General features: G+C 64.7%; 46 protein-coding genes and 1 tRNA gene. 27 read left to right on the top strand and 20 right to left on the bottom strand.

The window, feature by feature from the left end:
- Nucleotides 1–335: 335 nt before the first annotated feature.
- The gene (locus tag OXS49_RS06330; protein ID WP_267422845.1) at nt 336–1,799 is read right to left on the bottom strand and encodes a PAS domain S-box protein; all 1,464 of its coding nucleotides are present in this window, start codon (nt 1,797–1,799) and stop codon (nt 336–338) included.
- Nucleotides 1,800–2,171: 372 nt separating this feature from the next.
- Here OXS49_RS06330 and OXS49_RS06325 point away from each other — a divergent pair, with 372 nt between their 5' ends.
- On the top strand, nt 2,172–2,684 hold the full coding sequence (locus tag OXS49_RS06325) for a sigma-70 family RNA polymerase sigma factor (protein ID WP_267422844.1): 513 nt from the start codon (nt 2,172–2,174) through the stop codon (nt 2,682–2,684).
- A 1,834-nt stretch (nt 2,685–4,518) separates the two neighbouring features.
- Nucleotides 4,519–4,710 (top strand): hypothetical protein, encoded by a 192-nt coding sequence (locus tag OXS49_RS06320; protein WP_267422843.1) that lies wholly within the window; start codon nt 4,519–4,521, stop codon nt 4,708–4,710.
- Nucleotides 4,711–5,237: 527 nt separating this feature from the next.
- Here OXS49_RS06320 and OXS49_RS06315 read toward each other — a convergent pair.
- Complete coding sequence (locus tag OXS49_RS06315) at nt 5,238–5,663, bottom strand: hypothetical protein (RefSeq protein WP_267422842.1); 426 nt, start codon at nt 5,661–5,663, stop codon at nt 5,238–5,240.
- On the opposite strand from OXS49_RS06315, the gene OXS49_RS06310 reads away from it, so the two are divergent.
- The 11 genes from OXS49_RS06310 to OXS49_RS06260 all read left to right on the top strand — a co-directional run bounded on the left by OXS49_RS06310 (nt 5,650) and on the right by OXS49_RS06260 (nt 13,543).
- A complete protein-coding gene (locus OXS49_RS06310; RefSeq protein ID WP_267422841.1) occupies nt 5,650–6,153 on the top strand; it encodes a hypothetical protein in 504 nt (167 codons plus the stop codon). The two genes, OXS49_RS06315 and OXS49_RS06310, sit on opposite strands and share 14 nt — an antisense overlap.
- Before the next feature lie 31 nt (nt 6,154–6,184).
- Nucleotides 6,185–6,403 carry a hypothetical protein gene (locus tag OXS49_RS06305; protein ID WP_267422840.1) on the top strand — a complete coding sequence of 73 codons (219 nt, stop codon included), beginning with the start codon at nt 6,185–6,187 and terminating at the stop codon, nt 6,401–6,403.
- Between the two features lie 21 nt (nt 6,404–6,424).
- The gene (locus OXS49_RS06300) at nt 6,425–6,649 is read left to right on the top strand and encodes a helix-turn-helix domain-containing protein (RefSeq protein ID WP_267422839.1); all 225 of its coding nucleotides are present in this window, start codon (nt 6,425–6,427) and stop codon (nt 6,647–6,649) included.
- Between the two features lie 76 nt (nt 6,650–6,725).
- Complete coding sequence (locus OXS49_RS06295; protein WP_244004981.1) at nt 6,726–6,962, top strand: hypothetical protein; 237 nt, start codon at nt 6,726–6,728, stop codon at nt 6,960–6,962.
- Complete coding sequence (locus OXS49_RS06290; RefSeq protein WP_267422836.1) at nt 6,962–8,263, top strand: phage portal protein; 1,302 nt, start codon at nt 6,962–6,964, stop codon at nt 8,261–8,263. Before OXS49_RS06295 ends, OXS49_RS06290 begins: the two co-directional genes overlap by 1 nt.
- Complete coding sequence (locus tag OXS49_RS06285; protein ID WP_267422834.1) at nt 8,260–8,802, top strand: HK97 family phage prohead protease; 543 nt, start codon at nt 8,260–8,262, stop codon at nt 8,800–8,802. Before OXS49_RS06290 ends, OXS49_RS06285 begins: the two co-directional genes overlap by 4 nt.
- Nucleotides 8,803–8,804: 2 nt before the next feature.
- Nucleotides 8,805–10,022 carry a phage major capsid protein gene (locus OXS49_RS06280; protein WP_267422832.1) on the top strand — a complete coding sequence of 406 codons (1,218 nt, stop codon included), beginning with the start codon at nt 8,805–8,807 and terminating at the stop codon, nt 10,020–10,022.
- 62 nt (nt 10,023–10,084) lie between these two features.
- Nucleotides 10,085–10,552: a hypothetical protein gene (locus OXS49_RS06275; protein ID WP_267422830.1), complete on the top strand. Its 468-nt coding sequence runs from the start codon at nt 10,085–10,087 to the stop codon at nt 10,550–10,552.
- Between the two features lie 474 nt (nt 10,553–11,026).
- Nucleotides 11,027–11,572, top strand: a complete 546-nt coding sequence (locus OXS49_RS06270; protein WP_267422829.1) for a phage head-tail connector protein — start codon at nt 11,027–11,029, stop codon at nt 11,570–11,572.
- Entirely contained in the window at nt 11,569–11,967 is a 399-nt protein-coding gene (locus OXS49_RS06265) for a P27 family phage terminase small subunit (RefSeq protein WP_267422827.1), read from the top strand. Before OXS49_RS06270 ends, OXS49_RS06265 begins: the two co-directional genes overlap by 4 nt.
- Before the next feature lie 40 nt (nt 11,968–12,007).
- Nucleotides 12,008–13,543: a terminase TerL endonuclease subunit gene (locus OXS49_RS06260; protein ID WP_267422825.1), complete on the top strand. Its 1,536-nt coding sequence runs from the start codon at nt 12,008–12,010 to the stop codon at nt 13,541–13,543.
- Nucleotides 13,544–14,086: 543 nt separating this feature from the next.
- Here OXS49_RS06260 and OXS49_RS06255 read toward each other — a convergent pair.
- The 4 genes from OXS49_RS06255 to OXS49_RS06240 form a co-directional block, all read right to left on the bottom strand.
- Entirely contained in the window at nt 14,087–15,646 is a 1,560-nt protein-coding gene (locus tag OXS49_RS06255) for a hypothetical protein (protein WP_267422824.1), read from the bottom strand.
- 133 nt (nt 15,647–15,779) lie between these two features.
- Entirely contained in the window at nt 15,780–16,571 is a 792-nt protein-coding gene (locus tag OXS49_RS06250; protein WP_267422823.1) for a hypothetical protein, read from the bottom strand.
- 679 nt (nt 16,572–17,250) lie between these two features.
- On the bottom strand, nt 17,251–17,481 hold the full coding sequence (locus OXS49_RS06245) for a hypothetical protein (protein WP_267422821.1): 231 nt from the start codon (nt 17,479–17,481) through the stop codon (nt 17,251–17,253).
- On the bottom strand, nt 17,478–17,777 hold the full coding sequence (locus OXS49_RS06240; RefSeq protein ID WP_267422819.1) for a hypothetical protein: 300 nt from the start codon (nt 17,775–17,777) through the stop codon (nt 17,478–17,480). The genes OXS49_RS06245 and OXS49_RS06240 overlap by 4 nt, the downstream gene beginning before the upstream one ends.
- A 320-nt stretch (nt 17,778–18,097) precedes the next feature.
- Here OXS49_RS06240 and OXS49_RS06235 point away from each other — a divergent pair, with 320 nt between their 5' ends.
- The 5 genes from OXS49_RS06235 (at nt 18,098) to OXS49_RS06210 (ending at nt 20,913) form a co-directional block, all read left to right on the top strand.
- The gene (locus tag OXS49_RS06235) at nt 18,098–18,349 is read left to right on the top strand and encodes a hypothetical protein (protein WP_267422817.1); all 252 of its coding nucleotides are present in this window, start codon (nt 18,098–18,100) and stop codon (nt 18,347–18,349) included.
- Nucleotides 18,346–18,738: a hypothetical protein gene (locus OXS49_RS06230; protein ID WP_267422815.1), complete on the top strand. Its 393-nt coding sequence runs from the start codon at nt 18,346–18,348 to the stop codon at nt 18,736–18,738. Before OXS49_RS06235 ends, OXS49_RS06230 begins: the two co-directional genes overlap by 4 nt.
- Complete coding sequence (locus OXS49_RS06225) at nt 18,729–18,896, top strand: hypothetical protein (protein ID WP_267422813.1); 168 nt, start codon at nt 18,729–18,731, stop codon at nt 18,894–18,896. Before OXS49_RS06230 ends, OXS49_RS06225 begins: the two co-directional genes overlap by 10 nt.
- Before the next feature lie 113 nt (nt 18,897–19,009).
- The gene (locus tag OXS49_RS06220; protein WP_267422811.1) at nt 19,010–19,519 is read left to right on the top strand and encodes a hypothetical protein; all 510 of its coding nucleotides are present in this window, start codon (nt 19,010–19,012) and stop codon (nt 19,517–19,519) included.
- Nucleotides 19,520–19,857: 338 nt separating this feature from the next.
- Nucleotides 19,858–20,913 carry a tyrosine-type recombinase/integrase gene (locus OXS49_RS06210; protein WP_267422808.1) on the top strand — a complete coding sequence of 352 codons (1,056 nt, stop codon included), beginning with the start codon at nt 19,858–19,860 and terminating at the stop codon, nt 20,911–20,913.
- A 55-nt stretch (nt 20,914–20,968) separates the two neighbouring features.
- On the opposite strand, the gene OXS49_RS06205 is transcribed toward OXS49_RS06210, so the two are convergent.
- Nucleotides 20,969–21,044 (bottom strand) — tRNA-Glu (locus OXS49_RS06205).
- Between the two features lie 102 nt (nt 21,045–21,146).
- Between OXS49_RS06205 and OXS49_RS06200 the strand changes: the two genes are divergently transcribed.
- Nucleotides 21,147–22,151 carry an RluA family pseudouridine synthase gene (locus OXS49_RS06200; protein WP_267422806.1) on the top strand — a complete coding sequence of 335 codons (1,005 nt, stop codon included), beginning with the start codon at nt 21,147–21,149 and terminating at the stop codon, nt 22,149–22,151.
- 235 nt (nt 22,152–22,386) lie between these two features.
- Nucleotides 22,387–23,280, top strand: a complete 894-nt coding sequence (gene rpoH, locus OXS49_RS06195) for an RNA polymerase sigma factor RpoH (RefSeq protein ID WP_267422804.1) — start codon at nt 22,387–22,389, stop codon at nt 23,278–23,280.
- A gap of 389 nt (nt 23,281–23,669) precedes the next feature.
- Here the strand turns inward: rpoH and OXS49_RS06190 are convergent, their stop codons facing one another.
- From OXS49_RS06190 to hemB, 9 genes are all read right to left on the bottom strand, one after another.
- Nucleotides 23,670–25,073 carry a histidine kinase gene (locus tag OXS49_RS06190; RefSeq protein WP_267422802.1) on the bottom strand — a complete coding sequence of 468 codons (1,404 nt, stop codon included), beginning with the start codon at nt 25,071–25,073 and terminating at the stop codon, nt 23,670–23,672.
- A gap of 280 nt (nt 25,074–25,353) precedes the next feature.
- Complete coding sequence (locus OXS49_RS06185; protein WP_244008043.1) at nt 25,354–26,646, bottom strand: adenylosuccinate synthase; 1,293 nt, start codon at nt 26,644–26,646, stop codon at nt 25,354–25,356.
- A 143-nt stretch (nt 26,647–26,789) separates the two neighbouring features.
- Nucleotides 26,790–27,122 (bottom strand): hypothetical protein, encoded by a 333-nt coding sequence (locus OXS49_RS06180; RefSeq protein ID WP_267422799.1) that lies wholly within the window; start codon nt 27,120–27,122, stop codon nt 26,790–26,792.
- A 98-nt stretch (nt 27,123–27,220) separates the two neighbouring features.
- Nucleotides 27,221–28,078 (bottom strand): D-amino-acid transaminase, encoded by an 858-nt coding sequence (locus tag OXS49_RS06175; protein WP_267422796.1) that lies wholly within the window; start codon nt 28,076–28,078, stop codon nt 27,221–27,223.
- Nucleotides 28,079–28,131: 53 nt separating this feature from the next.
- A complete protein-coding gene (purB, locus tag OXS49_RS06170) occupies nt 28,132–29,439 on the bottom strand; it encodes an adenylosuccinate lyase (protein WP_267422793.1) in 1,308 nt (435 codons plus the stop codon).
- Between the two features lie 103 nt (nt 29,440–29,542).
- Nucleotides 29,543–30,289, bottom strand: coding sequence for an arginyltransferase (locus OXS49_RS06165; protein WP_244008051.1), 747 nt, complete (start codon nt 30,287–30,289; stop codon nt 29,543–29,545).
- A gap of 124 nt (nt 30,290–30,413) precedes the next feature.
- Nucleotides 30,414–30,902 carry an RDD family protein gene (locus OXS49_RS06160; RefSeq protein ID WP_267422847.1) on the bottom strand — a complete coding sequence of 163 codons (489 nt, stop codon included), beginning with the start codon at nt 30,900–30,902 and terminating at the stop codon, nt 30,414–30,416.
- Between the two features lie 85 nt (nt 30,903–30,987).
- Complete coding sequence (locus OXS49_RS06155; protein WP_267422790.1) at nt 30,988–31,362, bottom strand: hypothetical protein; 375 nt, start codon at nt 31,360–31,362, stop codon at nt 30,988–30,990.
- On the bottom strand, nt 31,359–32,417 hold the full coding sequence (gene hemB, locus OXS49_RS06150) for a porphobilinogen synthase (protein WP_267422789.1): 1,059 nt from the start codon (nt 32,415–32,417) through the stop codon (nt 31,359–31,361). Before hemB ends, OXS49_RS06155 begins: the two co-directional genes overlap by 4 nt.
- A gap of 253 nt (nt 32,418–32,670) precedes the next feature.
- Between hemB and OXS49_RS06145 the strand changes: the two genes are divergently transcribed.
- Together OXS49_RS06145 and OXS49_RS06140 are read left to right on the top strand one after the other, a co-directional pair.
- On the top strand, nt 32,671–33,081 hold the full coding sequence (locus tag OXS49_RS06145) for a DUF6163 family protein (protein ID WP_267422846.1): 411 nt from the start codon (nt 32,671–32,673) through the stop codon (nt 33,079–33,081).
- A gap of 161 nt (nt 33,082–33,242) precedes the next feature.
- Nucleotides 33,243–33,755: a winged helix DNA-binding protein gene (locus OXS49_RS06140; protein WP_244008059.1), complete on the top strand. Its 513-nt coding sequence runs from the start codon at nt 33,243–33,245 to the stop codon at nt 33,753–33,755.
- A 100-nt stretch (nt 33,756–33,855) separates the two neighbouring features.
- On the opposite strand, the gene OXS49_RS06135 is transcribed toward OXS49_RS06140, so the two are convergent.
- Nucleotides 33,856–34,461 (bottom strand): exopolysaccharide biosynthesis protein, encoded by a 606-nt coding sequence (locus tag OXS49_RS06135; RefSeq protein ID WP_267422786.1) that lies wholly within the window; start codon nt 34,459–34,461, stop codon nt 33,856–33,858.
- Between the two features lie 161 nt (nt 34,462–34,622).
- On the opposite strand from OXS49_RS06135, the gene bcsS reads away from it, so the two are divergent.
- On the top strand, nt 34,623–35,477 hold the full coding sequence (gene bcsS / locus OXS49_RS06130; protein ID WP_267422785.1) for a cellulose biosynthesis protein BcsS: 855 nt from the start codon (nt 34,623–34,625) through the stop codon (nt 35,475–35,477).
- On the opposite strand, the gene OXS49_RS06125 is transcribed toward bcsS, so the two are convergent.
- Nucleotides 35,444–37,042, bottom strand: coding sequence for a cryptochrome/photolyase family protein (locus tag OXS49_RS06125; protein ID WP_267422784.1), 1,599 nt, complete (start codon nt 37,040–37,042; stop codon nt 35,444–35,446). The two genes, bcsS and OXS49_RS06125, sit on opposite strands and share 34 nt — an antisense overlap.
- Nucleotides 37,043–37,255: 213 nt before the next feature.
- Here OXS49_RS06125 and OXS49_RS06120 point away from each other — a divergent pair, with 213 nt between their 5' ends.
- Entirely contained in the window at nt 37,256–38,119 is an 864-nt protein-coding gene (locus OXS49_RS06120) for a formyltransferase family protein (protein ID WP_267422783.1), read from the top strand.
- Nucleotides 38,120–38,187: 68 nt separating this feature from the next.
- Nucleotides 38,188–38,529 (top strand): hypothetical protein, encoded by a 342-nt coding sequence (locus OXS49_RS06115; protein ID WP_243925663.1) that lies wholly within the window; start codon nt 38,188–38,190, stop codon nt 38,527–38,529.
- Nucleotides 38,530–38,545: 16 nt separating this feature from the next.
- Here OXS49_RS06115 and OXS49_RS06110 read toward each other — a convergent pair whose 3' ends face one another.
- Nucleotides 38,546–39,727: a hypothetical protein gene (locus OXS49_RS06110; RefSeq protein ID WP_267422782.1), complete on the bottom strand. Its 1,182-nt coding sequence runs from the start codon at nt 39,725–39,727 to the stop codon at nt 38,546–38,548.
- Nucleotides 39,728–40,109: 382 nt separating this feature from the next.
- On the opposite strand from OXS49_RS06110, the gene OXS49_RS06105 reads away from it, so the two are divergent.
- Entirely contained in the window at nt 40,110–40,400 is a 291-nt protein-coding gene (locus OXS49_RS06105; protein ID WP_267422781.1) for a PilZ domain-containing protein, read from the top strand.
- A 148-nt stretch (nt 40,401–40,548) separates the two neighbouring features.
- Nucleotides 40,549–41,529, top strand: coding sequence for a hypothetical protein (locus tag OXS49_RS06100; protein ID WP_267422780.1), 981 nt, complete (start codon nt 40,549–40,551; stop codon nt 41,527–41,529).
- A gap of 55 nt (nt 41,530–41,584) precedes the next feature.
- Here OXS49_RS06100 and OXS49_RS06095 read toward each other — a convergent pair whose 3' ends face one another.
- Entirely contained in the window at nt 41,585–41,857 is a 273-nt protein-coding gene (locus OXS49_RS06095) for a hypothetical protein (RefSeq protein ID WP_267422779.1), read from the bottom strand.
- Nucleotides 41,858–42,146 lie beyond the last annotated feature (289 nt).

Here is a 42,146-nt window from a genome sequence, read left to right as displayed (position 1 = left end):
ATTCCTTCGCGGCGCCCGTGATCCGGTCCGTGTCGACCATGTCGTTCTCCTGTCTCCTGGTGTGTTTCCGCAGCAGAGCAGTGGGCTGTCATGACCCGCAGCGCTGCCGGCTTTCCGTCGACTTCGGGTTCCGCCGTTGGGACTACCCCTCGGCATCAGTCCGAAGATCCCCGGTCAACTTACTGATGGCCCGTCGCATCGAGCCGTTGGAGAGCCTTTCGGGCCCGAATTCTTCCGCTCGAGCCTTCGGCATTCCGTTTTCGATGCGCCTGGGTTGTCCCGAAGATGTGTCCTACGCTTAACCGATCAATAGTTCATCTATACCGGTACGGTAGTTAAGTTTGCTCATTATTCGTGAGCGGAAACCCGTTATCGCGACCCCATATGATCGCTTCGCTGCGCTTGTGAATACCGAGCTTGCGGTAGAGCGCTGCCCCGTGATTCCGCACGGTGTTGCGCGAGAGGCTGAGCTTGCGTGCAATCAAGTCGTCGCTCAGGCCGGAGCAGATCAGGTTGAGGATCTGCCGCTCGCGCACCGTCAGACTCGGCATCGATCCGTCCGCGTTCTCGCGACCCGGGTGACGAAGGTTGGCCAGCTTGTCGATCAATCCGCGGCTGAACCACGACGTATCGGCCATCACGGCTTCGATTGCGTCGAACAACTCGCGCTCGGTGTGCTTGCGATCGGTGATGTCCTGCAGCACCATCAGGATGAAATCCCCATCGTCGATGGTGACCCGCTCGGCCGAGACCAGACAATCGAGGTTGGTCCCGCTCTCGTGGCGCAGACACACTTCGACGCCGAACACGAAGCCGCTTTCGGCCATCGCCGCATCGAAGCGCAGGCGCTGAGCGTCCTTTATCCAAAGGCCCGCTTCATCGAGGCTGCGCCCGACGATTCGATCCTCGCCGAAACCGAACACACGCCCGAAGGCGTCGTTGATGCCCGTGACGTAGCCATCCTGAGAGCGCGCCAGTACGGTCGGCACCGGCGTCATTCGGAACGCCGTGGCGAAGCGCGCCTCGCTCTGGCGCAGGGCGGTCTCGGCCTTCCGGCGCAGTTCGAGGTCGGCGAAGGTGAACAGCATGCAGCGCTCGTCGCCGAGTTCGATCTGCTGGCCCGCCACGATCACGAACCGCGAGCCGCCATCGGGCAGGTCGAGGCACGCCTCCATCTGCGGGATCGTCCCGCCCTCGTGCAGCCGGGAGATCGCCAATTCGCGGTTGCGGGCATTGGCCAGGACATCGACTTCGTAGACGCTGCGGCCGATCACGGCATCGCGTGTGAAGCCGGTCATCTCAAGAAAGCCGGTGTTGACCTTGACGTGGCGCAGGTCGGACAGCCGCGTGATGATGGCGGGCGCCGGGTTGGCGTTGAAGGTCGCCTCGAAGCGCTCCTCGGCCTCGAACTGATCGGAAACGTCCTTCAGGATGAAAGCGAGGCAACTCGGTTTGCCCTCGCGGTCGGTGGCGACCAAGCTGCGCAGGCAGTGGACGAAGTCCAGCTCCGGCTTGTCGGCCCGCTTCACCTCGACGACGACATCGTGGAAGGTCTCGCCGGCCACGACGCGCTCGATCGGGTAGTGGTTGGGCGTATTGTTGTTGCGGTAGCGCAGCGAAAACCGATCGCGGTAGGCGTCCACCGTCTGGCCGAGCTCGTCGAGGCTCTGAACGCCGTGCATCGCCAGGGCAGCCTCGTTGGCATACGCGATGGTCTGATCGGGCTCGACCAGGATCACGCCCTCGCTCAAGCCGGCGATGATCTGTCGGAGCTCATGCCTGTCCACGCCCACCGTCACGGCCGATCCGGCTCCCTCTGATCCGCGCCGCCTATCCAGCGCAACGGCTCAAACGGGTTGCGCGCAAGCGGGTTCCAGTGAAGGCGAACTTTTCACTGGTATACCTGCATCATTGACGTCATCGAGATCGACCAGAGATAAGTTCTGGCCGTTGCGAAAGCGCGATAAGCCGAGCAGCGTCGATTACCATTCATCGCAACCGGTGATCCCGACGTGCAACCCGCCGATGAACTGCGCGACGCGGCCGACGCTGCCGGGCACCATCACGCTTTTGTCCCTGGAGATCTCGGGGAACGGTTACGCGAATACTATCCAGAAGTTGCTGCAGTTGATCCAGCTTCGCCTCTCGGTGCGGTGCTCGGACGGCTCTCTGTGGCGTTGGATACGGCCGACCTGCGCCGCCAGGTCCCGAACGCCTTCAAGGATGACCTGATCGGCCTCGTTCCACGGCTGCGCCGCTACGCGCTGTCCCTGACCTTCGACGGCAACGAGGCCGACGATCTCGTGCAGTTGACCCTTCTGAAGGCCTGGGAGCACCGCGGACGATTCGAGCCCGGGACGAGCCTGGTGGCGTGGCTGTTCACGATCCTGCGCAACGGCTTCATCAACGGACGGCGCAAGCGCAGTCGCGAAGTGCCGGACCCCGACGGCGCGCACGCGGCCAACCTTTCTGAACCGCCCCGGCAGGATCACACGCTCCGCCTGCGCGATCTTCAGGCGGCGATCGGCCGGCTCGAACCCGCCCACCGGGAAGCGCTGATGCTGGTCGCCGTCGACGGTCTGCCCTACGAAGCTGCCGCGAGCGTGATCGGCTGTCCGTCCGGCACCGTGAAAAGCCGCGTCAGCAGAGCCCGCGAACGCCTGACTCGGGAACTCGGCGCATGACGTCCGTTTCTTCGTCGATGCCCCTCCAGGGGGCACCCATCGTTTCAGCGCTGTCTGCCCGCGGCACGTGGAGTGATCCGAGAGCTGAGCGAGCGAGTTCGCCCTCACTCGGCCCGGCTTCTGCGTGGAGTCTCGGACCCCACAGGCTGCATGCAGCTCGACGGGGGGAGCCACCGTCAGGCGATGGGCGACCAGATCCGGCACCGCCGCCGCGCGAGCGTCCCCTCGGCGCGGACGAGCCCTCAGAACCCATCGATAACCCGCTCGACGGCGAGCGGCCCGGCCCCGGGCCGGACGTGCCACCGGGCGACCCTGCCGGCCCGGATCTGCAGGATTGACGGTCGCCTACGCATCAGCGTGTCGACCCCTCGGGACACGAGTGTGACCCCAAGCCTTTTCGAACGCGTGAGTGCCCGTTCCAGTAGCGTCGCTGGTTCCACGCTGGGCCCGGGCGGCTTTACCCCGTGAGATCAAGTCGGTGTGCAGCGTCTGCGCGGGAAGGCCATCGTCGTAGGATACCCGCCGGACGCGTCCAGCTGCTTTCTCAGAGCCCGAGGGTAATGAAGGCGATCACAAAAGCGTCGGCGTTTATGAGGATCTGAATAGGCGTAGAGCGGTGTCCTCGATGCTTATCTCAGGCAAGCAGATGATACAGGATCGTCAGAACCAACCCGGCTGCGTTGACAACGCTGAGAGCCACAAAAGCACCGGCCATGGTGCGCTGCAAGGTTGGCTTGTTGCACAAGAACCTCTCAGCGACCAGTGCAATGACGAGCACTGGAAGGCTCGATATCAAGAGTAGAATTTTCAGAAAAACACTCAACACTTGAAGCGTTAACGATGACGTACAAATACGAACGCCGGGAACGTCATGGGTCCCTCGACTGCTCGCGATTGGTGAATGGCGCCTATGTTCCGGCGTGAAAGGAGAGGCCATCGTCATCTCGGCTGACTTCGCGCGGACGTTATGCAACCGAAGATAGCTATTGACTGTAAATACAACCTTGCGGCGATCCGCACCTGTGCTCGATTGAGGGTTAAACTTCGCGGCGTAGAAAGCTCGGTTTCAGCAGACACAGATACCTCCTGCGTCCGAACGAGCGAGGCGGTGGCGATCTGGCTCTCGACGGAGACGCAGCTGCTGCGGCCTGATGCGGTTCCCGGCCCATGGCGCAGCCGACCACGAAGGCGCCGAGGGCGCCTGTCCCGAGAAACATCAAGATCCCGCCGGAATCGGCCGCGAGCATTCGCGAGGCGGCCTACTGGTGGGTCCGCGTTGACTGGCGTGGAACAGGTCGCGGGTCACGACCGACATCATATCGATCCGCGCCTGCGGATCCGGTCAGACATTCCGGCGGTGGTGCGCTCACGCTGCGCTCAGCATGCTGGGCTCGCCAGTAGCGTCGGAAGCGCTTCGCCAATGACCAGGGCGGTCCCGCCAGAAAAGCGGGACGATGCCCCGCTTCCTGTAAAGCTTCTATCAAAATTCCGGAGACATGCGCCGGTGGCGCTCCCAAGGGAAGCGCAATAATACTGATCAGAACAAGCACTTAGTTCAAGGTTTGGGCGAAAACACACTCATTGAGTCGCAAGGGCTTTCAGCGCCTTGCCCCAACCCTTGCCGTGGTCGCGCCAACGAAAACGCCGTCGCGGGGGTGAAGGCTCGCGACGGCGCTAAGATTGGTGGTCCTGATCAAAGAACCGATTGCAGGGATAGGGCGGATCGCCCGGTTCTGGCAAGCGCCCTCACGGCCGTCCTCGACCCTCGCGGCATGGTGCTGGCGGTCGTCAGCAGCCGCGTCGAGGCGCGGGCCTACCTGCGGGGAGGCCGCGCATGACGCGCCGCGACCTCGCCCCGATCATCGCCCGCGTGCTGGTCGAGAACCCGCCGGAGGCGATGAGCACCAACGGCACGGTGCTGTGGATCTTCCAGACATGGCCTGACTGTTCCGGAGAGGAAGCCCTACGCGCCATCGAGATCGCTGACGAGCTGATCGCGATCGACTGCATGGCGCGGGAGGTCTGACCGGTGGCGGCCGTGACTCTCCTTCAGAAGTGGCAGCTGCTCCAGGCGATCCTCGCGGACGCGGATCTGCCGGCGACAGCGAAAGTCGTGGCGGCTCGAATGCTTGACTATCTGCACACGCAGACCGGCCGTTGCTGTCCATCCTATCAGTCCCTGGCTGATGGAACCGGGCTGAAGCGGCGCGCCATCATCTATGCCGTTCAGGCCTTGAGGAGGGCAGATGGATCAAGGTTGACCGGGTGAAGGGTGGAGCCGCCTCAGGGCCAAGTCGGTACGCCACAAACGAAGTCCGGTTCGAGTTCGCGCGGGCAGAGCCAGAACCTTCGACGGTGCACGGCGATGCACCCTTAAGAGTGCACGACGATGCACCGTTGACAGTGCACGGTGATGCACCGTCGCAAGAGGGTAACAGTGCACAGCCGTGCACGGGGGGGGTGCACGGTGGTGCACCGTCAACGGTGCACGGTGGTGCACCCGAATCCGGGATTACCGGGAAACAAGACCGGGAAGAGTCTCCCCCAACCCCCTCAGCCTTCGACGAGTGGTGGGAGACGTACCCGCGGCGCGATGGAAAGATCGCCGCCCGGAAGGCCTTCGATCGAGCGCTGAAGAATCGGGCTGCGACGGTTGACGAGCTGATCGTCGGAGCCCGCCGCTACGCCGAATCCCGGGCCGGCCAGGATCCGAAGTTCACGAAGGTCCCGACCACCTGGCTGAACGGCGGCCATTGGGCCGACGAACCCGCGCCCCGCCACACGATCACAGTTGCGAACGGCCGACAGTCGTTCAGCGCCCTCGACGCTCTCCGGAGGAATCTCTGCGATGACGAATGAGATCACCACCGCCCGAGCACGTTCGCTCAGCCGCAACAGTGCGCTGCCCAACTTGGACCGCCAGCTCAGTGTCGAGGTCCTTCTCGCGAGATTGGGCCAAGTAAACATGATCAGCTTCACGACTTCGATCCCAGATGCAAGCTTTCTGGCGCGAAATTCACGAGAGCTACAGCGAGTTCGCGAGCAGGTTGATGCGGGACCCGATGCAAATTTGCTGATGAATTTGGTCGAGAACGCTACCGACGCGCTTCAAACGGATCCAGACCCGAAAGTAACCGCGGTAGCGGTCGCCCTTTTGTTTGATAGCCGGGCCAGGCAGCCGGCGAACCCAATCACTTATCTCAGTATCTTATGCAGTGATCTTGTGAGGCTGGGATTCCAGCCTGCGGTAGTTGCTGCGGCATGTCAGAGACTTCGAGAGACAACAGCCTTCATTCCAGAAATCTGCGAAGTCATCGAGGCTTGCCGCAAGGTTCAACTACAGTACCGGGCCACCGCACGAATGGCGGCACTGGTGCTGCAAACTCGAAAGGAGGCAGCGGCGGCGATCCGGGAAGTCGAGAGCTTGCCGCCGCCGGCTCCTAAGCAGCGCGATTGCGGCGGCTGGTGATCGAAACAAACAATTGGCGAGAGGAACTGCCATGACAGATCCAGTGGATATGGGCTGCAAGGGCTTCAACGTGGTGACGCTCGCCGATGTTGCGGGCAATCGGCACGTCGTGATCATCTTCGAACGCGCGGACGGCGAGCCATCGCTGTTGCTATCGCTCGACGCGGACACAGCGATCGCCGCGGCTGGTGACCTGATCAACTCGGCCATGACGGCGCGGGGCATGGAGCCGCCCGCGACCGCTCAGTGAGCCGTCCGGCGGGAGACGACAATGACGACCGATCAGCCCCTCGCCGACGACCTGCTTGAAGGGACCGACGCCATCGCCCGGTTCCTCTACGGCCCAGGCGGCAGCAAGCGCAAAGCACAAAGGGCGATCCATGCGGGACATATCCCGTTCTTTCGGATCGGCGGGCGGATCTGCGCCAGGAAGAGCGCGATAATGCGGTGGATAACCACACAGGAAACGTCGAGTATTACCGCACAGTACCGCTGAGTACCGAAAAATACCGAACTTTTCCTTTGACATGATCCAGAACGGTCCGGCAGTCCTGCACCTCTAGGATCGCCCGATGCCCGAACGGCCAAAGCCACATCCCTCGAAAGACGGCATGGTCCGCGGCGTCGCCTTCCTGGCGCTCACCGCGAGCGGCGGGCGTGGCATCGACGCGATCGACCGCGAGGCGTTGTTCGGCATGGCGATCGGGATTTTGCCCGGCCTGACGGAGGAACAGTTCGAGCATGGGCTCGCGCTGGCGCGCATGGCAGCGCCTGAGCTGCTGCCGCTCCTGCGGGAGGGCGTGCGCTGATGTGGCCCTTCATCGCCCGCGAAGAGCAGGCCGCCCCCGCGATCCTCGATGACGAAACCAAGGCAGCGCCGCCCGCGGTCGAGCGCGCCACGCTGTCGAGCCCCGACGACGAGCTCTACCTGCTGCTGACGGGCGGATACGGGGCCGGCACCGCGTCGGGCGAGAGCGTCGGGCCCAACTCGGCGTTGCGGGTCCCGGCGGTACTGGCCGCGGTGCGGGTGATCGCCAACACGGTCGCCAGCCTCGATGTCAGGGTGATGCGCCTCGAAGCCGATGGCGTGGCGCTGGAGGACTTCGAGCATCCGGCCAACGCGATCCTCGCCCGGCCGGCCCCGTGGTCGGGCCGGTTCACGTATTTCCAGACGCTCACCTTCGACGCGCTGAAGCACGGCGTCGGCTACGCCCTGGCGAACCGGGTTCGCGGCGAGGTGCGCGAGCTGATCCGGGTCCGGCCCGGGTCGCTGGCCTGCGACCTGAATCTCGACACGGGCGAGCCGTCCTACCGCTACGGCGATCGGGTCTACCCCTGGCAGGACGTGGTGCACGTCCAGCCGATCCCGTCCGACAACGGCGAGTTGACCAGCATCGTCAACCTTGCCCGGGAGGGCATCGGGTTCGCGGGCGTCCTGCAGAAGCACGGCGCCCGCCTGTTCGCCAACGGGGCCAAGCCCGGCGGCATCCTCAGCGTGAAGCCATCGCCCGGCGAGAAGACGGTCTCGCCGACCGTGCTCAAGCGGGTGGCCGAGGTCTGGAGCAAGACCTTCGGCGGCGGCGGGGCGGGCAAGACCGCCGCGTTGCCGGCCGACGTGTCCTACGAGTCGCTGGCGATGAACAGCGTGGATGCGCAGTACCTTGACCTGTGGAAGCTCGCCATCCTTGAGATTGCGAGAGCATTCGGTGTGCCGCCGCAGTTCCTCCAGGATCTGGAGCGGACGACGCACAGCAACGCCGAAGAGCTTGGACTCCAGTTCGTGCAGTTTTGCATCGCGCCGTTCTGCGGGCTGTTCACCGAAGCGCATGAGCGGGTGCTGTTCACCGACGATGAGCGGAGTACATACTTCATTGAGTTCGACTACTCGGATCTGCTGCGACCGAACACGCAGGCGCTGTTCGACGCCATGCAGAAGGGTGTCGTCGGTGGCGTGCTGACCCCGAACAACGCCCGGCGGCGGATCGGCGAGCAGCCGGTGAAGGGTGGCGACACGCTGCTCGTGCCGCTGAACACCCGTCCGGTGGATCAGCCCCAACCCGTTGCGCAACCGGCCACGCCGCCCGCGCCAACCCCGGAGCCGGTGCCATGAGCGAGAACAAGGCCGGCGCCGTCCTGCCGATCGAGGCGAAGGCGGTCGGGGATGCCGGCGAGTTCGAGGGCTACGCCTCCACCTATGGCGTGGACCAGGGCCGCGACCGCGTGGTGCCCGGCGCCTTCGCCGAGAGCCTGCGCATCCGCGGCGCCGCCCGGGTGAAGATGCTGCGGGACCACGATCCTCGGCAGCTCATCGGCGTCTGGACCGCGGCGGCGGAAGATGGCCGCGGGCTTCACGTGAAAGGCCGCGTGATCCTCGAGACCCAGGCAGGCCGCGAGGCGCACGCGCTGATGAAGGCCGGCGCGCTCGATTCCCTGTCCATTGGCTACCGGACCGTTCGGCACCGGATGGACCGGAAGAGCGGCGAGCGCCTGCTGGAGGCGGTCGACCTCCGCGAGATCAGCCTCACCGGCTTCCCGATGAACGAGGCCGCCACGGTCTCGCACGTGAAGCACACCCTCAACGACCCCGCACAGGCGCGTCGCCTCGTGCAGGCCCTCGACCGCGCCACAGCGGCACTCGGAAGGAACTGATCATGGACACGCGAGGCGCTTTCGATCCCGACCTGATCGGGCTGGAGTTCAAGGACGAGACCGGCGGCGCTGGCGGCGAGGGCGGTGGCGAGGGTGAGCCCGATGTCGGCGCCGCCGTCGCCCGGCTCCAGGCCGGCTTCGATACAAAGATGGCCGAGATGGGCCGGGACCTGAAGGCGGCGAACGATCGAGCCGACGCGCTGGAGGTTCGCATGAACCGGCCCGGCGGCCAGGGTGCGCCCGGTGCCGCTCCGCAGCTCACTGGAGAGCAGAAGGCGTTCTTCGGCCTGATCCGAAGCGGCAGGGACGCGCTGACCGCGGAGGAGTTGAAGATGCTCCGGATCGCGGATGGTCCGTCCGGCGGCTACCTCGCCCCGCCCGAGTTCACCACCGAGATGATCCGCAACCTCGTGCAGATGAGCCCGGTCCGCGCCGCGGCCCGCGTCGGCAGCATGTCGGCGGCAAGCCTCTACATCCCGCGCCGGACGCAAAACGTCACCGCCCGGTGGGTCGGCGAGATCGAGACCCGCTCGCCGACGCAACCGCAGTTCGGCCAGATCGAGGTGGTGGCCCATGAGGCCGCGGCCTACGTCGACGTGAGCAACGCCCTGCTGGAGGACGCCGCAATCGACATCGGCGCCGAGCTCGCCTTCGACTTCGGCGAGGAGTTCGGCCGCCTGGAGGGCCAGAGCTTCATCCTCGGCAACGGCGTGAAGAAGCCGCTCGGCCTGCTGGCCGACAACACGGTGCCGGTGGTCTCGGTCTCAGCCGCTGCGATCCTAGCGGCTCCGCCCGCGAAGGGCACGCAGGCACCGTTCGCCGATGCCCTGGTGGCCTTCATGTACTCGCTCCCGATCTTCTACCGGTCGCGGGCGGCGTGGATGATGAACGGCCCGACCATCGGCCTCATCCGCGGTATCCGCGACAGCACCGGCCGCTTCCTCTGGCAGGAGTCCCTTGCCTCCGGCGAGCCGCCGACGTTGCTCGGCCGGCCGGTGATCGAGGCGCCCGACATGCCCGATGTGGCCGCCGGGAACATCCCGATCCTCTTCGGCGACTTCCAGCGCGGATACCGGATCTACGACCGGGTTGGCGTCAGCTTCCTCCGCGATCCGTACACGCTCGCCACCGTGGGCCAGACCCGCTTCCACGCTCGGATGCGCGTCGGTGCGGCGCCTGTGCAGACCGAAGCCTATCGCGGCCTCAGCGTCACCGCCTGATCCCGGTCGGCGCCAGTCAGGCGCCGCTCGCCCCGCAACCTCTCGCAGAAGGAACGGCGCCGATGCGCGACCTCGCTTCCAAGATCCAGGCGCTCAGCGCCATCGCCCCGGGTGTCTACAAGGCCGACCCGGACGCCGCTTCGATCGACCGTGCCGGCTTCGAGTCGGTGACGTTCCTGATCACGGTCGGCATCGGCGGCATCACCTTCACCGATGCTAACAACATCAGGTTCAAGATGGAGGACAGCGACGATAGCGTGAACTGGAACACGGTCACGTTGTCGAACCTGGCGCCGCTGCTCAAGAACCCGGACGGCACCTACACGATCGACACCGGGATCGACACGTTCCTGCTGCTTAACCAGGCGCACCCGGCGCTGACGGTAAACAAGCAGGGCTATGTCGACGGCTATGCGGGCGAGCGCCGCTACGTCCGAGTGCGGGCCGTCTTCGGAGGCTCGCACAGCAGCGGCACCCCGATCTCGGTGGTGGCCCTGCTGGCATCCTCCCGCCAAGCGCCGATTGCCTGACCATGCAGCGCGCGCCTCGCCGTTGTGCCTGCGGCCACCGCATCGATCCCGGTGCGCTGTGCCCGTGCCAGCGCAGGCGCGCCGCTGCTGCTGATGCGCGGCGGCCGACCGCTCGCGAGCGCGGCTACAGCTCGAAGTGGGAGCGCGAGAGCAAGGCGTTCCTCGCATTGCCCGGCAACGAGCGCTGCGCCTGCGGCTGCGGTCGCAAGGCCGACATGGTTGACCACCGCGAGGCGCACCGTGGTGATCAGCGCCTGTTCTGGCGCCGGTCCAACTGGCAGCCCATGGCCCGCGGCTGCAACAGCCGGAAGGCGGTGCGCGAGGAAAGCGGGTTCGGTCGCGCTCCGAAACCACCCCTCACCCGGGGGGAGGGTCTGAACGACGGCGAGGGGGAGCACGGACCGCATGGGAACCCGAACGCGTCACACGCGAGATTTTTTCCGGCGGTGAAATCTTGAATTCGAGGGCAGAGAGATGGACCGTCTGACGCCGCTTTCTAAGCCCGATCCGGTGGTGACGCTGGACGAGGTGAAGGCGAATCTGCGCATCACGCACTCGGAAGAGGACGTGTTGCTGGCGCGGCTCATCGCCAGCGCGACCGCGAGCCTCGACGGCCGTGACGGCGCGCTCGGGCGGGCCCTCATGCCGCAGCGCTGGCGCCTGGAGCGCGATCAGTTCTGCTACGGGATCGAGATGCCGCTGCCGCCGCTGCTGAGCGTCCAGGCCGTGCGCTACCTCGACGCTGCCGGCATCGAGTGGGACCTGGACCTCACCGATGTGGTGATCGTCGGCACCGACCCGGCCGTGCTGAGGGCACGCACGATCTGGCCGACCGTGCTCGCTGAGCCCGGCGCGGTGGCGATCGAGTTCACCGCCGGCTACCTCCAGGTGCCCGAGCCGATCCGGACTGCCATCATCCGGAGCGTCGGCAGCCTCTACGTCAACCGCGAAGCGGCCGCCGGGGCGGCGGCGCTCGACTTCTCCGGCCTCGATCCCTACCGGCAGTGGGCGTTCGGATGAGTGCCGCCCGCGTCCTCACCCTCGTGCCGAAGTCGCCAGCCGTCGCCGTGCCGCGCGGGCTGAGCAAGGCTGCCCGAGAGGAGTGGAAGCGGCTGGCGCCCGTCCTACGCCAACGTGGGACCCTCACCGCCGAGACCGAGCCCCTGCTGGTGGCCTACGTCGGCGCGATCGGCATGATCGCGGAGATCGATCGCGAGCTGCGGGGCGCGAAGCTCACGATCAAGGGCGCGAACGGTATCCCGCGGGTGCATCCCCTGGTCGGAGCCCGCAACCGGGCATCGCAAAACGCCCTCCAGTTCGCCAAGCGCCTCGGCATCATCGGCAGCGGCACGCCGGCTCCCTCCAGCCCGAAGGGAGGGGACGATGCCGACCCTTACACCGACCTGGGCATCTGATCAGTCGCCAATCCCCGACCCGCACGGCCGCGCGGAAAGGATGCTGCGCTTCGTGGACATCCTGCGGCACCCTGCGAGCGAGGGTGAGGACCGCCGGCCGCTGCCGCATCGCTGGCAGCGTCGGATCATCGAGCGGATCTACGGCCCGTCCGATGAAATGGGCGAGCGGCAGGTGCGGACCGTGTTCATGCTGCTGCCGCGCGGCGCCCGGAAGACGACGCTTACGGCGGCGCTCGCCCTCGGGCATACGATGGGCCCGGCTCAGCGACCGCGCGGCCAGGTCATCGTGGCGGCCTCGCAGCGCTCGCAGGCCCGGGAAGCCTTCGATGAAGCGGCGGCCATGCGGATGCAGGATGCCCGGCTGGTGGCAGCCTCGCACCTCACCGAGGCCAAGAACCGGATCCGGCATGAGCGATCTGGCTCGACCTATGTCGCCATCTCGGCGGACGGGGACGCGCAGCACGGCAAGACCGTCTCGTTCCTGCACGCGGACGAGCTGCACGTCTGGAGCGGCTACGGGCTTTGGAACGCCCTGCGGACCGGCGCCTCGAAGGCGGCGAGCTCGCTCACGATCATCACCACCACCGCCGGCGAGCGGTCTCAGGGCGTGTGCTGGGACCTGTACAAATACTCTTTACGGGTGCTGGCCGATCCGAGCCGAGACCCATCGTTTCTGCCGGTGATCTTCCAGGCCGACGAGAAGGCCGAGTGGCTGGACGAAAAGCTTTGGCACGCGGTCAACCCCGGCCTGTCCACGGGCTTCCCCGATCTGGCGGCGCTGCGCTCGGAGGCGATGCAGGCGCGGGAGATCCCCGCTCTGGCCGCCGGCTTCCGGCAGACGCACCTCAACATCTGGGGCGACGGCACAGCGTCCGGCTGGATCGAGGCGGCGGTCTATGATCAGGGCGCGGCCGAGATCGACCCCGACAAGCTGATGGGACGGCGGTGCGCCATCGCGGTCGACATGAGCCGGACATACGACATGACCGGCATCGTGGCCGCATTCGGCGACGACGATGGCGGCTACACCGTCCTGGCGTTCGCCTTCCTGCCCGAGACGGCGTTCAAGCGCCGCTCGGCAGCGGCCCCGGAATACGACTGGCAGGGCTGGCGTGACAGCGGCGCGCTCACCGTCATGCCGGGAGACATCATCCCGGAGGACGTGATTGAGGCCAAGGTCCGCGAGCTGCACGGCCTCTACGGTGCCGCTGCCATCGGCTTCGATCCGAAGTTTGCCGGCAGGATCATGGGGCGGCTGCACGCGGATGGCCTGCCAGCGCTGGAGTGCCCGCAGACGCCCGCGCACCTTGCCCCGATGTACGTCGAGATGCAGCGGGCGATGATCTCGCGGCGGTTCCGGCATGGCGGCGCGCCCGTGCTGCGGCACGCGGTGCTGAACGCGGTCCCGCGGACCTTCGAGAACAACCTGTTCTTCCTGTCGAAGACCCGCAGCTCGGCAGCGATCGACGTGGCGGTGGCCTGCGGCATGGCGGTCGGGCTCACGTCGGCGCCGGCCGCGGAGCAAAGCTACTTCGAGGCTGACGACTTCGACGCCGATCTGCTGGTTCTAGAATAAGTTCTAGGATGCCAGCCATATGTTCGCCGAGGGCGAGCACGCTACGTACGCGCAAGATGAGCGACCGGTGTATCCTATCGCCAGCTAGCATGGCGTGACGACCATTGCTGGATCCGCGCGGCCCAACATGGCACCAGCGCATCGATCTGACGTATGAATCTTACATCTGAGAACGATGCTCCGATCGCTCCCAGCGGCATAAGCTGACAGCAGGCGCGCGAACTGGAGCAGTTACACAGACAGGCGACGAAGCGTACTGCAGACTAACAATGCGGCGCCATTCAAACGACAGCGCATGATGACGCTTGCCGTCAATTTAGATACTGGCGGCCCATGCGAAATTGAAGCGCAGATGACGCGAAGATCTACGGCATCCCCCTCGGTCGGCGAACGCCCATCACCGGGATCCTGTGGTCTATTCTATCGCGGGCTGATCTGATCACATTCCCTCGCGGCACGAGCACTATCGACAAGAACTGTGCATCCCGCAATCAAAATTTCATCAAGTTTTTACCTAAAACAATGCGGTCGCTGATGCCATAGTCAGGTTGGATTTCGCGAAAAATCATTGTTCTTCCGGTTTTTCCTTTGCAAAGCACGTCTTTCTTGCCGGCTCATACTACTGGTTTCTACGTACTCCCGAGTGGGAAACTCACTGACAGTACTTCTCTTATTTTCCAGCTCTTTTGGGGATTTTATATTCAGAGCCTGCCGCTCTTCCATCACAAACTTAATTGCGTCTTCCGTCCAATCCGGTGGCTCAATCGCCACTATATCCTCAGAACTTGTCGATCCAATCCCGCTCGGTGTTGGCCCGTCAAATCCAATTGCCACTACGTGAGTAAGCCTTCTGTATTCGTATGAGACTGAAAAGCACAGAGCTTCCAGATAGCGCGCGCGTAATCTTCTGTAGGTATCGTAGCCCCCATCAGATTGAAATTTTTCGGGCTTGTAAGTTAGAAACAGTATTATGTAGGCAACGTTAGCGCCGCTGCCGTAATCGAGCGGCATTAGTGTACGAGTAAATCGATCCTGTCCGCTTTCAACCGCCGATTTATGCGCTTGCACTAGATGATAACCGAGCATCCTGCGCCTTGTACGGTTTTCAAGAGCCATCAATCTCAGTGCTGGCTCGCCGAACGTACCGAGCGGTTGGTTTTCATAGATGGCGACGTTAGTGCCGCCGATAATATGTTTTGTAAAAAGGGAAACTAGGTCGTCCCACGCATATGAGATTCTATTAGCCAAGCGACGGTGTTGAAACGCGGGAATTGCTTTCAAATGATCGTACTTGCCACCCTCAATCACTAATTTAGTTTTCCTTGGTATCGCTTTACTATTTCCAATTAGGAAATCGTGTTCACCATTCCTTTTGGTGTAACTCAGATAGTGAGCTAACAAGTCCTCCTCGCCGGCCGCCATAGCCAGTTGACCATTACGTATAAATCTTTCGCGCTTATTTATATAATTTGTAAAGTCAGTAATTGTATCAAGTTCTTTGCAGATAGTCTCAAATCCGAGAGTATCAAAAACATGCACAAAAGCGCCGTCAGGATTAGCGTCGCCCACCGAAAACGGCATGTAGTGCCTTGAATTCGTATTAGTATGGTCGTCACCTTTCGCAAATGCGTTGACAATAAAAGTGCCGCTTACGTCGTCGAAATGCTTTCTGCACGCTTCATTGCTGCCATTTGAAATTACGACGCCGTGGATACGCCTTCGAGATGCCGGCGGCAGTTTGATTGGCAGTTTGATTGTGCAGGCCGCGTCAAGAAAGATGCGATCCGGAAATTTTTCGATCCATCGGATTGCACCATTGATCTGCTTGACAGAATTGCCAATTGCCCGCTTGTACCATCTTGACCATGCTAAATTTATGTCAATCGCCACCGGCCATTGAATCAGTTTGTCGCTGAAGATGATTATGTCATCGCCGCATACGACCAACAGGTCGCAAAATTCTTTACCCGACCCGCTTTCATGTTGTTTTTTGTCGATGTAAGTGTTGCCGTACGACCAAAGATCCAGGAAGGTTCGTTCTGCTAAGCTGATGAGCCTCGTTTCAGACTGGGTGAAGCCTAGACCTCGTGGAATTATAGCCATAATTCAACCTTCGAGCTGCAATCGGATGAGCTATTGTGTGCGATCGGATGCCTGAAGTTGTGCATGGAGCACACAGGAGGCCTGGCCGTCGAACTAATTTGATCGGCTTAACGAGATCGTTTCGCTCATCAGTCTAAAAAACCGTTTTAGTGACCTTGGCCACTCCTAATATCAATTCGTTAACCTCCTCGCTGGATGGATCAGCCAGCTTTTTATGGTCGCATTTATTTCTGATATCGGCGAGATGTTGTATAAACCGCCATCCCGGTATGTCTAACTTATTTGCCGCTTTCAGAGCCTCGTTATAATCAGCTATCGACGGATCCTTTTTCTTTATAGATATTTTAGCACGGCTGCATACTTCACCAAGGTGCGCCTCAAGTACAACTCCTGCGACAGCTCCGGCTGCCCGTTGAAAACCTTTAGCGTTCAATTCTTTCGCCGAAGCAATCTCATCATCGAGTAGATCCGCGTGTGCCAATGTTCGAATGTCGAAAAGGAGAGATTTAAATCTTTGCTTGATGCCGGTAACAATATTAAATTGCTGGACCAATGGATCGAGTGCTGATTTTGGGTCGACGATCGTGACAGTTCCCCCTCCCATCGTCACGGTAAGGCCCCTCAGATAATCGGAAACTGTATAGTTAGCATGGGTGATATCTTTTCTGGATGGCTTAGGGCTGTAATACGAGATAAAATCGTCTGCCCTGTCAGGTATGAGCTGCTTTACCAGCACTAGGGACTCGGAATACCAGCTCTGATATTCCATCTTGACTGAAGGTAGTTTTTTCTTTTCGTCATCTGAAAGTGAGGTAAGCGCGGTAGATTTTGGATTTATTTCATGCTGCATGGATAATACAAGATCGCCACCGGTTTTGATAAGGCGATTGAGATCATTATCATACTGGGCAAACCTATCGGTCATAATTCCAGTCCATCAATCCTAGGCACAAACCAACATTTGTCGGTAAATCTGGGATGCAATATTGGGTAGCGCGCGGTGGTATGCAGAAGCAACACCGCCTGCGGAAACGCGCGCACAAAACCCCCGCCGCCTTGCCGCGTGCTATCTAAGAGGTAGCAGCGCTGGTGCCGCCTCAGATGCCTGGGACCGACCCGTCTACGAGGTGTTTCGCTGGCCCGACGACAGCGTGTTACGAGCCCCGGCCGCCGGCCCAAAAACTGCAAGCGGGACTTCCGGAATCCGCCGACCTTGCGAGGGTCTACGGCGGTTGCCCAGCCGGCGGAGGCTTCATCACCGGCACTCGGCGGCTTGAACTCCAGGAGCTGTGCCGGGCCTACTCTCCAGGTCAGGAGCGCCGGCGGGATCGCACAGGATCCGTGGCCGGCACCTTCACTCGACGCCGAGCACTTTTGGGACGGGCAGGCGGGGAAACAACCGCCGCAACATCATCGCGCTGGCCAAAGCGATCCAAATCACACGTGTCGACGTGGAAGCAGACTGCTGTTGTCGAGGACCACCTGGGTAGAATGGCGGCGGCGCGCCGCGCGCGCACGGCGAGACAGGATGCTCGCCCCAGCAGCGCCGAAGGAAAGGGCAATCAGTAGGAACGGCAGAACGTAGATGACATAGACACCCAGGCTCATGGCTCACCATACCCGAAAAGCGAGATGTGTGCTGCTATATGGGCACCAACGCTCGCAACGAACCATAGGACGCTGCTGGTAACCAGCGCGTCCTGCATCTCCGGCTTGACGACCCCAAGGAAATAACCAGCCACCGGAGTGATGATGCCGGCTGTCACCGCGCCGATCGCCATTCCATTGATCCAATTCGCCGTCAGCTTCTGAAGTTCTTTGTCCTCCTCGCTCACTTTTTCTCTCTTTCGAATTGGATACCGGCGAGCAGTCTCTCTGTGTAATTGACCATTGACCGCTTCAAAACAGAGAGCGTCTCGCTTTCATCCGAGTCTATGCTTGCAATAAATTTTTCCATTTGTGCCTTGAAGCGACCGATATATTTTAATGCTTCTTCTGGCTCTCTGTCCTTGATTGCAAGTTCAGATATTATCAATCGGATCGCTAGCATCGATGCTAGGATTTCGCCGCTATTTATCAAATCGAATCTGAGACCAGGCTTTATCTCAGATGAATCTTCTTCATTCATCACTTCGCCCCCTCGGCATCTTCGCGATGCCGCACGAAGCCTTGGTCGGTGAGCCAGTCAGCGAGAGCGTGGCGGATTGCCTCCGGACGCGAAGGCTTGGGTTCAGGCTGAGCGTCGATCCAGGCGTCGAGGGGCTCTAGAGCCGGCGGCAGCAGGCGCACGCCAATCAGCTGGCCTTTGCCTGTCGTGACAGGCCGGCCCCGTTTTTTTGTGTTATCCCGAATTGACGCCGTCATGGCATAGTGATAACACGAATGCGGCCCGACAGGAAGGTGAGATTTCCAGCCGGGCCTAACCATCAACCGCATCAGGGGATGCTGTCCATGGCTGCCTTCGCCCGTATCACGCCTGTCTTATTACCCGCTACCCGCCAGCGCTCGCCCTTATTACGTCAGGGGCCCAGCCGGCAGCTGGGCCCCGTCAGCGTTGCCATCCAAGTCATGCGCGAGGCCGAGCCTGATCCGGTCGACGCCATTCTCCAGGCGATCCAAGACGCGCTCGATCGCTACTTCGCCGAGGCCGGCATCAAAGTCGACCTCGACGCTGCCCTGCGATCCGCGGGAGGCGCTGCATGAATGCCTCGACCCGCCGCGCCGCGCTCGGCGCCATCCTCGCAGCCCCGCTGGCATCCGTGCCGGCTTGCGCAGCACGCACCTCGGATCTTGCTCGTTCATGCGAATGGGCTGCGGATCACTGGCTCGGCTTGGACGCTCGCTGCCATGCAGAGAAATGGGACGACGACAAGCTCGATGCCGAGGCGGACCTCTACAACGCGGTCTTTCGTCGAGCCCTCGCTGAACCTTCTGGCTCGTTGGCTGATCTCAAAGCGAAGGCTCGACTGTGCTTGGTGGACGTCGAGGCTCAGCTCTTTCCCATGCGAAACATGGCGGAGAACGACGAGCCGGACGAAGGCGAGCGCATGGTGTTGACGGTCCTGCAGGAGGTGATCGCGCTGTGCGCCTGATCCTACTCCTCCTCGCCCGCGCGAACGTCTCATGGGCGCTCGCCGACATGGCCCGAAGCGATCGCCTGCGCTCCGAAGCTCAGGACGCGCTCGACTCGGCCGAGCGCCGCATGAGCGAGGCAGGTTGCCTCGCCGCGCGCGTCCGCGCCTACCGCTGACACTTAGCCTCGCCGCTCGCGGATCCTCCGCGGGCGGCATCCCATGAGGAGTTGTGGACGAACAAACAAAGTGGAGCTATCCACGCTCCGAAGATGGTGGTAGGGTCCACGCCATGACGAACGAGCGCACCTTCACTGCCGGCGAGGCCGGCCTTATCACCGGCGTGAATGCAGTCACGCAACGCGACTGGCGACGCCGAGCGATCTTGCCCGAGGCCGAGGACGGTTGGGTCCGCCACACCCTTCCCGACCTCTGCCGCCTCCGCCTGACGAAGGCGATGATCGAGGCTGGTGTGCCTCCTGGGTCGGTTGTTTCGCATATTTCGGATCAGTTTCTCTCAATGATGCAATCGGCGCTGAAGGGTGCTGAGCATCCGGAGCATTATACCAGTCAGTTTGCGCTGATCGCAAAGAAGGGTGAAGACTTCTATTACGTTGGAGCCGTCGGGATTGACGATGTAGCAGAGAAGATGCGGCTTGAAGTCGATCCAAGTTTTCATTCGTGCATCATCATCAATCTCAGCGCGCTCGGCGCCGAGATGAACGAGCGCTTCAATCTCATCCGTCGCCATGAACAGTTCGAGCAGGAAGCTGCAAAGTACTTTGATGGTTCGGCTACCTGACAAGTCCCGCCGGAAGCGTTGGAGTTGATTTGTGTCCCGCCGCGCGCACCAAGATCAGGATCTTCTGCCGGTCTTGGGCGTCGCTGGGATGCATCGCTCACGCCCGTCTGCTTTACCACCAACGCTTTCTCCGCGCCTCATCAGTCGGGAAGCGGCTGCGGCCTATGTGTGCGTTTCGCCCAACAAATTCGACGAGATGGTTCGGGACGGCCGGATGCCGCGAGCTCGTCGGATCGATGCCCGGAAGGTGTGGTGCGTCCGCGAGTTGGACGGTGCCGCAGACAATCTCCCCATCGATGGTCAGGATACCACCCAGGATTCAACCTGGGAGGACATCGATGCCCCGTAAGCTGCCGCCTTTCGTCGAGTGCTGGCGCGACCGCCATGGCAAGGTTCGGACCTACTTCCGCAAGAACAAAGGCCCTCGCCTGCCGCTGCCCGGCTCGGTCGGCTCCGAGGAGTTCCTGACAGCCTATCAGGAAGCGCTGGCTGGGCGAGCGCCAAAGCCGGCACCGAAACGTGCCGCAGCCGAGCCTGGCACGATCGAGGCGCTCGTGCAGTCGTATTACAAAAGCGGCGACTACGCTGGCCTGCGTGAGACCACGAGGGTCGGCTACCGGCGGCGGATGGAGGCGATCCGCACTCAGCACGGCCACCGCACCGTGGCGGGCCTGACGCACGGGCGCATCGTGAAAGCCTTCCTCGACCCGCTGGCTGGCAAGCCCGGCTCGGCGCTCGACACACTCAAGAAGCTGCGGATCCTGATCCGGCGCGCGATCGTGCTGGGTTGGCTTGCCGCCGATCCATCAGTCGCCATCCGTCGGCCGAAGATCGGTGAGGTGCGCTCCTGGACGGATGAGGAGATCTCCCAATTCGAGGCGCACTGGCCCGTAGGAAGCAAGCGGCGGCTCGCCTTCGCGCTGCACCTGTTCACCGGCCAGCGCCGGTCCGACGTGCACCGGATGACCTGGGCCGACGTGAAGGGCGACCGCATCCGGGTCGTACAGAAAAAGACCGGGACCAAGATCGACGTGCCGCTGCACGCTGAACTGCGCGCCATTCTCGCGGAGACGCCCCGCCAGCACGCGACGATCCTCAACACCGAGTACGGCCGGCCGTTCACCGTAGACGGCTTCTCGGGCTTCCTACGCGACGCCATCGCGGCGGCAGGCCTTCCGCTAGACGCCCAACCACACGGACTGCGCAAGGCGGCCGGGCGACGTCTCGCTGAGGCTGGCTGCACCGCGCACGAGATCATGGCCGTGCTCGGCCATAACACCCTCGCTGAGGCCGAACGGTACACGCGCGACGCGAACCGGGTAGGCCTCTCGACAGGCGCAATTACGAAGCTGGAGGGATGGAGCAGGAACAAGAACACCCAAACCACCCAATGAAGGTTTGGGGAATATCTCGAAAGATGGAGTGGAATTAATGACTTACAGCACCGGCTGGCGCTCCCAAGGGGAATCGAACCCCTGTTTTCGCCGTGAGAGGGCGACGTCCTAGACCGCTAGACGATGGGAGCTTTCCGGCGGCGCGGGGGTGCTATAGCCACCACCCGCCCGTGGAGCAAGTGCCTTCCTGGGAAATTCGCATCGGCGGGGCGGATAGATTGCGGATCGGAGACGTGGTGGATAACAGCATCGAGGAACGCGTCGGCACCGTAGCCGAGGGCGGCATCCGGCTTGATCGCGCCCTGGTGGCGCTTTTTGCGGATCTATCCCGCGCACGGTTGCAGGATCTCATCCGCGAGGGTCGCGTCAGCCGGGATGGGGCGTTGATGCGCGATCCAGCGGCAAAGGTCGCGGCGGGGACCCGCATCGTCCTGACCCTGCCCCCGCCGATACCGGCGGAACCGGCGGCGGAGGAAACGGACCTGCCGATCGTGTTCGAGGACGACGACCTGATCGTCATCGACAAGCCGGCCGGTCTCGTGGTGCATCCTGCGCCCGGGCACGAGAGCGGGACCCTGGTGAACGCGCTGATCGCCCATTGCGGAGCCAGCCTCTCCGGGATCGGCGGCGTGCGCAGGCCCGGGATCGTCCATCGCCTCGATAAGGATACGAGCGGCCTGATCGTTGTCGCCAAGAACGATGCCGCGCATCAGGGTCTGACCGCTCAGTTCGCCGATCACGGCCGCACTGGCCCCCTCGAGCGTGCCTACGCTGCGATCGTGTGGGGCCTGCCGCAGCCGCGCACAGGTACGATCAGCGCGAATCTGGCACGCTCCCGCTTCCATCGTGAGAAGATCGCGGTGGTCTCGGATACCTCCGGCCGCCACGCCATCACGCATTACTCGGTCACCGAGACCTATCCGGACGCCTCCCTGGTCCAGTGCCGGCTGGAGACCGGGCGGACCCACCAGATCCGCGTGCACATGGCCCACCGCGGCCATCCGCTGCTCGGCGATCCTGTCTATGGCGGCGGGTTCCGCACCAAGGCGTCACGCCTCTCACCGGACGCGCGTGCCGCGCTGACGGAACTCGGGCGACAGGCGCTCCATGCCGCGCTGCTCGGGTTCAGCCATCCGCGCACCGGCGTGACGCTGCGGTTCGAGAGTCCGCTGCCGCCGGAGCTGACCGCGTTGGTGACGCAGTTGCGCGCGGATGGCCCGGACCGGACCAGCCTGTAACCCGGCACGGCACGCGTGCGAAACTACACCCCGTACCGCGTCACATCGTGCCATGGTACAAACTGATTTGGCCGATTGCGCGTTGATGACGACGTAGGTGTCCTCGATCGCGACCGGCCCCGGCGACCCGTACGAGATGGGTGGCCGGCAGGGTCGGCTCAAGAGCGGCCCAAGTGGACGGCACTGTTGCCCGTCGCGTCCGCCCGTCAGGGGGACTTAGGTCCAGGAGAAAGCCATGGCCGGTGCGCTGCCCGTGCTCGCCAACGAAGGTGGCCTGTCGCGCTACCTCGACGAGATCCGCAAGTTCCCGATGCTGGAGCCGACGGAGGAGTTCACGCTGGCCAAGGCTTGGCGGGACGCCGGCGACCGTGAAGCCGCGCATCGCCTCGTGACGTCGCATCTGCGCCTCGTCGCCAAGATCGCCATGGGTTACCGCGGCTACGGTCTGCCGATCGGCGAGGTCGTGTCCGAAGGCAATGTCGGTCTGATGCAGGCGGTGAAGCGCTTCGATCCCGACAAGGGTTTCCGGCTCGCAACCTACGCCATGTGGTGGATCAAGGCTGCGATCCAGGAATACATCCTACGCTCGTGGTCGCTCGTGAAGATGGGCACCACGGCGAACCAGAAGAAGCTGTTCTTCAACCTGCGCAAGGCCAAGGGCAAGATCTCGGCCCTCGACGAGGGCGATCTCAAGCCCGATCAGGTGAAGCAGATCGCCACCCGCCTCGGCGTGCCCGAGCAGGACGTGATCGACATGAACCGGCGCCTGTCCGGCGACACGTCGCTCAACGCCCCCCTGCGCGAGGAGGGGGAGGGCGAGTGGCAGGATTGGCTGGTCGACAATTCACCCAGCCAGGAGACCGTGCTGGCCCACGAGCAGGAGGGGCAGAACCGCCTCTCGGCCCTGCGGGACGCCCTCAGCGTTCTTAACTCGCGCGAGCGTCGCATCTTTGAAGCCCGGCGGCTTGCCGAGGATCCGATCACGCTGGAGGATCTCTCGGGCGAGTTCGGCGTCTCACGGGAGCGCGTTCGGCAGATCGAGGTGCGCGCCTTCGAGAAGGTGCAGGAAGCGGTCAAGCGCAACATCGCGAACCGCGAGTTGCCGCGTACGGGTATCGAGGCGCACTGACGTTTCTAGGTACGAAGATGCTTCGACACGCCCACGGTGCGCGATAGTCGGTCAACAGGGTTGGCAAGCTCGACAAGCCCCCTCTCCCGTGCGGGAGAGGGTTGGGGTGGGGGACGAGAACCCACAGGATCGGGCTCATCCTCGAAGCGCCGACAGGTCTCGCTCCTTCCAGTGAGTTCTTATGCTTTGCCCTGTCCCTCTCCCGCTCGGGAGAGGAGACCCTCTGCCCTTTCGGTAATGCTAGCGGCAAGTCGCGTACTTTGGCCGCCATAGCATACACCGCTCAGGCCATGAGCCAGTCGCAGGTTTTCGTGGCAAGACTGGCCTCCGCTTCGGCGAAGTCTCCACAGGCGGAGGCTTTCAACGGCCGCACGCCCACCCGCAGGTTTTCACTGCCAGGACGCGAAGGCGTTCTGCATCACCTGGGAACCCGTGGAGCCCTTCTCGAAGGTCAAGACCGCACGCCGTCCGGAGGTGTAGCGCAGAGCCAGATCGAACCAGTTCTTGTGGAGCAGAAGATCCGTGTTGCGCTCGACGTCGTTGGGCAGCGACGATAGGCCGATGAGGAACAGATTGTCGCGGACGCGGACGGGAAGACCCGAGACCGGCGAGCCACGGGCGTTCTGGTCGTCCTTTGCCTGAATCAGGCCGATATCCTGGATCGTCCGAACGTCACCGCCGCCGGTCTGGCTGAAGGCCAGATTAACCGTATGGGATGCCGGCAGGGTCGCATCGAGATTGCGCTGGATGGTCATGACCAGTGTGAGCCCCGCATCGGGAATCGTCACGGTCGCCACCACGGCGTTCTGAAGCGGCTGCCCCTGATCCCCGTTGACCGTATCGAGCCGCCACGTGACGCGGCCCGACAGCAGTGTCGGCTGAGCGTTCTCGGTGCCCTGCACCTCTTCGATCAGCTCGGCCCTCTGGGCGACCGATACCGCGGAGTCCGAGGACGGTGCCATGGCACGCTGAGGCGGAGCGCTGTTCGGGCGGGGTGAGGGCCGCGGGGCAGGTGCGGCATCGCCGCCGACGCGGTCGCCGTATTTGGCCTCCCCGTCCGGCTGCTGCGTGTCCGCGGTCTCGGTCCCGCTCGACGGGAGGATCTGGGGTCGGTCGCGGAGCAGGAAGGCGGCCACGGCGATCATGGAGATCACCACGGCCAGCATGCCGCCGACGAAAAAATTGCGTAGCAACCGCGAGCGTTCGGCCCGCGGAGGCACAACTTCGATGCGTGGACGCTGGCGGCCATTGCCGGCATCGGCGACTACGGCGCCGAGATCGGGCTCGTCCACCGGTGACGGACCGTCGGCAAACTCGCTCGGTTCGGCCGCGACGCTCGGGGAAGAACCGGTCCGCGGCGGGGCGATCGTGATCGGAGCCTCGCGCGGCTCATCCGCGGGCTCCAGAACGGATGTCGGCGGTGTGACAGCGCGTTCGAATGGCGGCTTGGCCGCGGGCAGCGTTGGCTCGGAGATTTGCGGCCGCGGAGGCGCAGGTTCGGATGGCGCCGGTTCAGGCGCGACCGGAGCCGGAACGGGCTCCGGGCCGGCCGCCAATGCGGCATCGTTGGCCGGGGCCGGAAGCCCGCCGTGATCCACTTCCAGCCGCTCGATGGCGGAATCCAGAGCCCGGCGTTCGAGATCGATATCAGCCTCGGACAGCGGCGGATCGAGGGATCGGAGCTGGCTGATCAGGGCATGGCGCGCGCGGTCGTAGACCGCCTTGCGAAGGGCGGGCGTTCGATCCGGCAGCGCATCGAGCGCGCGTGCCAGAAGCGGGTAGTAATCGGCCATGTGCCCCTGATCCGCCCCTACGGCCGCCGGCCGGTGCACCGGTCGATGGCCGGGAGCCGAGGGATCCGACCATCCCGCTAGGATCGGCCGCGGCCCTCGGCCGATGATGTCGTGTCCACTTCGCGCGGGGCCGCGGCCCAACGCTGGTCGGTTCGTCGATGGCCGCCCGCCGCGCGGACGGGTGTCGAGCCCCGCACCCGTTCTAGATCACGCCTGCGCGGCCTGGATATGGGCGGGTCGTTCAAAATGATGCGTCGTCAACGCGATAGGGTGCGATCCGTCAGTCTTCGAACGGGTTGTGCATGAGGATCGTGTCATCGCGCTCCGGTGATGTGGAGAGCAGCGCCACGGGCGCGCCGATCAACTCCTCGATCCGGCGGACATACTTGATCGCCTGCGCCGGCAGGTCGGCCCAGGAGCGGGCGCCCGCCGTGGTCTCGGACCAGCCTGGGATCACCTCATAGATGGGCTCGACACGCGCCTGAGCGGCCTGGCTCGCCGGCAGATGGTCGATGGTCTGCCCGTCCAGCCGGTAGCCCGTGCAGACCCGGATCTCTTCGAACCCGTCGAGGATGTCGAGTTTGGTCAGCGCAATCCCGTGGATGCCCGAGGTCCGCACCGTCTGGCGCACCAGCACGGCGTCGAACCAGCCGCAGCGCCGCTTACGCCCGGTGTTGACGCCGAATTCGCGACCGCGGCTGCCGATCGTCTCGCCGATCTCGTCGAACAGCTCGGTCGGGAAAGGCCCCTCCCCCACCCGCGTGGTGTAAGCCTTGGCGATTCCGAGCACGTAGCCGATCGCCCCCGGACCGAGGCCCGAGCCCGTAGCGGCCTGGGCGGCCACGATGTTGGACGAGGTGACGAACGGGTAGGTGCCGTGATCGACGTCGAGCAAAGCCCCCTGCGCGCCCTCGAACAGGATGCGCTTGCCAGCCCGGCGCTCCTCGTCGAGCAGCGCCCAGACGGTGTCGGCGTAGGGCAGAATCTTCGGCGCGATCGCCTTCAGCTCGGCGAGGAGCGCCTCGGCGTTCACCTCGTCGATCCCGAGGCCGCGCCGCAGGGCGTTGTGGTGGGTCAGCACCCGCTCGATCTTGGCGGGCAGCGCCTCCGGATCGGCGAGATCGACCACACGGATGGCCCGGCGTCCGACCTTATCCTCGTAGGCCGGGCCGATGCCGCGCTTGGTCGTGCCGATCTTGAGGCCGGCATTAGCGGTCTCGCGGAAATGGTCGAGCTCGCGGTGCAGGGGCAGGATCAGCGTGGCGTTATCGGCGATTCGCAGGGAGGCGGGTGAGACCTCGACGCCCTGCGCCCTGATCCGATCGATCTCGTCCACGAGGTGCCAAGGATCGACCACCACGCCGTTGCCGATCACCGACAGCTTGCCGCCGCGGACCACGCCGGAGGGCAAAAGCGCCAACTTGTAGGTGACGCCATCGATGACCAGCGTATGGCCAGCATTGTGCCCGCCCTGGAAACGAACCACGATGTCGGCCTGCTCGGAGAGCCAGTCGACGATCTTCCCCTTGCCCTCGTCGCCCCACTGGGCGCCCACAACGACGACGTTGGCCATGTCTGCCTGCTTACCCGCGACGGAAACCGGGACGGCGCCACCCACGGGTGCAGGCGGCGCACGTCGTCAGCCGTTTCCGCGATCCGAGCAGCGAAATCAAGCAATTCGCCCGCATAACGCACCCGCGACCGGATCGCAGCGGGCTACTTTGCCTCCGTGCCCGGCGCACGCCCCGGCAGTTCATCGGGCTTGATCACCGGCATGGAGCCGGACTGATCGGGTTTCACCACCGTTCCCGTGGTTCCATTGGCTGGCGGCTTGATGACCCCGTCATTCTGCTGGAGCTTGTCACTGAGCGACTGATCCTTCGGCGGCGCGTCCGGGCTCGGGCGCACGCGCTCGGCCGGCATCTCAGTCGGCGGCGGCAAAGCGGGATCCGTGTCGCGGCCCTTCAGCGGGGCGTCAGGGTTCTGCGCGTAGGCCGGGACCGTCAGCAGTGTCGCCGCCAGTGCAGCAAACAGGAACATCTTCGGCACGATCCGTCTCGCCTCTCGTCTCCGATTTCGGGGAGGAACAGTCGGGGGCGGCATCCGTTCCTGGGGCGCGCCGCTTCCCGATCGACCGGCGGGGGCTCTCAACCCTCCCGCGCAGCCGCGATATAAAGCTCGCGCATGCGCCGGGTAACCGGACCGGGCCGCCCCTCACCGATCGTCCGGTCGTCGATCTGAACCACCGGCATCACGAAGGCCGAGGCGCTGGTGTAGAACGCTTCCTGAGCCTCGTAAGCCTCCGCGACCGGGATCAGCCGCTCCTCGATCCGCAGATCGGCTTCCTGTGCGAGGCGCAGCACCGAGGCCCGGGTGATACCGGGCAGCAGCGCGGTCGACAACGGCCGGGTCACCAGGACGCGCTCGCGGCTGACGATGAAAGCTGTGGACGACGAGCCCTCGGTCACCGCCCCGTCTTCGACCATCCAGGCCTCGGCGACGCCGGCCTCGGCGGCCTGCTGCTTGGCCAGCACCTGGGCCAACAACGCCACCGATTTGATGTCCCGGCGCTTCCAGCGGAGATCCTCGACCGTGATCACCCGCGCGCCCGTCTCGGCGAGCGGGTTGGCCAGCACGGTCTTGGCCTGCGTGAACATCATAACGGTCGGAGTGACATCGCCCTTGGGGAAGGCGAAATCGCGCTCGGCGACACCTCGGGTCACCTGCATGTAGACGAGGCCCTCGGTGACGCCGTTGCGGGCGACGAGCTCCGTCTGCAACCGCTCCCAACCCGCGGCATCGTGCGGGTTGCGGATGCCGATCTCGCCGAGCGACCGGTCGAGGCGCGCGAGATGGGCGGCGTTGTCGACGAGCTTGCCGTCAAGGATCGCAGAAACCTCGTAGATTCCGTCGGCGAACAGGAAGCCGCGGTCCATGATTGGCACGCGGGCCTGCTCGAAGGTGAGGAATTCGCCGTTGAGGTAGACGGTACGGGGAGCGGTCACGGGCAGCCTTCCTGTGTTCGTCGCTGGCCTGAAGCAGGAATCGTGCGGCGCCCTCAGGCCACGCCGAACACCCGCGCAAAAATCGTGTCCACGTGCTTGAAGTGATAGCCGAGATCGAAGCACTCCTCGATCTGCACGGGCGACAAGGCCGCCGTCACCTCCGAATCGGCTTTCAAGAGTTCGAGGAAGTCGCCCTCCCCACGCCACACCGGCATCGCGTTGCGCTGGACCAGACGGTAGGAGTCCTCCCGCGAGACACCCGCCTGTGTGAGCGCCAGCAGAACCCGCTGCGAATGGACGAGACCGCCCAGCCGGTCGAGGTTCTTCTGCATGTTGGCCGGGTAGATGAGCAGCTTCTCGATCACCCCGGTCATCCGCGCCAGGGCGAAGTCGAGGGTCACGGTGGCGTCGGGGCCGATCATCCGCTCGACCGAGGAATGCGAGATGTCACGCTCGTGCCAGAGGGCGACGTTTTCCAGGGCCGGGGTGACGTAACCGCGGACCATCCGGGCGAGGCCTGTGATGTTCTCGGTGAGGACCGGGTTGCGCTTGTGCGGCATCGCCGAGGACCCCTTCTGCCCTTCGGAGAAAAACTCTTCCGCCTCCAGCACCTCGGTGCGCTGGAGATGACGGATCTCGATGGCCAGCCGCTCCAGTGAGGAGGCGACGACGCCGAGCGTCGCGAAGAACTGCGCGTGGCGATCCCGCGGGATGACCTGGGTGGAGACCGGCTCGGCCGTCAGCCCCATCTTCTCGGCGACGTAGACCTCGACCCGCGGGTCGATGTTGGCGAAGGTACCGACCGCGCCGGAAATCGCGCAGGTAGCGACCTCCTCCCGGGCCGCAACCAGACGGCGGCGGTTGCGCTGAAATTCGGCGTGGGCCTGGGCGAGCTTCAGCCCGAAGGTCACGGGCTCGGCATGAATGCCGTGCGAGCGGCCGATCGTCGGGGTCAGCTTGTGCTCGAAGGCCCGGGCCTGGAGGGCGTCGAGCAGAGCGTCAACATCGGCGATCAGGATGTCGGCGGCCCGCACGAGCTGCACGTTGAGGCAGGTGTCGAGCACGTCCGAGGAGGTCATGCCCTGGTGAACGAAGCGCGCCTCCGGCCCGACGATTTCCGCGAGATGGGTGAGGAACGCGATCACGTCGTGCTTGGTCACCGCCTCGATCGCGTCGATGCGGGCGACGTCGAACACCGCGTCACGACCCTTGGCCCAGACGGTCTCGGCAGCCTCCTTCGGCACGACGCCGATCTCGGCCAGCGCCGTGGTGGCGTGGGCCTCGATCTCGAACCAGATCCGGAAGCGGCTCTCAGGCGACCAGATCGCGGTCATCGCGGGGCGGCTGTAGCGGGGGATCATGGGGCCTCGGCGCGGTCCGGAATACGTGCGAGGCCGGTAGCACGCGCTGCCCCGGCCGCTCAATGCAGATCCGTCATTTCCGGGGCGCTTCGGCGGTGGAGCCTCAGTCGGCCCGCACCCAGCCCTGGCCCATCAGGCGCTCCTGCGGCAGGAAGCGCGACTTGTAGTCCATCTTGCGCGAGCCCTCGACCCAGTAGCCGAGGTACAGGTACGGCAGGCCGAGGCGTTGGGCCCGGTGGATGTGATCGAGGATCATGAACGTCCCCGGCGAGCGGGACGCCTCCTCGGGGTCGTAGAACGAGTAGACCATCGACAGCCCGTCGGCGAGGACGTCGGTCAGACAGAAAGCGAGGGGGGGGCCGGAGCCGTGCCCGGTGATCGCCGTGTCCGGCCCGCGACGCCGGTAGGACACCAGATGCGTGTCGACGTGGCTATCCTCCACCATCATGGCGTAGTCGAGCACCGTCATGTCGACCATACCGCCGTCGCCGTGGCGCGCGTCGAGGTAGCGGCGGAACAGGGCGTATTGCTCGGAGGCCGGCCGGTTGGGCTCCGGTGTTCCGATCCAGTCCGCGTTGCGGCTGAGGATGCGGCGCTGGCTCGCGCTCGGCTCGAACTCGTTCACCACCACACGAACGGAGACGCAGGCCCGGCAAGTTTCGCAGGCCGGCCGATACGCGATCGTCTGCGAGCGGCGGAAACCGCCCTGCGTCAGGATCTCGTTGAGGTCGCGGGCACGCCGGCCGACGAGGTGCGTGAACACCTTCCGCTCCTCCTGGCCCGGCAGGTACGGGCACGGCGAGGGCGCGGTGAGATAGAATTGCGGTGTGTCGCGCGGATGGCTGGTCACGCTTCTGATTGACCCTGCGCCGGAAGCAAACTGTCGGCGCCGGCAAACCAGTGTAACGGCGGAACGGCCGGGCTCAATGCCCCGAACCGTTGCCGTGCGCGATTTTCACCGCGACACGGAGACCTCAGGGGGCGTGGACAACGGCAACACCGAGTAGAAGGTCGTGTGCAAGCCGACGATCGGACCGCACCAGTCCGAAGGCGATGTCGACGCACCAGAGCAGGAACGTCGAAATTGCGACGTAGAACAGCAGCGCGTGGACGGCCGCGGTAATGATGTCGACCCGCCCGCCGCTTTCCGGCGCCACGACCCGCAGGCCCATCAGCCGCTGCCCGATCGTGCTCTGCCGTGGGCCGCCGACCGTGATCGCGCTGTAGATGATGCCGCTTGCCGGCAGGATCGCGAACAGGGTCCAGCCAAGACCGAAGGTCACGACGCCGACCACCGTGATCAGCAGCGTGAGCAGTACGGTAAAGCCGAAGATGAACAGGATATCGAGGAGATAGGCGACCGCGCGGGCGCCGAGGCTCGCTCGTACGAAGGGTACGGGCAAGGATGTGGCGTAGCCGGGCGCATCGAAGCGCGCCGCGTAACCGGGTTGCGTGTTCTGCATCATGTCGCGTCCTGCAAGCGAGGCTGCGCGTCGTGAAGTGGTGGCGATATCAGAAAGACGCAAGAGGCGTGCGCAGCCTCCCCCTTCAGTGCCCGGCCGGATCGGCGGCCGTCGCGTCGGGCGTGTCGAGATAGAAGCGCTTCAGCATGTAGAGCGCCGGTCCCGACAGGGTGCTGTTCTCGGTCGCCAGCGCCAACAGGGTTGAGCCCCCATCGAAGCGGCAGGTCAGCCAATGCTGGCGATTGCCATCGAGGTAATCGACGCGGACCGTATCGGGCGTCGCTCCGGGAGCGGCGCGCAGCAGTCGGAGTCGGATCCCGGCCTCCGGCGCGACCGCCGGGAGCGCCCGGCGACAGGTGGCGACTCGCTCGCGGCGCCGGTTGTCGTCGCAAGTGGCGAGCCCGCCGAGGAAGCCGGCTGCGATCGCCGCCGCCAGCAGCCCGCGATGCGCGGGCCTCACGGATGGTTGCGCAGGCGCTCGGCGACCCGGGGGGCGTGATAGGTGAGGATGCCGTCCGCTCCGGCCCGCTTGAACGCGAGCAGCGCCTCGACCATCGCACGGTCGCCGTCGAGCCATCCGTTCCGGGCGGCCGCCTCGATCATCGCGTACTCGCCCGACACTTGATAGGCGAAGGTCGGGACCTGGAATTCGTCTCGGACGCGGCGGATGATATCGAGATAGGGAAGGCCCGGCTTCACCATCACCGAATCAGCCCCTTCGTCGAGGTCGAGACGCACTTCGCGCAGCGCCTCGGCGGAATTGCCCGGATCCATCTGGTAGGTGCGCTTGTCGCCGACGAGCGCGGCCTTGGTGCCGATCGCGTCGCGGAACGGGCCGTAGAAGGCGCTCGCGTATTTGGCCGCGTACGCCATGATCTGCACGTCGAGAAATCCGGCCTTGTCGAGCCCGGCCCGGATCGCCCCGACGCGGCCATCCATCATGTCTGAGGGGGCGATAATATCGGTCCCGGCCTCGGCCTGGATCAGGCTCTGCTCCACGAGTACCGCCACGGTCTCGTCGTTCAGGATCGCCCCGTCCCGCATCAGGCCGTCATGGCCGTGGCTGGTATAGGGATCGAGCGCCACGTCGGTCATGATGCCGATTTCCGGGACCGCCCGCTTCACGGCCCGCACCGCCTGGCAGACCAGGTTGTTGGCGTTGAGCGCCTCGGAGCCCGTCGGGTCGCGCAGCGACACCTCGGTGAAGGGAAAAAAGGCCACCGCCGGAATCCCTAGCCGGGCCGCGCGCTCGGCATCGCGCACGATCTCGTCCACCGAGAGGCGCTCGACGCCCGGCATCGAGGCGATCGGCTCGCGCCGTCCGGCGCCGTCGATCACGAACATCGGCCAGATCAGGTCGTCGACGGTGAGCGTGTGCTCGCGGACGAGGCGACGCGACCAATCCGCCTTGCGGTTACGGCGCGGCCGCTGGGTGATCTTCAGGCCCTCGACCCGGCCGCCCTCCCGGGCAGCCTCCAGGGCGATGGGACGCGGCTCGGGCAAGATGTCTGACATGCAGCTTCGCTACCGTTCGCGCGGCCGGCGCCGCGGATCGCTCGACGCAGGCGCGCCGGAGGCGCCGGACTAACACACGGGAGCGAGCCGGCGAAACCCAACCGTTGACGCAGACTCGCCAAACCGCTTCAACCCGCGCACCCACTCTCAGCCAGGACCCGGCCCCGATGATGCACCGGCCCATCCCCGCCCAGAGCGCGTCGTAGTGCCGGGCTCCTTCCCGATCCGACGCAAAACACCGCGGCCGGGCGAGATCCCGACCGACCGGATCGAGCGCGCCCAAGGCCCGGCCCCCGGCGCGTGGGATATGGCCCTCATCTGGTTCATGCGGATCACGGCGCTGATCTGGCTTATGAAGAGTCTCGCGTCCTGGGCGACCATCCTCGACGTGATCCCCGGGGTGCGGCCGTTCGAGTCCGAGCCGTTCGGCCGGCAGGCGGCGATCGTCTACTTCGCAGTGGTCGATGCCGCGGCGGCGATCGGTCTGTGGCTGACCAGCGCCTGGGGCGGCGTCATCTGGCTGCTTGCCGTGACCTCAGCGCTGACGCTCGCCGTGCTGACCCCGCAACTTCTGCCCGTGCCGATCCCGCTACTCGTATTCGGTGGCTGTGTCGTGCTGTTGTACTTCGTGCTGTCCTGGCTCGCCGCGCAGGAAGCACGGTGAACGAACCGTTCTGATCTTCGCTTCAGTTTGTCTTTACCGCAAAGCGTAAATCGGCAATTCATCCTGTCGCTTAAATCGCCTTTCATTCCCAAGCGGTAGCTTAGCCAACATCAGCGGCACCGCATTGAACGGATACCGCGGCATCAGACGGCGAGGCAGACATGAAGACGCAGGGCGCCAGGGCCACCAAGATCGAATCCATCGAAGAGGCATTGCCGGCTCGGGGCTCCTATCTCGAGGCGCTTCACCTCGTCGAGCGCCTGCACCGCCGGCTCCTCGACGTGATCAAGGACGAGTTCGAGCGGCGCGGCCGCGAAGACGTCAACAGCGTCCAGGCCTTGCTCCTGTACAACATCGGCGACAAGGAGCTCACCGCAAGCGAGCTGCGGACCAAGGGCTACTATCTTGGCTCCAACGTCTCCTACAACGTCAAGAAGCTCGTCGAGGCTGGCTACCTGCACCACGCCCGCTCGAAGACTGACCGCCGCTCGGTCCGGATCAGCCTGACCGACAAGGGCCGTCAGGTGCACGAGATCATTCAGGGTCTCTACGATAAGCACGCCCGCACGATCGCGCCGATCGGCGGCATCTCGGATGACGATTTCGGTCGGCTCAACCAGGCGCTCGGCCGTCTGGAGCGCTTCTGGACCGACCAGATCCGCTATCGCCTCTGAAGCACGATCGCGCTCCCGTCGGCCGCTGACAGCAAACCGGGAACACCCGACAAGCGGGCGCTTCTTGGTCGATCAGACCCGCCACCGCCACCGATCCGTCCTACCAGACGTTGAGAAGGCTCAGGATCCCGGCGATGACCGCATAGGCGAAACCGGCGTTGATCGCGACGCCGAACAGACCGATGACGAGGCCGCCCAGCACCACGACACCGTCGCGCTCGACAAGACCGAGGCCCACGAGGCAGACGGCGAGGCCCAGCGGGATCTGCCCGACGATGGGCGCTGCCACAATTAGGGCCAGCGCCAGGGCCAGTAGGGCGACGCCCATGCCGCGCATACCCAGCGCGGTGTCGAACACGCTCAGGCGCGGGCGCGACCAGCGCTCCAGACGCCGCAGAACCGGCACCGCCCGCGTCACGGCGCGCCGCACATCGGTCAACGCGATGGACCGGCCGAGCAGCATCCGCGGCAGCCACGGTGCCGACATGCCGACAGCGATCTGAGTCGCCACCAGCAGCAGAAGTAGTCCACAGATCAGCGGGATCGGCGGCGGCATCGGCAGGCAGTTCGGCAAGCCGAGCAGCACGACGAGCAGCGCGAAGGCGCGGTCCCGCAGGACCGCGACAATGTCCCCCACCGTGAGGCGCTCGCCCTCTTGGCTCGCCAACACCGTGAGGACGTCCGACGTTCGTGCACCGGAGGTCAAGGATCCGCCAACCTTCGCTGTCCCGCGGGGGCTCTAGCGGAGATCGCGTGGTACGCCAAGCACGGCAGCCGTGCGACAGCACCGCCCGCGCCTTCGATAGGGCGCCGCCATGTCGGGGCGCACGCCGCGGGCGGGCAATCACTATTTCGTCGCGATGCTTTTTGACGAATATCTCGCAATATTACAAGGTCAGTCGAAGACTAAAATTCGCTTACGCAGGCAACCCGCGCATCTATCGACTCGACTCGCTCACGTATCTCACGGATCATGCTCCGAAAGGAGGTAAACCCGTGCGATTCGGGCACCCTAAAATCAAGATCCGTCTTGGTGGCATCTGCGTTGCTGTCGGGATCTTCTGCCGGATCAGTCTGCCCGATGCGGCACGCGCCGGCGAGATCGACACGCTCGTGTTCGGCAGTCTCGATGCGGGCGCCGCCACGTTCATGACCGCGGGCGCGAAAGTCGGCCTGCCGTCCCTCGATCGCGACGGCGCCGTGGTGTTGGCGAGCCTTGGCGGCGGCCGACAGGGCGAACGTGGTCCGGAGGGATCGGTTCAGCGCTACACGGTCCTCGGCGCCATCAACTTCGGGTATCAGTGGTTCTTCGATTGGGGCGTGGTGGCGGCCTTCGCGGGCCCCGAGATGACGACGCAGATGCTGACGGACCCAAACGGTCCGACCCTTTTGCCATCTCGCTTTGGTCTTCGTTTACACGGTGAGATCTGGGCTCGCCCGTCCGAGGACACGCTGCTGCAGGGAAGTGTGGTCGCGGGTACCGCGCTCGACAGCGTCTGGGCCCGTGCAGCCTTGGGTTACCGCCTTTGGGATACCTATTTCGGGCCGGAAGCGAGCCTGTACACGGATGCGTCCGGGTTCCTAAAACTGAACGTGGGGCTACACGCAACGGATTTTACCGTCGGCCGCATCAGTTTCAGGATCTCGGCTGGGATCCAGAGCGAGACCGGCCGACGGTCCGTTGCCCCTTACACCGCGCTTTCGGTCTGGTCGCCCTTATAGTCCCGCTCGGGCTCGCTCAGGAGGGACCGAAGAAAGGTTGTCGCGTCTTGCCGGATCTCGGCGCGCCGCGTGTCCCCAAAGCCGCGCAGGGTCCTGTAGGGCATCGTCATGCGAGGATTGTTGGCGAGTTTGTCTTCGTTCTCGATCAGGAAATTCCAATAGAGGTAGTTGAACGGGCAGGCGGTCGAGCCCGATTTGACCTTCACGTCATACGCGCACGATCCGCAATAATCCGACATGCGATCGATGTAGGCGCCCGAAGCGGCGTAGGGCTTCGAGCCCATCACGCCACCGTCCGCCCAGAGCACCATGCCGTGAACGTTGGGCAATTCCACCCACTCGTAGGCATCCGCGAAGACGATCAGGTACCATTCCTCCACCTGCGCCGGGTCGAGACCGGCGATCAGGGCGAAGTTGCCCGTCACCATCAGGCGCTGGATATGGTGCGCATAAGCATGGGCGCGCGTATCCGCGACCACCTGGGCGATGCAGTTGAGCTTGGTCTCGCCCGACCAGTAGAACCACGGCAGGGCCCGGCTGGCCGCGAGCGCGTTCGTGTCGCGATACTCGGGCATCCGCGCCCAATAGAGGCCGCGGACATATTCGCGCCAGCCGAGGATCTGCCGGATGAATCCCTCGGTGCAGTGGAGCGGTGCCGCGCCCTCGCGGAACGCGCGCTCGGCAGCCCAGCAGATTTCCTCCGCGGTCAGGAGTCCGGCGTTCAGGGCCGGCGAGATCAGCGCATGATACAGGAACGGCGCACCGGTCTTCATGGCGTCCTGGTAGTCGCCGAAGGTCGGCAGACACGTGGCGATGAAGTGTCGGAGCGCGGCGAGCGCGTCGGAGCGCGTCACGGGCCAGGAGAAGCTAGCGAGATCGCCGAAATGGTCGCCGAATTCCCGCTCAACCAGGGTGATGACCTCGCGGGTCACGGCATCCGGCTGGAAGCCGATCCGGTCGGGCAGCCGGTGGCCCTTCGGCAGGCGCTTGCGATTTTCGGCGTCGAAATTCCAACGTCCACCGACCGGCTCACCGCCCTCCATCAGCAGGCCGGTGCGGCGGCGCATGCCGCGATAGAAGGTTTCCATCCGTAGATGGTGCCGGCCCTCGGCCCAACCCGCGAAATCCTCCCGCGGGCAGAGGAAGCGGTTGTCGGCCCGGATCTCCACCGGCGGCCCGAGGGTCTCGCGCCAGTCCTGCATCATCTGCCAGACCCGCCATTCACCGGGCTCGGTGACGGTCACGCGCTCCGGCTTGTGCCGTGCCACCGCGCGCTCGAGCTCGCCGGTGAAGCTGCCGGTGCAGCCGGGATCGGTCAGGCGCACGTAGTCGACCCGGATGCCCTCGGCCGTCAGCTCGGCCGCGAAGTGGCGCATGGCGGCGAACAGGAACGCGATCTTCTGTTTGTGGTGGCGGACATAGGTCGCTTCGTCCCGCACCTCGACCAGCAGCACGACGTCGCGTTCGGGATCGAGGTCGGTCAGGCTGGAGACGCGACGGGTGAGCTGGTCTCCGAGGACCAGGCGCAGCGTTCCGCAGGATTCGGCTTTGGGCTTGCCCGGCACTAACTCAGCCCTCGATCCGAACGGCCGAGCGGCTGCCATCCAGGCCGATGACTTTAGCGGTGATCCACCACCCCGTTCCGCCGTCGATGATCACCCGCCCCATGTCGATCCCCCTCGCTACACAAGCCGCCGGGATCAAGGTAAGGCCGGGGGCAACGCCGGGCAGGCTGCAAGCCTGCGCCCTCCACGTGCACAAGGTCGCAGGCGGGACACATGAAGTTCGCGTTCGCCGGCATCGACTTCCTGGGGGGCGTCTTCGAGGGGCTTCTGGATGCCGGCTGGACGCCGGTGAAGCTGTTCACCCGCCCCTGCGACGGGGTCTACGACCACAACGACGTAATCGTCGCCCGCGCCCGGTCGTTGCGCATCCCGATCCAGCTCTCGCGGATCCGCGAGCGGGACATCGAGGCGATCCAGGCCGACCACGGCAAGGACTGGGCGCTCGTGGTGGCAGGTTATCCGTGGTTGGTGCGCGGCTGGCGCGGCCACGCGGCTTACGGTTTCAACATCCACCCCTCGCCGCTCCCGATCGGGCGTGGCCCGTACCCGTTGTTCCGCGCCGTGCTCGATCGCTACGAAACCTGGGGCGTGACCGCCCACGTGCTGGCCGACGGCTTCGACACCGGCGATATCCTGGCGCAGGAGATGTTTCCCCTCAGCCCGCAGGAATCGCACGAGACCCTTTTGGCCAAGTGCCAGATGGCGGCGCGCCGCCTCGTCGCCGGCACCCTCGGGCGCGACTTGCCCGGCCGCTGGCGCTGGGCCGAGCCTCAGCGTGACGGCTCCTACTGGCCGCGCGCCACCGATAGCGACCGGACCCTCGATTTTCGGAAGGACGTAGGGGCGATCCTCCGCCGGGTGCGGGCCTTCGGCACGGTCGAGACCATCGCCCGCCTCGGCGATACGCGTGTCTACGTGGCAGAGGCGGGCGGCTGGCAGGAGCGGCATACCCACGCCGCCGGTGCGGTGGTGCATCGCCACCGCCGCCACATCGTCGTCGCGGCCCTCGACGGGTACGTTCAAATCACCCGTTGGTCGCCGCTGCCGCTCAATGAGGCGGCCCAGATCGGCCGTTGAGCGCGCCCAGCACGGGAACCGATCCAGGTTCGGCCGTGTTTCCGGCGGCCCTGGTTATGGAGCCCGACATGTCGACACGCGCAAGCCTCGCCGCCGCCCTCGGGTTCGCCGCGCTCTTCACAGGCTCCGCCTTCGCGCAGGCGATCATTGTGGGGCCCGACGATTTCGGCCCCGACGACGACGTCGTGGTACGCGACTACATCGTTCGCCGTCCCGTCGGGCCTGGACCGATCGTGGGATCGATTCCGCTGCGGCCCGGCAGCATCGTGCCCGAGGATGTTCGGCTCGCCCCGTTCACGGACGCCCCCGATCCGCGGCTGCGCCGTTTCGGTTATTTCGTGGCGCCGGGCGATAAGATCGTGGTGGTCGATCCGGCCTCGCGCGCCGTGGTCCGGATTCTGGACCGCTGACGTCGAAGCCGATCGTCTACCAATCGGCCAGCGCCGCCCGTTTCCATCGATTCCGGGCGACGCAACGATACTCGTAGGCGCTGTCCCAGGCATGCTCTCCGGGTTCGCAACGATCGCTGCTGCTTGCGGGCGGCTGCGGTCTCGCCTCGCGAAGTGAGGCCGCCTCGACGCGGCCGGCATCGCTTACCCGGAACACCGGACCGTCTCCGCCCGCGTAGACGAAGTCGCGCCCGTCGAAGCCGAGCCGACGCGAGAAGGCGCCATCCCGTGTGCCATCGAGTGCGATCATCTGGCCTGAACCGAGCAGGATCGGCACGCCGGTGAAGCGAGCCGCAGCAGCGTCGATCCCGATTCCGTAGGTACCCTCCCCCTGGAACGAGATGGCCCGGTCGGTAATTGATCCGGTGAGGTTGCCCATGAGGATACCGTATCCGGTGTGGGCGCCTGGTATGCCCCCTGTGGAGATCTGAAGGCCGACCCGCTGGCGATTACGGTCGGTGGTCGGCGACTGGGCTGAGACGTCGATCTCGGCGCCGATACAGGACGCTACGGGATCGGCCTCGGTGGTCGTGTCCACACAGTTGAAGTTTCCGGCCCAGGATGGGCCGACCGGACCGATCCCGTTCGGCTCCTTGAAGATGGTCCCGTTCACCGCGACGTTCTGAGCCCCGGTGTTGGCCAATGCCCGGTTGTGTAGCTCGCCGGTGATCGTCCACTCGTAGCCGGCATTGTGCGGGCCGGTGGAACCCAGCGCCCAAAGCGCCTTATAGGTGTGGGTCGCCTCCCCCGAACCGTTCGGCACGTGCCGGTCGACCCGCAACGTCGAGACCGGGTCGAAGCCCTGCGGCTGATTCCAGAGGAAAACATGTCCGCCGTCGATGCCGGGAAGACCGGTTCCCTGGACGTTGCGCGAGAAACTGGGCAGCCACGCCGAAGCAGCCTCGGTGGCAACGATCGGTGGCTGCCCTGGCGCCTCGGCGACCGCGGGGAGCGACGCCCCCTCAAGCAGACCAAACAGACACGGGACAAACGTCAGGCTGGTGCGCAGATGCATAATCGTCCCAAGATCGCCACCGGATAATCCCGGCAGGGCCAGGATGAGATTCATCCCGACCAGATAGGCCTGGGCTTCGCGGCGGCGACAGCGACTCTGCGATGGCGCGTGAACCAATGCCCACGCGCAGCGTAAGCCCTTCACGGCACCAAACTTCGAAGACGTCGCCTGTTCAGATCGGGGAGCAGTACACGATGAAGGCCCTGCGATTCCTTAGAGGCTGGTTTCTGATGTCCATTCCGCTCGGCCTGTTCGTAGGCCGGTTCATCAAAGCGGGAAAAGGTCCGCCCCTCCCCCGCGACGAAAGAGGATCGAACCGTCCGTAGAGCCTGTCGGACGAACTATCAGCCGGTGAGGCAATGAACCGACGCGCGACGAAGGATAAGTCGCGCGCACCGACACTCCTGCGGGCTGATGGATGAAGGCGATGTCGCGATGCGGATCGTCGTCAATTACATATTAGTAAATCAGCCGCATTTTTACTGAACTCGTGCCATGTTGGCCGACATGGGCAGGAAAATCGGCCATGTCTCGCAATGCCCCGCCCTACAGCGGCCATGCGGAGCGGCGTACCACGCCCCGAAAGCCGACGGCGCTCCTCGCTTTTGCGCTGAATTCGGACGGGGTGCGGTTTCCCTGCCAGGTCAGGAACATCTCCGACCGCGGCGCCATGCTGGAATTCCTCGGCCAACACGCGACGATGGTCGAGAACGCCTTCGATTTGGTTCTGGCCGACGCCAAGGTGCGCTATGCCGTCAAGGTCGTCTGGCGAAAGGAGCGGACGACTGGCGTACAATTCTGCCTGGACAACGAGTAAGACGTTAGAATTCCAAGCGCAGCGGCTCACCCGAAGTCCGGCCGCGCGGCAGCGCAGCGGGCTTGCAATTCGAAGCGGATCCGTCGAGGCCAACCGCGAGGGCGCCGGCTCGGTTGGCAGGCGACGCGGAGAGCGCGCGGATCTTTTCATGACGAGCGGCAACGGTGTGGCCGTCGGGCAGGATGGCTGGTTATACTGGGTCGGCCGTGCCCGCGAAGTCGAGGTCTTCTACGGCGACAGCCCCCTGTCGCGCCGGATCCTCACACGGTGGGCACGTCTGATCGACCGGCGCACTCGGCGCCTGGATGCCCTCGGCATCCGCCACGTTCATGCGGTCGTCCCCGACAAGCTCGCGGTCTATCCCGATACGCTCGGCCGCGCGTTTCCGGGCCTAGACAACCCGCCCGCCGTTCGCCTCGCCAAGCTCCTGGAACCGGATGGCGGCGCCCGGATGCTCGATCTGCTGACACCATTGCGCGCGGCGCGGGGCGCTGAGCCGGTATATCTGCAGACAGACACACATTGGACCTATCGCGGCTATCTCACAGCCTACCGTGCGTTGTGTGAGGCCCTCGATGCACCAGTGGCCGAGCATGTCTTTGCCGGCGTGCATGAGCGTGCGCGATTCACGTTCGATCTCGGCGAGAAGCTCCGGCCCCCGATCGAGGAAGACTACGTCGCCTACGATTTTCCGCGCCGCGCGGAGCGTGTGGACGCGAACGCCCTAGTTCGGGTGCGTGAAAGCGGTCGGGCGATCCGGCAGCGTGGCCTGTTCGTTGGTTCGCGCGTCGTGATGCGGAACGATGCGGCGCCGGACCCGCGTCGGGTCGTGCTGTTCGGCGATTCCTACATCTACAGTCCGGGCGCTCGCCTGACCGCGATGCTCGCCGAGTCCTTCGCCGAAGTCCACGCGATCTGGTCGGCCAATCTGGACTGGACCTATATCGAGGGCGTCAAACCCGACATTCTGATCTTCGAAATCGCCGAACGTTTCCTGCGGCAAGTCCCGACCGACCGCATTCGCATCGATGCGTTCGCGCAGAGACGGGCCAAACGGGCCGTTCGGCCGACGCTGCGCGAATGGCTCCGGCGGGGCCTGCGATCCAAGAAACCGCACCAACCCACCTAAAAAGGGGCCCCACCGCACGCGTGCGGTGGGGCCCCTGTTCTCGAAGTGCCTCGGTTCAGTACCCGCGGCCGTAATAGCCCGGACCGCCTCGATCGAACGCGCCCGCCGCCGCGGCGCCGGCCGCCGCGCCCGCAACGCCGAGGCCGATGGCGGCCCCGGTCGAGAGGCCGCGGTGACGGCGATAGCCGTAATCCCGATGACGCCCGTAGCCACGCTCGTACCCGCGACCGTATCCGTCGCGATAACCGTAATCCTGGGCCTGTGCGACGCTCGGGCCGACGGCCCCGAGGCACAGCGTGACAGCAGAGAGGAGAACCAGCTTCCGCATCGATAAATCCTTCGCAATTGCGTTGAGGGGCCAACACAAACCGGATTGATGTGTTCCAAGGCGCCTGATCCGGATAGCGGCACCTCGCCCCTGCGCCTCATCGGGCGCATTCCAGCATCGGAAATGCTGCTTGCGCCTAGGAACGGGCCGGATAACTTTCTCCCGGCCTACGCACTCAGGACCAGAGAATCGTACGGCTCATGACGGGGCTTGGCGTCCGCCCACGAGGCTTCGAGCGAAATCAGTTCGCGGCATCAGCGGAAACCTGCCAGGAATGATAAGTCATCTG

Source organism: Methylobacterium sp. GC_Met_2, assembly GCF_026540795.1.
GTDB lineage: Bacteria > Pseudomonadota > Alphaproteobacteria > Rhizobiales > Beijerinckiaceae > Methylobacterium.
Note: the sequence above shows the minus strand (reverse complement) of the source record. Positions and strands in the feature narration are given on the sequence as shown.

Coding starts and splice junctions, on each gene's coding strand:
- OXS49_RS06320 (WP_267422843.1), top strand. CDS start 4,519: ATGACGCGCCGCGACCTCGCCCCGATCATCGCCCGCGTGCTGGTCGAG.
- OXS49_RS06310 (WP_267422841.1), top strand. CDS start 5,650: ATGATCAGCTTCACGACTTCGATCCCAGATGCAAGCTTTCTGGCGCGA.
- OXS49_RS06305 (WP_267422840.1), top strand. CDS start 6,185: ATGACAGATCCAGTGGATATGGGCTGCAAGGGCTTCAACGTGGTGACG.
- OXS49_RS06300 (WP_267422839.1), top strand. CDS start 6,425: ATGACGACCGATCAGCCCCTCGCCGACGACCTGCTTGAAGGGACCGAC.
- OXS49_RS06295 (WP_244004981.1), top strand. CDS start 6,726: ATGCCCGAACGGCCAAAGCCACATCCCTCGAAAGACGGCATGGTCCGC.
- OXS49_RS06290 (WP_267422836.1), top strand. CDS start 6,962: ATGTGGCCCTTCATCGCCCGCGAAGAGCAGGCCGCCCCCGCGATCCTC.
- OXS49_RS06285 (WP_267422834.1), top strand. CDS start 8,260: ATGAGCGAGAACAAGGCCGGCGCCGTCCTGCCGATCGAGGCGAAGGCG.
- OXS49_RS06280 (WP_267422832.1), top strand. CDS start 8,805: ATGGACACGCGAGGCGCTTTCGATCCCGACCTGATCGGGCTGGAGTTC.
- OXS49_RS06275 (WP_267422830.1), top strand. CDS start 10,085: ATGCGCGACCTCGCTTCCAAGATCCAGGCGCTCAGCGCCATCGCCCCG.
- OXS49_RS06270 (WP_267422829.1), top strand. CDS start 11,027: ATGGACCGTCTGACGCCGCTTTCTAAGCCCGATCCGGTGGTGACGCTG.
- OXS49_RS06265 (WP_267422827.1), top strand. CDS start 11,569: ATGAGTGCCGCCCGCGTCCTCACCCTCGTGCCGAAGTCGCCAGCCGTC.
- OXS49_RS06260 (WP_267422825.1), top strand. CDS start 12,008: ATGCTGCGCTTCGTGGACATCCTGCGGCACCCTGCGAGCGAGGGTGAG.
- OXS49_RS06255 (WP_267422824.1), bottom strand. CDS start 15,646: ATGGCTATAATTCCACGAGGTCTAGGCTTCACCCAGTCTGAAACGAGG.
- OXS49_RS06250 (WP_267422823.1), bottom strand. CDS start 16,571: ATGACCGATAGGTTTGCCCAGTATGATAATGATCTCAATCGCCTTATC.
- OXS49_RS06235 (WP_267422817.1), top strand. CDS start 18,098: ATGGCTGCCTTCGCCCGTATCACGCCTGTCTTATTACCCGCTACCCGC.
- OXS49_RS06230 (WP_267422815.1), top strand. CDS start 18,346: ATGAATGCCTCGACCCGCCGCGCCGCGCTCGGCGCCATCCTCGCAGCC.
- OXS49_RS06220 (WP_267422811.1), top strand. CDS start 19,010: ATGACGAACGAGCGCACCTTCACTGCCGGCGAGGCCGGCCTTATCACC.
- OXS49_RS06210 (WP_267422808.1), top strand. CDS start 19,858: ATGCCCCGTAAGCTGCCGCCTTTCGTCGAGTGCTGGCGCGACCGCCAT.
- rpoH (WP_267422804.1), top strand. CDS start 22,387: ATGGCCGGTGCGCTGCCCGTGCTCGCCAACGAAGGTGGCCTGTCGCGC.
- OXS49_RS06190 (WP_267422802.1), bottom strand. CDS start 25,073: ATGGCCGATTACTACCCGCTTCTGGCACGCGCGCTCGATGCGCTGCCG.
- OXS49_RS06185 (WP_244008043.1), bottom strand. CDS start 26,646: ATGGCCAACGTCGTCGTTGTGGGCGCCCAGTGGGGCGACGAGGGCAAG.
- purB (WP_267422793.1), bottom strand. CDS start 29,439: ATGATCCCCCGCTACAGCCGCCCCGCGATGACCGCGATCTGGTCGCCT.
- OXS49_RS06160 (WP_267422847.1), bottom strand. CDS start 30,902: ATGCAGAACACGCAACCCGGTTACGCGGCGCGCTTCGATGCGCCCGGC.
- hemB (WP_267422789.1), bottom strand. CDS start 32,417: ATGTCAGACATCTTGCCCGAGCCGCGTCCCATCGCCCTGGAGGCTGCC.
- OXS49_RS06140 (WP_244008059.1), top strand. CDS start 33,243: ATGAAGACGCAGGGCGCCAGGGCCACCAAGATCGAATCCATCGAAGAG.
- OXS49_RS06120 (WP_267422783.1), top strand. CDS start 37,256: ATGAAGTTCGCGTTCGCCGGCATCGACTTCCTGGGGGGCGTCTTCGAG.
- OXS49_RS06115 (WP_243925663.1), top strand. CDS start 38,188: ATGTCGACACGCGCAAGCCTCGCCGCCGCCCTCGGGTTCGCCGCGCTC.
- OXS49_RS06105 (WP_267422781.1), top strand. CDS start 40,110: ATGTCTCGCAATGCCCCGCCCTACAGCGGCCATGCGGAGCGGCGTACC.
- OXS49_RS06100 (WP_267422780.1), top strand. CDS start 40,549: ATGACGAGCGGCAACGGTGTGGCCGTCGGGCAGGATGGCTGGTTATAC.
- OXS49_RS06095 (WP_267422779.1), bottom strand. CDS start 41,857: ATGCGGAAGCTGGTTCTCCTCTCTGCTGTCACGCTGTGCCTCGGGGCC.